At 54.0% G+C, this 48986-nt stretch carries 47 protein-coding genes (1 of these 47 only partly in view); 16 read left to right on the top strand and 31 right to left on the bottom strand.

The window, feature by feature from the left end:
- Positions 1 to 22: 22 nt before the first annotated feature.
- The 5 genes from Y017_RS13425 to miaB all read right to left on the bottom strand — a co-directional run bounded on the left by Y017_RS13425 (position 23) and on the right by miaB (position 4892).
- The gene (locus tag Y017_RS13425; protein ID WP_231483518.1) at positions 23 to 592 is read right to left on the bottom strand and encodes a hypothetical protein; all 570 of its coding nucleotides are present in this window, start codon (positions 590 to 592) and stop codon (positions 23 to 25) included.
- On the bottom strand, positions 558 to 1445 hold the full coding sequence (locus Y017_RS13420) for an HlyC/CorC family transporter (protein ID WP_011589216.1): 888 nt from the start codon (positions 1443 to 1445) through the stop codon (positions 558 to 560). Before Y017_RS13420 ends, Y017_RS13425 begins: the two co-directional genes overlap by 35 nt.
- Positions 1445 to 1972: an rRNA maturation RNase YbeY gene (gene ybeY / locus Y017_RS13415; RefSeq protein WP_035461384.1), complete on the bottom strand. Its 528-nt coding sequence runs from the start codon at positions 1970 to 1972 to the stop codon at positions 1445 to 1447. Before ybeY ends, Y017_RS13420 begins: the two co-directional genes overlap by 1 nt.
- Positions 1944 to 2948, bottom strand: coding sequence for a PhoH family protein (locus tag Y017_RS13410; protein ID WP_035461383.1), 1005 nt, complete (start codon positions 2946 to 2948; stop codon positions 1944 to 1946). Before Y017_RS13410 ends, ybeY begins: the two co-directional genes overlap by 29 nt.
- Before the next feature lie 606 nt (positions 2949 to 3554).
- A complete protein-coding gene (gene miaB, locus Y017_RS13405) occupies positions 3555 to 4892 on the bottom strand; it encodes a tRNA (N6-isopentenyl adenosine(37)-C2)-methylthiotransferase MiaB (protein WP_035461381.1) in 1338 nt (445 codons plus the stop codon).
- Between the two features lie 80 nt (positions 4893 to 4972).
- On the opposite strand from miaB, the gene Y017_RS13400 reads away from it, so the two are divergent.
- The 3 genes from Y017_RS13400 (at position 4973) to Y017_RS13390 (ending at position 6992) form a co-directional block, all read left to right on the top strand.
- Positions 4973 to 5545 carry an SCO family protein gene (locus tag Y017_RS13400; protein ID WP_231483517.1) on the top strand — a complete coding sequence of 191 codons (573 nt, stop codon included), beginning with the start codon at positions 4973 to 4975 and terminating at the stop codon, positions 5543 to 5545.
- On the top strand, positions 5526 to 5978 hold the full coding sequence (locus tag Y017_RS13395; RefSeq protein WP_035461378.1) for a copper chaperone PCu(A)C: 453 nt from the start codon (positions 5526 to 5528) through the stop codon (positions 5976 to 5978). The genes Y017_RS13400 and Y017_RS13395 overlap by 20 nt, the downstream gene beginning before the upstream one ends.
- Before the next feature lie 66 nt (positions 5979 to 6044).
- Complete coding sequence (locus Y017_RS13390) at positions 6045 to 6992, top strand: endonuclease/exonuclease/phosphatase family protein (RefSeq protein ID WP_035461376.1); 948 nt, start codon at positions 6045 to 6047, stop codon at positions 6990 to 6992.
- 193 nt (positions 6993 to 7185) lie between these two features.
- Here the strand turns inward: Y017_RS13390 and Y017_RS13385 are convergent, their stop codons facing one another.
- The 3 genes from Y017_RS13385 to Y017_RS13375 all read right to left on the bottom strand — a co-directional run bounded on the left by Y017_RS13385 (position 7186) and on the right by Y017_RS13375 (position 9748).
- Positions 7186 to 7899, bottom strand: a complete 714-nt coding sequence (locus tag Y017_RS13385; protein ID WP_035461374.1) for a TorF family putative porin — start codon at positions 7897 to 7899, stop codon at positions 7186 to 7188.
- Positions 7900 to 8113: 214 nt separating this feature from the next.
- Positions 8114 to 8596, bottom strand: coding sequence for a hypothetical protein (locus Y017_RS13380; protein ID WP_011589208.1), 483 nt, complete (start codon positions 8594 to 8596; stop codon positions 8114 to 8116).
- A 105-nt stretch (positions 8597 to 8701) separates the two neighbouring features.
- Complete coding sequence (locus Y017_RS13375; RefSeq protein WP_011589207.1) at positions 8702 to 9748, bottom strand: M14 family zinc carboxypeptidase; 1047 nt, start codon at positions 9746 to 9748, stop codon at positions 8702 to 8704.
- Positions 9749 to 10027: 279 nt separating this feature from the next.
- On the opposite strand from Y017_RS13375, the gene Y017_RS13370 reads away from it, so the two are divergent.
- Positions 10028 to 10756 (top strand): YiiX/YebB-like N1pC/P60 family cysteine hydrolase, encoded by a 729-nt coding sequence (locus Y017_RS13370; protein WP_035461373.1) that lies wholly within the window; start codon positions 10028 to 10030, stop codon positions 10754 to 10756.
- On the opposite strand, the gene Y017_RS15130 is transcribed toward Y017_RS13370, so the two are convergent.
- A complete protein-coding gene (locus Y017_RS15130; protein WP_231483515.1) occupies positions 10656 to 11117 on the bottom strand; it encodes an isoprenylcysteine carboxylmethyltransferase family protein in 462 nt (153 codons plus the stop codon). The two genes, Y017_RS13370 and Y017_RS15130, sit on opposite strands and share 101 nt — an antisense overlap.
- 364 nt (positions 11118 to 11481) lie before the next feature.
- Here Y017_RS15130 and Y017_RS13360 point away from each other — a divergent pair, with 364 nt between their 5' ends.
- Positions 11482 to 12948 carry a PhoH family protein gene (locus tag Y017_RS13360; protein WP_035461369.1) on the top strand — a complete coding sequence of 489 codons (1467 nt, stop codon included), beginning with the start codon at positions 11482 to 11484 and terminating at the stop codon, positions 12946 to 12948.
- A gap of 136 nt (positions 12949 to 13084) precedes the next feature.
- Here the strand turns inward: Y017_RS13360 and Y017_RS13355 are convergent, their stop codons facing one another.
- Positions 13085 to 14086 carry a hypothetical protein gene (locus Y017_RS13355; protein WP_035461367.1) on the bottom strand — a complete coding sequence of 334 codons (1002 nt, stop codon included), beginning with the start codon at positions 14084 to 14086 and terminating at the stop codon, positions 13085 to 13087.
- Positions 14087 to 14702: 616 nt separating this feature from the next.
- Between Y017_RS13355 and Y017_RS13350 the strand changes: the two genes are divergently transcribed.
- A complete protein-coding gene (locus Y017_RS13350) occupies positions 14703 to 15386 on the top strand; it encodes an OmpW family protein (RefSeq protein ID WP_011589201.1) in 684 nt (227 codons plus the stop codon).
- Between the two features lie 151 nt (positions 15387 to 15537).
- On the opposite strand, the gene glpE is transcribed toward Y017_RS13350, so the two are convergent.
- From glpE to Y017_RS13320, 6 genes are all read right to left on the bottom strand, one after another.
- Positions 15538 to 15858 (bottom strand): thiosulfate sulfurtransferase GlpE, encoded by a 321-nt coding sequence (gene glpE / locus Y017_RS13345; protein WP_011589200.1) that lies wholly within the window; start codon positions 15856 to 15858, stop codon positions 15538 to 15540.
- A gap of 2 nt (positions 15859 to 15860) precedes the next feature.
- Entirely contained in the window at positions 15861 to 17129 is a 1269-nt protein-coding gene (gene rhlB, locus Y017_RS13340; RefSeq protein ID WP_011589199.1) for an ATP-dependent RNA helicase RhlB, read from the bottom strand.
- Between the two features lie 400 nt (positions 17130 to 17529).
- Complete coding sequence (locus Y017_RS13335) at positions 17530 to 18120, bottom strand: DUF938 domain-containing protein (RefSeq protein WP_035461365.1); 591 nt, start codon at positions 18118 to 18120, stop codon at positions 17530 to 17532.
- 71 nt (positions 18121 to 18191) lie between these two features.
- On the bottom strand, positions 18192 to 19037 hold the full coding sequence (locus Y017_RS13330) for an SDR family oxidoreductase (protein ID WP_011589197.1): 846 nt from the start codon (positions 19035 to 19037) through the stop codon (positions 18192 to 18194).
- Positions 19038 to 19328: 291 nt separating this feature from the next.
- The gene (locus tag Y017_RS13325; protein WP_035461363.1) at positions 19329 to 20078 is read right to left on the bottom strand and encodes a 1-acyl-sn-glycerol-3-phosphate acyltransferase; all 750 of its coding nucleotides are present in this window, start codon (positions 20076 to 20078) and stop codon (positions 19329 to 19331) included.
- Between the two features lie 112 nt (positions 20079 to 20190).
- Positions 20191 to 20919, bottom strand: a complete 729-nt coding sequence (locus Y017_RS13320; protein WP_046962350.1) for an START domain-containing protein — start codon at positions 20917 to 20919, stop codon at positions 20191 to 20193.
- A gap of 265 nt (positions 20920 to 21184) precedes the next feature.
- Here Y017_RS13320 and Y017_RS13315 point away from each other — a divergent pair, with 265 nt between their 5' ends.
- Complete coding sequence (locus tag Y017_RS13315) at positions 21185 to 22495, top strand: exo-alpha-sialidase (protein WP_035461361.1); 1311 nt, start codon at positions 21185 to 21187, stop codon at positions 22493 to 22495.
- Complete coding sequence (locus Y017_RS13310) at positions 22485 to 23147, top strand: hypothetical protein (RefSeq protein ID WP_011589193.1); 663 nt, start codon at positions 22485 to 22487, stop codon at positions 23145 to 23147. The genes Y017_RS13315 and Y017_RS13310 overlap by 11 nt, the downstream gene beginning before the upstream one ends.
- Here the strand turns inward: Y017_RS13310 and Y017_RS13305 are convergent.
- Both Y017_RS13305 and Y017_RS15540 read right to left on the bottom strand, forming a co-directional pair.
- A complete protein-coding gene (locus Y017_RS13305; protein ID WP_035461359.1) occupies positions 23075 to 24628 on the bottom strand; it encodes a sodium:solute symporter in 1554 nt (517 codons plus the stop codon). The genes Y017_RS13310 and Y017_RS13305 overlap by 73 nt on opposite strands.
- Positions 24629 to 24719: 91 nt before the next feature.
- Positions 24720 to 25328: a cold-shock protein gene (locus tag Y017_RS15540; RefSeq protein ID WP_081737630.1), complete on the bottom strand. Its 609-nt coding sequence runs from the start codon at positions 25326 to 25328 to the stop codon at positions 24720 to 24722.
- Between the two features lie 206 nt (positions 25329 to 25534).
- On the opposite strand from Y017_RS15540, the gene Y017_RS13295 reads away from it, so the two are divergent.
- Positions 25535 to 26581 carry a GNAT family N-acetyltransferase gene (locus Y017_RS13295; protein WP_035461358.1) on the top strand — a complete coding sequence of 349 codons (1047 nt, stop codon included), beginning with the start codon at positions 25535 to 25537 and terminating at the stop codon, positions 26579 to 26581.
- Positions 26582 to 26648: 67 nt separating this feature from the next.
- On the opposite strand, the gene Y017_RS13290 is transcribed toward Y017_RS13295, so the two are convergent.
- The 8 genes from Y017_RS13290 to Y017_RS13255 all read right to left on the bottom strand — a co-directional run bounded on the left by Y017_RS13290 (position 26649) and on the right by Y017_RS13255 (position 33823).
- Complete coding sequence (locus tag Y017_RS13290; protein WP_011589189.1) at positions 26649 to 27011, bottom strand: hypothetical protein; 363 nt, start codon at positions 27009 to 27011, stop codon at positions 26649 to 26651.
- A 287-nt stretch (positions 27012 to 27298) separates the two neighbouring features.
- A complete protein-coding gene (locus tag Y017_RS13285) occupies positions 27299 to 29194 on the bottom strand; it encodes a M48 family metallopeptidase (protein ID WP_035461356.1) in 1896 nt (631 codons plus the stop codon).
- A gap of 12 nt (positions 29195 to 29206) precedes the next feature.
- Entirely contained in the window at positions 29207 to 29794 is a 588-nt protein-coding gene (locus tag Y017_RS13280) for a LemA family protein (RefSeq protein ID WP_011589187.1), read from the bottom strand.
- A gap of 123 nt (positions 29795 to 29917) precedes the next feature.
- Positions 29918 to 30373 carry a DUF962 domain-containing protein gene (locus Y017_RS13275; RefSeq protein ID WP_011589186.1) on the bottom strand — a complete coding sequence of 152 codons (456 nt, stop codon included), beginning with the start codon at positions 30371 to 30373 and terminating at the stop codon, positions 29918 to 29920.
- A 96-nt stretch (positions 30374 to 30469) separates the two neighbouring features.
- Entirely contained in the window at positions 30470 to 31381 is a 912-nt protein-coding gene (gene cyoE, locus Y017_RS13270) for a heme o synthase (RefSeq protein ID WP_035461354.1), read from the bottom strand.
- The gene (locus tag Y017_RS13265) at positions 31378 to 32442 is read right to left on the bottom strand and encodes a heme A synthase (protein WP_035461352.1); all 1065 of its coding nucleotides are present in this window, start codon (positions 32440 to 32442) and stop codon (positions 31378 to 31380) included. Before Y017_RS13265 ends, cyoE begins: the two co-directional genes overlap by 4 nt.
- A 14-nt stretch (positions 32443 to 32456) precedes the next feature.
- The gene (locus tag Y017_RS13260) at positions 32457 to 33071 is read right to left on the bottom strand and encodes a hypothetical protein (RefSeq protein ID WP_011589183.1); all 615 of its coding nucleotides are present in this window, start codon (positions 33069 to 33071) and stop codon (positions 32457 to 32459) included.
- The gene (locus Y017_RS13255; protein WP_035461351.1) at positions 33071 to 33823 is read right to left on the bottom strand and encodes an SURF1 family protein; all 753 of its coding nucleotides are present in this window, start codon (positions 33821 to 33823) and stop codon (positions 33071 to 33073) included. The genes Y017_RS13260 and Y017_RS13255 overlap by 1 nt, the downstream gene beginning before the upstream one ends.
- Positions 33824 to 34049: 226 nt before the next feature.
- Here Y017_RS13255 and Y017_RS13250 point away from each other — a divergent pair, with 226 nt between their 5' ends.
- On the top strand, positions 34050 to 34322 hold the full coding sequence (locus Y017_RS13250) for a twin transmembrane helix small protein (RefSeq protein ID WP_011589181.1): 273 nt from the start codon (positions 34050 to 34052) through the stop codon (positions 34320 to 34322).
- Positions 34323 to 34889: 567 nt separating this feature from the next.
- Here Y017_RS13250 and Y017_RS13245 read toward each other — a convergent pair.
- Positions 34890 to 35228, bottom strand: a complete 339-nt coding sequence (locus tag Y017_RS13245; RefSeq protein ID WP_011589180.1) for a DUF1820 family protein — start codon at positions 35226 to 35228, stop codon at positions 34890 to 34892.
- Positions 35229 to 35625: 397 nt separating this feature from the next.
- Between Y017_RS13245 and coxB the strand changes: the two genes are divergently transcribed.
- From coxB to Y017_RS13225, 4 genes are read left to right on the top strand one after another with little or no spacing between them, the layout of a single operon-like run.
- Positions 35626 to 36834 carry a cytochrome c oxidase subunit II gene (coxB, locus tag Y017_RS13240; RefSeq protein ID WP_035461350.1) on the top strand — a complete coding sequence of 403 codons (1209 nt, stop codon included), beginning with the start codon at positions 35626 to 35628 and terminating at the stop codon, positions 36832 to 36834.
- Positions 36835 to 36848: 14 nt separating this feature from the next.
- On the top strand, positions 36849 to 38456 hold the full coding sequence (gene ctaD, locus Y017_RS13235) for a cytochrome c oxidase subunit I (protein WP_011589178.1): 1608 nt from the start codon (positions 36849 to 36851) through the stop codon (positions 38454 to 38456).
- 22 nt (positions 38457 to 38478) lie between these two features.
- The gene (locus Y017_RS13230; protein WP_011589177.1) at positions 38479 to 39054 is read left to right on the top strand and encodes a cytochrome c oxidase assembly protein; all 576 of its coding nucleotides are present in this window, start codon (positions 38479 to 38481) and stop codon (positions 39052 to 39054) included.
- A 28-nt stretch (positions 39055 to 39082) separates the two neighbouring features.
- Entirely contained in the window at positions 39083 to 39964 is an 882-nt protein-coding gene (locus Y017_RS13225; RefSeq protein ID WP_011589176.1) for a cytochrome c oxidase subunit 3, read from the top strand.
- 145 nt (positions 39965 to 40109) lie between these two features.
- Here the strand turns inward: Y017_RS13225 and Y017_RS13220 are convergent, their stop codons facing one another.
- The 3 genes from Y017_RS13220 to rapA all read right to left on the bottom strand — a co-directional run bounded on the left by Y017_RS13220 (position 40110) and on the right by rapA (position 44307).
- A complete protein-coding gene (locus tag Y017_RS13220) occupies positions 40110 to 40562 on the bottom strand; it encodes a hypothetical protein (protein WP_011589175.1) in 453 nt (150 codons plus the stop codon).
- A 182-nt stretch (positions 40563 to 40744) separates the two neighbouring features.
- Positions 40745 to 41413, bottom strand: coding sequence for an alpha/beta hydrolase (locus tag Y017_RS13215; RefSeq protein ID WP_011589174.1), 669 nt, complete (start codon positions 41411 to 41413; stop codon positions 40745 to 40747).
- Between the two features lie 2 nt (positions 41414 to 41415).
- Entirely contained in the window at positions 41416 to 44307 is a 2892-nt protein-coding gene (rapA, locus tag Y017_RS13210) for an RNA polymerase-associated protein RapA (RefSeq protein ID WP_035461349.1), read from the bottom strand.
- Between the two features lie 226 nt (positions 44308 to 44533).
- Here rapA and Y017_RS13205 point away from each other — a divergent pair, with 226 nt between their 5' ends.
- Positions 44534 to 44713, top strand: coding sequence for a hypothetical protein (locus tag Y017_RS13205; protein WP_035461419.1), 180 nt, complete (start codon positions 44534 to 44536; stop codon positions 44711 to 44713).
- A gap of 8 nt (positions 44714 to 44721) precedes the next feature.
- Positions 44722 to 44919, top strand: a complete 198-nt coding sequence (locus Y017_RS15120) for a DUF1272 domain-containing protein (RefSeq protein WP_332370058.1) — start codon at positions 44722 to 44724, stop codon at positions 44917 to 44919.
- Between the two features lie 525 nt (positions 44920 to 45444).
- Here Y017_RS15120 and uca read toward each other — a convergent pair.
- Positions 45445 to 48986 carry the 3' portion of an urea carboxylase gene (gene uca / locus Y017_RS13200; protein ID WP_035461348.1) on the bottom strand. Its footprint extends 46 nt past the window's final position, so only the last 3542 of its 3588 coding nucleotides appear in the window; the start codon falls outside the window, past its right edge; the stop codon is at positions 45445 to 45447.

Here is a 48986-nt window from a genome sequence, read left to right as displayed (position 1 = left end):
CGGGCGGTTAAAAATGGGGGGATTACACGAGCACCCGGCCGTGGCCGAGCCGACGCTCCAGAGTGGAGGCCAGTGGCGCCAGCAGAAGCACCGCGGCCAGGGTTAGCCAGAGTGAGCCTCCGGTGAAAGGGGCGGTAAAGAAACGGGCGGGGCGTGGCGAAGAGTTGGGCAAACCCCAGCGGTACAGGTTGCTGGTGGCAACCTGTGCGGGAATTTGCTCGCGCAGGCGCTTCCATTGCTCCGTTTCAGCGGGCGACCAGAAATCATGGGCGCGGCGCTGGCTGTCTGCGACAAAATCATCGGCGAACAGGGCGGCGCTGTAGGCGTGTGGGTCCATGGCCGCGCGCGCTTCCAATTGTTGCGACAGAGCGCTTTGATTATTGAAGCGGAGCCAGGAAAGGTAGTTGTTCCATTCCAGGTTTTTCAGGCCGCTGCTTGAGTACCAGTTTAAAACCGGTTGGGGGGTGTTAGCGTTGTTGAAGAGTTGGCCGGCGATCAGGGCAATGGCCACTAAGGCCATTCCCCTGGGGCCGTTGCGCCAGGCAGGCGCGGTTGGGTCAGCCGTTGTCTGCGCCGTGGTTGGTGTCGTCATTATCGTTATCCCCCGGCGGCGTTACCCGTAGCAGTCTTATTGTGCGGCCGTCGGCACTGAGCACGGTGACGCGGAAGCCATCCAGAGTGATACTTTCATCGCGGCCTGGTAGGCGGCCGAACTTCTGCATTACCAATCCCCCGATGGTGTCGAACTCTTCATTGCTGAACTGGCAATGAAAGTGTTCGTTGAAGTCGTCGATGGGAGTCAGGGCCTTGACGGTATATTCGTTTTTATCCAGATCCTTGATCAGGTAGTCATCTTCTTCGATATCGTGTTCGTCTTCGATTTCGCCGACGATCTGTTCCAATACATCTTCAATGGTAACCAGCCCGGCGACGCCACCGTATTCGTTAACGACGATGGCCATGTGATTGCGGCTGATACGGAATTCGCGCAGCAGAGAATCCAGACGCTTTGACTCAGGCACCACCATAGCCGAACGAATGTGATCCTTGATCGCAAAACGTTCCATACGGGCGGGATCAAGGATCAACGGTAAAAGATCCTTGGCAAGGAGGATGCCGATCACTTCGTCCGGGTCGTCACCGAGCACCGGGAAGCGAGAGTGTGCGCAGTCAATAATGGTGGGCAGAAAACCCCGTGGGTCGGAGCTGGCCTTGATGCTGACCATTTGCGAACGGGGGATCATGATTTCGCGAACCTGCATGTCTGCCACGCAGATGGCGCCTTCGATGATCCCTAGGGTGTCGCCGTCGATGATGTGGGTGTCGCGCATGGAGCGCATCAGTTCCAGTAGTTCGTTGCGGTCACCCGGGGTGGGTGAGAAAAACTGGCCGACACGCTCCAACCAACTTCGGCTGGTACCGTTATCCGAAAAATCGTCCGACATCAGGGGTTAAGCTCCGTATTTTCAGGTTGTGCCTGGCTTTCTTGTTGCGCAGGGCTGTAAGGATCAGGAAAACCCAACTCGCCAAGGGCACGGATTTCCAGAGTCTCCATGACGATTGCGTCGTCATCGTCTATATGGTCATAACCCAGCAGGTGTAGAACACCGTGGGTGACCATGTGCGCCCAGTGGGCGACCAGGGGTTTGTGCTGTTCGTTGGCTTCGCGGCGCACTACGGCGGCGCAGATAATAATGTCGCCCACCAGTGGGTCCATGGCGCCTTCCGGCAGCCCTTCGGGCATTTCAAAAGGGAACGACAACACATTGGTGGGAGCATCCTTGTCACGGTAATCGCGGTTCAGAGTACGAATCTCATCTTCATCCACGATGCGCAGGGTGATGTCGCCCACCACACCACCGGCAGCAATGGCCGCATGGCGTACCCATTCACATAAGTGGGTTTCATCGGGGGCGTCCGGGGCGTCGCTGGCCCACTGGATATCAACGGTGGGTGTCGGTATCCCGTTCATGACGGTCGTAGGCCTCTACAATGCGTTGAACCAGCGGGTGGCGAACCACGTCGCGGCTATCGAAGCGGGTTACCCCGATACCTTTTACCCCTTCCAACACTTCTAGTGTGTTGACCAGACCAGAACGTTGATGGCGGGGCAAATCCACTTGGGTGACGTCGCCGGTGATCACCGCGCGAGTACCAAAGCCGATTCGGGTGAGGAACATTTTCATCTGTTCTGGAGTGGTGTTCTGAGCTTCATCTAGAATCACAAAACTGTTGTTCAGTGTGCGCCCGCGCATATAGGCAAGTGGCGCTACTTCGATGACCATTCTGTCCATCAGTTTAGCCACCTTTTCGAAGCCGATCATTTCGTAGAGTGCATCGTATAGCGGTCTCAAATAAGGGTCGATTTTTTCCGCTAGGTCGCCGGGCAAGAACCCGAGCTTTTCCCCGGCCTCCACCGCTGGCCGAACCAGCAGAATACGTTGCACCTCGGCTTTTTCAAGGGCATCCACTGCGCACGCCACGGCCAGCCAGGTTTTACCCGTGCCCGCAGGACCCACACCAAAGTTGATGTCGTGCTTGTGTATCTGTTGCACGTACTCTCGCTGGTGCGCGCCTCGGGGCTTGATGCGTACCCGCTTGGTACGGATCAGCATGTCGTCGCCGGGTGAAGGCTCGGGGTTATCGGCAATGTTATTGCCGGCATGATCCGCCACGTTGGATTGCTGAAGATGCAGGTGCACGATTTCTGGGGTCAGCTCGGTGCCGTCGCGGGTCTGATCGTAGAGTTCGTTAAGAATGCTCTTTGCGGCTTCCACGGAGGCGGACTCCCCGGACAGATAAAACTGGTTGCCGCGGTTATGGATCTCTACCTGCAAGCGCTGGGTAATCTGCTTAATGTGCTCATCCAGACGGCCACAGAGACTGGCCAAGCGATGGGCGTCGTTAGGTTCGAGGCTGATATGTTGTGAAACGAGTGGTGTGTCCAAGATGGAAAAGATGGCCTTCGGGGCTGTTATGGGAGAGTTTCAGAATACCCGGAAGCGTTGTTTCGGGAAAGCGAATTTGAAAGGGCAGCGTAGCCGTCGCTATCGTTGGCTGCAAGGAGGATTGGAGCCGTGTCTGACAGTCTACCGTATCAGGCTGGTGTGACCCGCGATCCTAGGTTGCCGCTGAAAGTGACGGCCTATGCTGGTGCGAATGGGATAAACACCATATCCGTCGGTTGTGTAACCAGAGGCTGCTATAGGCTCCGAGCCAATCCTACTTCTATCACGCCTGTTGCCCAGATGAGTGCGTTCAGCGTGAGCAGGCGGCTGATCAACCCTGTCTAGAATGTTAGTAGAGCCTAGATAGCGTTTCGCATTCACGGTAGTAAGCAGCAGCTCACAGGCGATATGGTCGGAGCTGCTCCGCAGGGTTTTGGGCACTAATCAGCCACCAGCAGGATGGAAGCCCTTATATGAATGGTTTGCTCCACAATTTGTAATCGACGCAGGGTTGCACGAACAAGGCTCTAGTCTATATGAGCATCCATTAAAAACTGCTTTGTTGGAATGAAGAGAAATAATGGGATGAGTGCGCAAGGCCGGGGGTTAACTCGGGTTGCGCGGATCAGTCCCTAGCAATGAATTGCTGTAAGCCTTTGCAATGGTCACATCTACGAATTTACCAATTAGGTCGGTGTCATCACACTGGAAGTTAACTACTCGGTTGTTCTCGGTGCGCCCTTTTAGCTGGCCGGGGTCCTTCTTGGAGAAGCCGTCTACAAGAATGCGCTGGGTACTGCCCACCATTTTGCGGGAGATATCCTGGACATTCTGGTTGATGCGTTGCTGGAGAATGGCCAAGCGCTGCTTCTTTACTTCCATATCCACATCGTCGGGCAGGTCCGCTGCGGGCGTGCCTGGGCGGGCGCTGTAGATAAAGCTGAATGACATGTCGAAGCCGATGTCATGGATCAGGTTCATAGTGTCTTCGAAATCCCGGTCTGTTTCGCCGGGAAAGCCGATGATGAAATCCGAGCTAAAGGAAATATCCGGACGGATGCGTTTGAGCTTGCGCAGCTTGCTCTTGTATTCCAGCACCATGTGGTTGCGTTTCATCATCGCCAGGATACGGTCGGAGCCAGATTGCACCGGCAGATGCAGGTGGCTGACCAGCTCGGGCACGTCTTCGTACACTTGAATCAGCGCTTCAGAGAATTCCACTGGGTGGCTGGTGGTGTAGCGAATGCGGTCGATACCGTCGATATCCCGGATTAGTCGGATCAGGTCTGCCAGATCCAGTGTATCGCCGTCGGCCCCCACGCCTTGGTAGGCGTTCACGTTTTGGCCTAACAAGTTAACCTCGCGAACGCCCATGTCGGCCAGGTGCTGGATTTCTTTGAGGACGGGTTGCACCGGACGGCTGACTTCTTCACCGCGGGTATAGGGCACTACGCAGAAGGTGCAATATTTGGAGCAGCCCTCCATTATGGATACAAAGGCGGAGGGGCCGTCTACACTGGGTTCTGGAAGGTTGTCGAACTTTTCAATTTCCGGGAAGGTTACATCGATGGCCAGCTCACGGGTGCTGGCGGCCTGAGTAATGAGGCCGGGCAGGCGATGCAGTGTTTGCGGGCCAAAGACTACGTCCACATAGGGGGCGCGGTCGCGGATAGCGTCGCCCTCTTGGCTGGCCACACAGCCGCCCACGCCGATAATCATTTCGGGCTTGGCGTCTTTCAGTTTTTTCCAGCGACCGAGTTGGTGGAAGACCTTTTCCTGGGCTTTTTCCCGGATAGAGCAGGTGTTGAGAAGCAGCACATCCGCCTCTTCGGGATTGTCGGTGGGCTCCAGGCCGTGGCTGGATTCGAGCAGGTCCACCATACGAGTGGAGTCATACTCGTTCATCTGGCAGCCGTGGGTCTGGATAAACAGCTTACGTGCCATGGGTTGCCTAACCGTCAAATAGAGTGAAAATGGGCGCGGATTATAGCGCTGACTGCGGCAAACTGCGAACCGGAGGAATCATGGGAAAACTGCTGTATGTGCTGCCATTATTGGTAGCGTTGATGTCGGCTGGCTGTGGCAAGCAGGAAAGCGATCTACCGGTGAATACTCGTTTGGGCGGTGATTTCACCCTGACAGACCAGAATGGTGCGCCTTTTCAGGCAGAAAAGTTGAAGGGTAAAGTGTCGATTCTCTTTTTTGGTTATACCCATTGCCCGGATATTTGCCCGGCGGTGCTTGCTCAAGTGGCCCAAGTTTATCGCCATCTGGAAGAGGACGGGGTAGCTGATCAGGTTCAGCCGGTGTTTATTACTTTTGATCCTGAGCGCGATACAGTGGCTCATCTGAAGGAATATCTACCCTGGTTCAAGGCAGATATGATTGGCCTGACCGGTAGCCTGGAACAGATTCGCGAGGTTGCCAAGCAGTATGGGGTGGTCTTCATCAAGGACCAAGAAGCCGGGGAGCGGGGCTACCTGTTTACCCACAGCGACTACATATACCTGCTGGATGAACAGGCGCGTGTGCGCAAACTGTACCCGACGGATTTCAAGATTGACGAGGTGGTAACGGATGTTGAATCACTTTTATAAAAAAACGTGCCAGGGGGCTGTCCTAGCAGCATTTCTGTGCTCTGGCATCGTCCATGCCGATGTGAGTATTTCAGAGGGGTGGCTGAGGGCTGTGCCACCGGTATCGCCGACCATGGCCGGCTACCTAACCGTGACGAATAACGGCGCGTTCAGCGTAAAAATCATTGGTGCCAGCAGTGAAGTCGCGGGTCACACCATGCTGCATAGCATGAAAACCCTGAAGGATGGCACTCGTAAAATGGGGCATTTGCACCACATCATGTTGGAACCGGGGGAATCTTTCTCGTTATCACCGGGCGGCGACCATTTGATGCTAATGAAACTTCGGCGAGTGCCCCAGCCTGGGGAATCGGTCACGGTTTGTCTGATGCCGGAGGAAGGGGATGAGATCTGCGCCAACCTGCCGGTGTTGCGTGAGGCTCCCGAGGTTTAAACGAGCCTACACAAACTTGCGTTTGCGCCTCTTCTGCGCAATGGATAGCGCGCATACACTATAAATATGCGTCTGTTAATCCTGATTATACTCATCGTTATTCCGCTGGTGGCTACGGCAGAGTGTCCACGGCTTGCTGCTGCCCGAGGTGTGCCTGCTGCGCCAGATCAGGAATGGGCTCTGGCCACCCTCAATCTGTGGCGTTTGCGTGATGAGCACAGGCATAGCAAGCTGGATGACCCTGTATCGGCCATGTTGCTGGAAGCGAGATTGAATGCGCTAGCGGACTTTATTGTGGTGGACTTGAACGCGCCGCACGTTCTTGCGTTCCAGGAAGTGGAGAACCAGATTGTATTGAACCGGCTTGCAGAACGGCTGGCATTACTGGGTTATCGGTATCGTTCAGTGTTACGCGAAGGTAATGATCCTTCCGGTATGGATGTGGCGGTGATGTATCGTTCGCCGGTAAATATTGGCTCGGTTGGCACCCTTTTTTCAGACCAACGCTTGCGTGGCCATGCGCTTTATTCGCGTCCGCCTTTGGTGGTCGATATTGAGGCACCGTTAGCGGCCCGGCTGGTGGTGGTGCATTGGCGCAGTGCGAAGAATTTAAAGAAAGCACAGGTGTATGAAAAACGGCAAACTCAGGCGGCATTATTGGCTAATTGGGTCGCTGCGCAGAGAAGCCCGTTAATTGTTGCTGGTGATTTTAATACCACTTGGGGGCAGGGGCGATTTTCGGCCAGCTACCGGCGTTTTGAGCAGGCGGGGCTGCTGAATACCTGGGCTGAATTGCCTAAAAAATCACGCTACAGTTTTCGTTATCGATGCCAGCCACAGGCTCTGGATCATATTTGGGTGTCTCCTATTTTAAAAGCGTTCGTTAATCAGGTGGCGGTGAGTCGCGGTCATGCGGGTCGCTACGATAGTCTGTACCGCTCGAAGGGAGTGAGCCCTGTATCAGATCACGATGCACTGGTGGTGTATTTCACAAACCCTGTAGCGGGAGGCTAGGCGCTAGAAGAAATAATATGGGGCATTGTTTGAGTCAGTGGGGGCCGCTTTTTGCTTTTACGCGTCAGGCATTGATCATCAAACGTAAATTAAAAAAACGCCGCAGGGTTGCTTGCGTGTTTGCGAGGACCTAGGGAGGAGCCCCGCGGCGTAAAATCGTGAGCGACCGGAGTCGCTCAAATAGCGTTGTCGTTTATAGCGGGAAGCTGTAGCCGACGACGAACAGAGGGTCTTGATCATCGGAAACGGGGGAGAATTTATCGCTATCTACAACCTTGGAGACGGTAAAGGTCAAGTTTTCGATGGGAGAGTAGCTCAAGTCCACGTGGGTGTAGTCACTGTCGTCAGCTTCATACATCCAGGTGCCCACCAAGATACCAAAATCTTCGTAGTCGTAGCCCAAGGTAACGTAGTTGTCATCACCAAAGCTCATATCGGTAGAGCCATCACCCCCATCAGAAATATTCTTCTCCCAGCCAGCATAGCTGTATAGGGTCGCACTGAAGCCCCCCATACCCAGGCCGAGAATAATTTCGCCCAGCTCCCCGGCGCCCACATCGAATTCCGGGTAAACGTAGGTGATGTAGGACAGGTCATAGCTAAGGCCGCCTGCTTCACCACCGAAACCTACGTAGAAATCGGTTTCAGTAGAAGTGGTGCCCCCTGCTACGGGTGTACCAGCAGAAGAAATCCAAGTGCCTGCATAAAAGCCTGCGTCGGTGGTGAAGTCTAGGCTGCCGGAAACGTTAGCCGTACCGGCAGACACATCCTGACCACGCCACAGGTACATGCTGGCAATCCCCAAACTACCACTGATTTCTGCAGCTGCCATAGACGGAGCCACCACGCTTGCTGCCGCAATAGTGGAAGCAATGAGCGTTTTCTTCAGACCAAGTACGTTTTTCATGTGCAACCCTCTTAACAAGTCTAATTTGTTCAAATGTGCGCGGGTGGCGCACCGCCTATCAGGCTCGAAAGAGAGAATGCAGAGAGCGTGCCAGTTTTATTTTTTCTTTATATAACAGTGGTTTGAGTATAATTAGGGCGAGGTGAGCGGTGTGGGGTAGCAGTAACAAGGAAGAGGGTGCACCGCAATGGTGCGGCGCACCAAATTAGGGTGTTTATGACGGGCATTCCCAGTCGACGTGTACGGCGTCCGCGGAGCGACCACGACTATCGGTTAGTGATAGGCCGCATTGCCCCTGACTGAAACTAAATTTTGCCTGATAGTGTTCGCCCGCCAGCGCTTCGAATTGCAGAGCGACTCGACAGCGGTCCCGCGTGGTGCTGTTGGTGCTTTTTTTGTTGTAGAGAATGCCAATCCGAGCTTGCTTAGAGGCTTCCAAGCTAGTCGTTACTTCTGGGCTCTTTTTCATGGCCTCCATTAGCTCATTCAGGCTGTCGCCGCCAATGGGCCGTTGAGAAATGGAAAACTCGGTGGATTGGAATCCCTCGCCAGGGACACAGATAACAGGCTGCGCTGCTGTATCGTTGCTGGTAAAGGTGATCTCGGCGGTGTTATCACCGTAGGGTTGTTGGTAGCTACTGAAGTGCTGGCACCCAGTGAAAAGCAGAGCAATAGCCGGAACAAGCAGAGGTTTCATACCTGGTTTCCTGAAAGTCGAGTTAGGGCAAGTGTAAGGCAGAGCGCGTCGTGACCCAACCTTGTGCACAAGGCGATGCAATTGCAGGGCCAGTTCCGGGTGGAATCAGTGGTTTTCCAAAAACCAGTGTTGAATGGCTTTTTGGGTGAGGAGGTTACGTTCACTGGCAGAGGGCAGCCAATTGCCGGCATTACTGGCCATAGCGGTGAGGAACTCGAACAATGGTAGGTGTTGGCGTAGAACCCGGTGGTGGCGATGGCTGATCATTGGATTGAAGTAACCGAAAAAATCCAGCATTTGGCGTGGGTTTTTACGCACCCAGAGCCACGAGCCCATTTCTAGTGTGAATGGCAGGAAGGTGCGGTCCGGCTGCTGTTCCTGAGCGTCGTCGTAAAGGTAATCCCACAGGTCTCCGTGGGTGGTGTAGTTAATTGACTGGGGCTCGATGAGGTAGGGGTGATGGTTCGGGTAAGTTTGTTCAAAGACCTGCTTTAGTTTGTAGACCTCAGCAATGTGTGGAATCGGTCGGTGGCTTCGTGCGTAACAGCACCAGACTCGATCTCGGCGGCCAAAGCCGCTGTGACAATCCAGGCTCATGGAGAACGGCGAGGAAAACAGTTTCTCGCGTACCGTGCGGATGACTGCCTGGGCCTCAAGCTCCATGGGAGCGCCGGCTTTTCCCCTATACCAAGGTAAATGGCGGCTGATGCGATGGCCGCCCACTAAAAAAGGGACCCTTCCCATGGCGTCTACTGGAGCGTTGCGCATCAGATCTACCCCGTTGGGGTTGCTGCGGGTGCGTCGCCAGATACCGCCGGGATTAATCATCGGCATGAATACCAAACGTACTTTTTCTAGGCGGCGATGTAGCTGGTCATCCCATTGCAGGCGATGAATCAGGCTGTGCAGCCAGGACAGCAGTACCTGGCTGCCAATTCTTTCTACCCCATGGACGCCACCAAAGAATCCTACTACCGGCGCATTGGGCGAACGGCTGCCTAGTTCAATTACCTGTATCGGCAAGGACAATTCGCCTATGGGTACGTGGTGTACTGTGGTGACGCGAAGGTGCCGCTCTCCGTGGCGTATTAATGCATTGAGTTCCAGCAGCTCTGGTAGGTGGCGTTGCAATAAGTAGAGCTTGTCTTCCATAGGAGGGGTAAGAGAGAGGCACAAGGTGTTGCTGAGGATAGAGGTTGGAGATAACAGAAATGTGACGATGCAAGCCCCACCCGTGTGTGCTTGGCGCTGACCCGATAAATCGCGGGGGAATTCCGTTATCTGCCTCCACACAGAAGTGAGCCGTGTTGTAGCTGGAAGCTTGAGGTTCTTTTCTCCCTTTCACCAAACCGTGATGCCACTGTCAGAAGGCTGTCATTTGATCTGTTTAATTTCTCGTTCACGGTAGCCAGAAAACCGGGAGCGTCTGTAATGACACCATCTCTGGATTTTTCTTTTGCCCTCCGTACGGGGGATTTGCTGCTTTTTTCCGGCCGGGGCTTTACCAGTGATGTGATTCGGGTTTTTACGCGCAGTCCCTGGAGCCATATTGGCATGGTGCTTCATCTGCCGGGCCAGCCAGAGCCGTTGGTATTGGAGTCCACTACGCTCAGTGAATCCCCAGACGTTACCCTTGGCTACCCAGTCGCCGGGGTGGCTCTGGTGCCATTGCACAGGAAAATCCAGGATTATTCGGGAGCGGTGGCAGTGCGCCGCCGGCATGGCCCAGACCTGACGGAACGTCAGCAACGAATGGTGGTCCGTATGGCTCGCCGACTTCTACATCGCCCTTACAAAAACTATGTGTTTTGCAATGCGCTGGATGTGCTCACCGGCTATACCCGGCGTTCAGATCAGCGGGGTTGGTTTTGTTCCGAGCTGGTGGCAGAGCTTTACCGTCGCCTTGGTTGGTTGCCTCTGGACACCCGGCCCAGCACTTTGGTACCCGGCCATTTCGGGTCCCGTCACATGCGTTTACAGCATGGCAAGTTGGGGCCGGTGGAATGGATTAAATCTGAGACTCCAGGAGCCGCCATGCTCGATGGGGGAGATGCGGCATTTACAGCCAGCGCCGCACTTTATGGCGATATGCCTGCCACTGCTCACCAAACTGTTGGGCATGGAACGCTTCTTCCGCCGCAATCACATGCTGCTGGATAACCCAGATGACAGGCGCCCACATTATCAGCATGCCGGTGCTGTGTTGAGCCAGCGCCATGGCCAGGTGAAGACAGGCAAAGCCCAGATAAATCGGATTACGACTGAGTGCGAACACGCCTTGGGTCAGCAGCGTCTTAGCGGCTCGGTGTGGCATCAGGGTGGTATGAGCGCGCCGCAGTTGTATTACGGCAGCGAGAACAAGACTGATACCAATCAGTGCCAGTACCAGGATGACCCACTGCTGGCCAAGAAAATGCACGGCAGGGAGGTTCAGGGCACGGTCCAGCCCGTATCCCATTAGCAGGCCACCGAGAAACAGCGCCGGGGGGGGCATCATTATTTTGGGGTGTTTAAGTGGCATGAAATCTCCCGTCATGTCGTTGGTTGTGCAAGCTTGGATTGTATCCGGCCCGGTGCGTTTAAATCACGGAAAAATACTTGGCTGGGTATGGGGCTGATGACAAATGCCCAAGGGCTGTTATTCGCTACGAAGGCAAGGAGGTGAAAAAGATTGAGCAAAGGACCCTTGATCGTTTGTGAAAAGCTGAGTTATGGTAATTCTATTCCCGCCTTTGTGGGAGTGATCGCGATCAAAAGCTGAAACAGCTTAATGCAACTGAACCGCCAATTGGCTTAAACCACGGCGGCAGGCGCAGGCGTCACTCTCGCTTCTTGAAATTGACGTCCACGCTAAATGTCGCCCCATCGAAGCACAGGGGATACGCATGGAAGAGCGCGCGGCCAGACTCCACACCCTTTCCGTTAACCACGCAAGCGCTAGCCAGAACGACAGTTCTACCTTCGAAGAAGACCAGAAAAAAACCTACGTCATTGATACCAATGTATTGATTCACGACCCTAACTCGTTACTCAATTTCGAGGAACATCGGGTGGTGATTCCTATGACGGTGCTGGAGGAACTGGATAAGCTAAAGAGTGGAAAATCACATACGGCAGCGGATTGTCGTGCCGCCATTCGGCAGATCGACAAGGTGCTGGGCAGCGCTAGCCCCGAGCAAGTGGAAGAAGGGATTCCCATACCCCGTGGTGGCGAGAATGAGCCTCAAGGCACATTGACGGTTTTGATGGCCGAGCGGAACAAAGCCACCGCGCCGCTCACCAATGATCTGAATGACAACCGCATCATCAATGACGTGGTGGCCATGAAGAGCCAGTTTCCAGACCGACGCTATATTCTGGTGACCAAGGACATCAACATGCGCCTCAAAGCGCGTGCCTGCGGTATCGAGTCAGAGGATTATCACAACGATCAACTGGTGTCGGACATTAAGCAACTGACGCGAGGCTATTTCGAAGTGCCCGGTTCATTTTGGGATCAGGTTACCGAGGTGGAAACCGAACAGGTGGGCATTGATACCCTTCATCATTTGTCGCATGGCTTACTGGTTAGTGAAATTCTTGGCGAAGAGGTGTACCCCAATCAGTACATCATCGACGAACAGGGTTTTGTCGGCCGGGTGATGACGGTGGAAAATGGCGTGGTGACGCTTTGTCATTACAAGGCGGATAGCCTGATGGAGCAAGAAGCCTGGGGCCTGAAGCCGATGAACATTCAGCAGGCCATCGCCTTGCAAATGCTGTTGGATCCGGATGTGCATATTGTCACGCTCACCGGGGCGGCAGGCTCCGGTAAAACTATTCTGGCACTGGCGGCAGCCATTGAAATGACCGTGGAGCAAAAAAGCTTCAACAAAATTATTGCCACCCGTTCCACTCCACCGCTAGCGGAAGATCAAGGTTTTCTTCCTGGTACGGAAGAGGAAAAAATGGACCCTTGGCTGGGCGCTATCAATGACAATATTGAGGCACTGCATCTTAACGATGAAAATCCTTCCGGCAGCATTCAGTATGTGAAGGAACGCGCCAATATTCAGTTTAAGGCGATGAATTATATTCGTGGGCGAAGTTTCCAGAAATCGCTGATCTTGATCGATGAAAGCCAGAACCTGACTCCTCATCAGATGAAAGCGATCATTACCCGGGCGGGGGAGGGCTCGAAGGTGGTGTGTTTGGGCAATCTGGCGCAGATCGATACGCCCTACCTGTCGCCCACCAGCTCAGGGCTAACTTACATGACTGAGCGTTTTAAGCGTTTCGTGCATGGGGGGTCGGTGCAGTTGAACGGGGTGCCGCGGTCGCTGTTGGCAGAATATGCAGAATCGTTTTTGTAACCGTTGGCGGTGGATAGTGAATAGCTAAAAACCTCCGCGGTTGTGTTGTGCTCCTTCATAAACAAACAGGCCGCGCCTAAGCTTTAGGCGCGGCCTCTTGTGCTGCAGATGAAAACAATCCCGCTTTGCGCCGCGTTCAACCGTCAATTATCTTTTTACACGCTTCTGATTGATAAAAGTCGTCCAGAACCCACTCGATAAACGGTTCCAGTGTTCCTTGCTCAATCAGCACTGTGGCGCCACGTGCCAGGGCCGGGGTGGTGAACTCACGGATACGCTCTTCGCTGATCTGCATGCCATCGAGAATACTTTTCAGGGGCTTGTCCATGAGTGATGCTACGGCGGCGCGGATGCCTACACTGACGAGGCGGCGAGTGTAATCCAAGCGGGCGCTTTCATCCGTAATGGCGCAGCTTTGGGCGACTACTTCGTCTACGGTTCCTTTGGGAACCATAGACATGTAATCAGCGGGTTTAAGTGGTGAGACACGGAGGTAGCCGTCGCGGGCCAGTTGTTGAATACGCTCGTTGGTGAGCTGCTTGTTCAACCATTGTTCGCCGGTTTTCAGGGTGACGCGAATATTCTTTTGCAAATACAGGCGGATGGATTCTTCCATGCCTCCCATGGCTTTGCCGACCATACTCTTGCGCCCGATTTTCATTACGCTGCTAACGCCAGGCAGTTTGGCTAGAGCATTTTCTTCCAGCAAAAAATTCTTGATGCCGGTATAGAGCATTTCGCTAACCATTTCGCTGACTAAAGGGTGGTTCATGGCGGAATGGATGGCTCTCTCTCGTAAGCTTTGCAGTTTCAATATTTGTTCAAGGATAGCTTCGAAATGTTCTTCGCGAAGTAGCTCGCCAAGGGTGGTGTCATTCTCTTCGGCGGCTTCCCAGAGCGCGTGGCTGACATCGCTAATGACATCCTGTAAGCCACGGGCACTGAGAGCTTCCTGCAACCATTGATCGACCACCAGAACCAGGCTGTCTTGATCCACTAGGGTGCCGAGCGGGATATCCGTAAGGAGATTGCTGGTCTGCACCATCAAGGCATGCCAGTGCTCTGTTGCTTGCAATTGTTGAAGCAGGTGAGCCTTGTGAGCATCGCGTAGGGCGCTAATCAGTTCGCTGGAGGACATGGTGATAAACCTCGTTTTTTCGAATGCTGGAGAATGGTGTTATCGGCGAGTCTGGATTCAGGAGATAAACGGTCTGCTATCTATCAATAGAGGTGAAGCAGTAACTATATTGTGCGGTATTCATTCTAGCCTGTATGTAACCGGTGAGACTGCTATCCGAGGCGCTAGTGCTAACCTAATAAAGGTAAGGAGCTGAGCTGAAATGCCGTAAAGTCGCCTCTGAAAACGTATTGTATGCTTGGTTTTTCAGGCTGGCTCGCAATCTATCCCTGATTCTGGGTCAAGAGGGTGCATTTTGGGGGCGCGCCGAGAGTGTCAGCGGCTTATTAATCAAGATATATGCAGTGTTTGTCTGTTGCCCCTAATGTCGAATGTTAAACATCTATCCCCTGCCCGTCGAAAGACGTCTTTACCGGGGCGGTTAGTCTGCCACTACGGCGTAGTGGCGCCGGCAATTTATGGTGAAATAGTTGGTTAAAGCCTGATCAGTAGCCTGGTCGTTTATTGATGCAGCGCAATGTCGTGAGGTCGGAGGTGGCGTTCAATGGGCTCTCCATCGTAAACCATCATTACTGTGGATTTCACAAAGGGCTTGGTTTTAACAAAGGGGATGAATATGAAACTGCGAGGACCGGGAAAAAACGTATTGCTGCTGTCAACAATGTTGGTGACAGCGCCAGCCATGGCACACCAGTCAGGTGACTTCATTGTGCGAATGGGTGGCATTAAGGTTGATCCGGATGTGAGTAGCGATAGCTTCAACCCCGCATTGCCTGCGGTTGGCGGGGTGGGTGTGGATGTGGATGACGATACTCAGCTGGGCCTGACATTCTCTTATATGGTTACAGATAACATCGGTGTTGAGCTGGTCGGGGCGACACCATTTACCCATGACATCATTTTAGACACGGGGGGCTCAGGTGTTTCGATTGGTGAGACTAGCCATTTGCCGCCTACGTTACTGGCACAGTTTTATGCTCCTCAGCTAGGTCCTGTGCGCGGCTATCTTGGGGCTGGCGTGAACTACACGTTATTTTTCGATGACAGCATTGATGACGCGGTGGTGAGCCCATTGGTGGGCGGCGCCGATGTGGATGTTAAGCTGAGTAATTCAATCGGGTTTGCTTGGGAAGTCGGGGCGGATGTCATCATTGATGAAAACTGGCTCTTCAATGTCAGCATCTGGAATATCGATATTGATACCGAAGCACGCCTGTACGTGAACGATGTCCGCGTGGACAAAATCGATGTGGAAATTGACCCTTGGGTTTATATGGTCGGTGTGGGCTATCGTTTCTAAAAGCGGTTGGCGTTGCATGTAATACGTTTAATTGATGCAATCACGCGCTGGAAATTAAGTAGTGAAGGAGGGCGGAGAGTGTAGTGAATAATATCCGCCTTCCTTTTTAGTTTTTTATGGGCATGCCACGCATTGTTTCTAAAGAGCTTAACTACGCTATTTCCTCTATGCACTCCGGAAATTGCTGGCGGAATACGTCGTAGCCCCCATCCAGGCTGACCACGTTGTTGAAACCCTGCTCACTCAACCAGTCCGACGTACTTTGACTACTATTACCATGGTAGCAGTACACCACCAATGCCCGTTCCTGTGCGGTGTTGGCTAGAAACTGATCCACATTGGCCTGACTTAAATGCAGGGCACCTTGCAGGTGCCCTGCAGCAAAACTTGCCGGGTCGCGGATGTCGATGAACAGAGTGTTACCTTGATCAAATAGGGCTTTTCCCTGCGTAGGGCTGATTCGCGTTGCCATGGTCAGTCCTTTTTCTCTGCGTCTGGCGCTTTCGCGGAGGCTGACCTCTCCCTTTCCGCCAGCAGGTCGGCGGGGGGGTATTCGCATTCCAGTTTCATGCCGATGGCGTTTTCCAGCTCTGGTAGCAGGAAGGCGTCATCTTCACAGGCGAAACTGATCGACATACCGCTGGCACCAGCGCGACCGGTACGACCAATGCGGTGCACATAGTCTTCCGGATCTTCAGGCAGATTGTAATTCACTACGTGAGAGACGCCATCAATGTGGATGCCGCGGCCGGCCACGTCCGTGGCAATAAGCACTTGCAAGTCGCCGGCTCGGAAGCGCTCCAGTGTTTTGCTTCGTTGAGTTTGTGGGACGTCGCCGGAAATCAGGGAGACTTTAAGCCCCCGCTTTTGTAGCCGGTCGCACACCCGGCGAGTAATGTCTCGACGGTTGGCAAATACGATGACCTTGTCCATGTTCATGCCGGTAATGAGGTTATAGAGCAGCTTGAACTTGTCGTCTGTATTAGTGATGTAGACCTTTTGCTCTACGGTATCAGTGGTGACTTGGGTTGGCTCTATCTCCACGATTTCAGCATCTTGCGTCCAGCGGCGGGAGAGGTTCATCACATCGTCATTGAATGTGGCAGAGAACAGTTGAGTTTGGCGATACTGGCTTTTCGGCGTCATGCCGACAATGCGTTTCACGTCGGGAATGAAGCCCATGTCCAGCATGCGATCAGCTTCATCCAACACCAGAAACTCGACCCGGTCCAGCCACAGATCGCGGCGTTTGGCGAAATCGAGAAGACGACCGGGGGTGGCCACTAAGATATCAATCAGTTTGTTTTGCAGCCGTTCCTGTTGCCGATTGAAGTTCATGCCGCCCACCACACTCATTACTTGAAGGTCGGTGTACTTGGTCAGTATGTTGGCGTCCTTCTCAATCTGCATGGCCAGTTCTCGGGTGGGGGCCACGATCAGGGCGCGAGGCTCACCGGCAAAGCGTTGGACATCGATAGGATGTTTGAGCAAATCGTTTATTACAGTGATCAGGAAAGCGGCTGTCTTGCCGGTACCCGTTTGGGCCCGGCCGATGGCATCGGCGCCAGCGAGGGTATGTTCCAGGACTTCAGCCTGAATAGGCGTGCAGTACTGGAAGCCCGAATCGGCGATGCCGTGCATCAGGTCCAGATGCAGATCAAAGTCGTGAAAGCGGCGTTCGCCTTCTTTTTCCGGAACCTGAAATTGCTCCAGGCTCCAGGAGCTTGCTTTGTCTTTTTGCATGTATTCGCTCAGTCTGAATGCGAGAGAGTTTGCGAGTGTAGCCACCTTTATGGCCCTGTTTGGCAAGGTTTCGGAGGTGGCTCCAAATGTCATATTGTAGAAAAAATAGCCAGCGCTGTCAGAGGATGTTTGCTTCCGGCTTGCTTAACTGCGTTATTGTAGTGTTTTGGGTCGGGTTACTGTTAGCCATTTTCATGGATTTAACCGTTCCAGTTGATCGCTTACTCATTATTGTCGGCGCGATGGCGGCAATTCCCTTTGCGTTGGCCTGTCAGGGGTGTGCCTTATAATTGCGTGTTGAGGGTATGTATCATTGGCGTGATGGCCATGAGGCTCGGGGTTATTCACTCGAAACCGAGCATGTGCGGTATTCGCTTTCGTTGACTTTCAGCATGCCGTTTTACCCGAACACCAGCGCCCGGTTATTCGCTGGCATGGCATGGTCCGCAAGACATTGCCGACCGTGCTGGGCAAACTCCTGCTCTACCCATTCCTTGTCGCGGATCCCCCGCTGCGTATCAGTGGATTTCAGCCAACGTTCAAACTGTCGATTGGAATCACTGGTGAACTGATCATCGTAGTTGAAGGGGCCGTAGACCATGAACAATCCCTCTGTGTTGAGATGCCGGCACCCTTCAGCGATGCAATGGGCGACCAGTGATTGCGGCATGATGTGAAACGTATTCGCCGTGAACAGATAATCAAAAGGACCAATCGGCCATTGGTCGCTCACATCCAGGGCTAACGGGGCATTTGCCAGGCTGTGTGTCTGGCCTAGCCAGTGGCGAATGGTTGGGAGGTTCTGCGCCACGTCAGAGGGCTGCCATTGCAAATGGGGTAGCTGTGCAGACAGCCAAGCGGCATGCTGTCCGGTGCCGGCCCCAATTTCCAGCAGCGTCCCGGGGGCCTGACAGTGTTGCTGCAAAACTTGGAGAATCGGGCCTTTGTTGTTTTCCGCTGCTTGCGAAAAAGGAACCTTTGATGATGTCATGGCTGCTCCTGTGAGTGAGAGGTCATGGCATCATCAACGGCCTTTTTTGGCAAGGGAAACGCGTTATTTCCTCACCCCTTACTTTTGTTCATGTATTTCTGGCCCATGGCAATCAGCCTCTGGTAGCTGGTCGGCAACAGACGCTGCATGGTGTCGACAGCGATAGCATCTGAACCGATCAAGACCCGACGCTTATTGCCGCGAACTCCCTTGAGGATGGTACTGGCCGCTTCTTCTGGCGTGGTGCGAAACATTTTCTCGAAATCCTGAATGGCTTGTTCCTTGCTGGCACCAGTGATGCGCTCAACGCCATCGCTCATGCGCGCAGCTTTGGCGATATTGGTCTTGATACCACCGGGATGAATGGAGGTGCAGGATACCGGGCTGCCTTCCAGTTCCAGCTCAATGCGCAAGGATTCAGTGAAGCCGCGTACCGCGAATTTGGCTGCGTTGTAAGCAGACTGAGTAGGAATGCCCACGAGACCAAAGATAGAAGAGATGTTAATGATATGTCCCTCACCAGCTTGCTTCAGATAAGGTAGGAACGCTTTGGTGCCGTAAACTACACCCCAGAAGTTGATGTTCATCAACCACTCGAAGTCGTCGTAATCCATCTCTTCTACGGTGGCGCCCAATGCTACCCCCGCGTTATTGAAAATCATGTTGGCATGCCCAAAATGATTGACCACATCGTCGGCGAAGGCGTAGAACGCTTGGCGATCCGCTACGTCCAATATTTTGGTCATTAGACGATCTTCGCTGAGATTCAGGCTGTTGGCGGTCTCTTTTAGGCCGGCTTCATTAATGTCCGAGAGAGCCAGTTTTGCACCAGAAGCGGCCAGATTCATGGCCAGAGCACGACCAATACCGGAGCCGGCGCCAGTTATGACGGCAACTTTATCTTTGAAATTCTTCATGATCACTCCTGTCGCCACTCTAGTAAAAGCGGCGTTTGCTGTTAGCTTATGAGCGCAAAGTTCAAAGATGGAAAGCGCAAAAGGCTTATCAGGGCCTGGTAACAGGCCAACCCTGCGGTGCTGCGTGGGCAGCATCGTTTCGGTTGGCACTATGCTTGCCTGCGCTTTTCTTTCAACGTGCAACTCGATTTGCGACCGAGTGTAGACACTTTGCCACTGCAGAATGGGCCAATCTTGTCAGACAAGGAGCTGGCCTTGTGACGTTGGCGACACAATGGGCTGTCGCTGTGGTTAGAACGGTAGTTGTGATGAGCTGTCCCTTAACGGGGCGGCAATGGCGCTGCGGCTTTGCTGGACGAGAGCTTGCAGTTCGGCCTCAGTGTTGCCGGTTACTGTGAGTGCGGGGTGCATAACCAGGCGGGCGGTGGCGCCGGGATGCAGTCTTAAGGTTCCGGCGGGCAAAATGTCGAATGTTCCCGACAGGGTGATAGGCAGCACGGGTAGCTGCAGCGCCTGAGCCATCTTGAAGGCGCCTTTTTTGAAGGGTTTCAATTGTCCATCGCGGCTGCGGGTGCCTTCAGGAAAGAATAACACGCTGGCCCCATTGGCCAAGCGTGCGCGGGCGTTATTCAAGGAGGCAACGGCTGCTTCAGTGTCGGACCGATTAATAAAAATATGGCCCAGTTTTTCGCTGCAGATACCGATAATCAGAACCTTGCGTAGTTCGTGTTTCATTACCCAACGAAAATCTATGCCTAGATAACCGTACAATACAAAAATATCGAATTGACTGAGGTGGTTGGCGACGATGACGTAACTTTGGCCGGGTTGGAGGTGATGGCGGCCATCAACCTCTACTCGCACACCACTATAAAGCAGGCAGAGCCTGGCCCAAGGTACGGCGGTGAGTTTTGCGACTTTGTCAGTGGGTAGAAAAGGAATAAGTAGTAAACAGACCAAGCCTGCCACCAGCGTGGTCGCCAGCATGAGCGGCACAAAGATCAGCCAACTATACAGAAAGAAAAACAATCGCATTACCATCTGATGCTCTCCGATTCGTACAGAAACTGAGTGCTATGGTAGCGGAGGTCTGGCCGAAAATGACAGGCCAGCATTTACGTTGGTTACCTTTGGATGATGCCGCTTTGGTCGGTCAGTGGGGCGCTGGTGCGGCCTGAGGCGTCGCGTCTACAAGCCTGCCCGGGCCATTAAGGTCAATGTAATCGTAATAATGATTCTGGTATTCCGGTTTGTTGATGATACGGCGAAGTCGTTCTAGCGTGAAGTAAGGCGCATCGCGTAGCAGAATATTGGCAATCCAGGCGGGGATGTAGCCGCCCGGGTCCAGAATCAGTTCATAGGTCATTTCTATTTGGTGGTTGCTCAGGCGGCTAAAGGCTAGTATCCCGGTCATTTCAGGAAAGCGGATATAGTTCTTGGTGGGGGGCAGGGCATCCGGTTGGTTGATCAGGGTGATTTTCACCGAATTGGGATTAGGATCCAGCACTTGGGTCACTTTTGCGCGTAATACGGCTTCTCGGTCGGCCAGCGGCCAAGGCAGTTGAGTGGTGAAGCGTAACTGACGGTCGAGGGGGTTGGCGCGGCCGAACTCCTCGGCACTATCGACAAAATGCAGCCATTTAGGATACGAGGGGTAATCGTTGAGCAGTGCGACCAGGGAGTACTCGTCTTTCAGGGGGAAGCGGGTGACGCCACGAAACGTCTTCAGGCGTGACTCATCCCGGTGCTTCATATACACCTGAATATCATTGCGGTCACTGACCAGGGTCCAATCCTGATCTTCATTACTGAATGCCGGTGAGCAAAGCGTAGAGAATGCAAGCAAAAGCCAAAGAAGGCCAAAAGGTCGAAGCCTGTCCATAGGAAGCGAGGAATCCTTGTCCGTTATTTTTGGAATGGGGGTGATCATATAACACGAGCTCATTATGACATTATCCTTGTCTCGCTGAATACATTTTGATCACTCTCTAGTGTATCTTCTGCGCGTAATCGGACAGTCGGTGTAGCAAATATGTATCAACGGCAGGCAATTTTGCGGACGGCTGCTAAACTGTGATCTCGCGCGTCATGCGTTGATCGAGTAACCAATAACAAGCATTTGCATACCTAAGTTGCGACAATTTCCTATGCTTAAGCGAGCGTTTCATCTTTTGATCGGTGCTGCCTTAGTGGCAGGTTATTTTGCTGCAACACCGGAGCGGCTTTGGCAACCGCCACCGCAGTTGCTGGCCGTGGAACCTGCACCGGTGCCCTCTGATTCCCAGTGGCAAATCCGCTTTGCGTCGGATGCGGACACCCGCATGGTACACGCAGCCTCTATGGTGGAGTTGCCGGATGGCCGGTTGCGCGCTTTTTGGTTCGCCGGGACCCGTGAAGGGGCGGCAGATGTGTCTATTAATTCCGCTATCTTTGACCCTCAATTAGGAACCTGGTCTGACGAGATCGTATCTGTCACACGTGAACAGATTTCCCAAGGCTGGGGCAGGCACATTCGCAAGCTGGGTAATGCGCTGCCGGTGTTGGATGAGGATGGCCGCATGCGTTTGTTTGTGGTCGCAGTGAGCTTCGGCGGCTGGGCGGCCAGCCGATTGGTGGTGCTGGAATCCTCGGATATGGGCGCCAGTTGGGAATTTGACACCTCATTGGTGGCCACGCCGTTTCTGAATATAAGCACCCTAGTGAAAACCCCGCCTATCCATTACAGCGATGGCACCATCGGTTTACCGGTGTACCACGAAATGATTGGCAAGTTTGGCGAGATTCTGCGTTTGGATAGGGATAATCGTATTCTCGGTAAAGCCCGTATCGGGCATGGGCGCAAGGCGATTCAGCCACTTGTGCTGGTGGATAATAATAACCATGCAGTTTCTTTCTTGCGCAATGAGAACGAGCCCAATAATGGCTATTTATACCAATCCTCCAGTAACGATGGAGGTTGGACATGGACGCCGCTGGAATATTCTCCCTTAGATAATCCCAGTTCCGCCCTTGGTGGCGTGGCTATGGGGCCTGGGCACTGGTTGGTAGCGACCAACTGTAACCGTGAAGAGCGTGATGATCTGTGTATTCGCGAAACTCGTGATTCTGGGCAGCACTGGGAAGATCGGTGGTTTTTCCATAATCGGGAGCAGTGGAGAGGTAATGCGTTAGAGCCAGGAACCTTTGTAGATCTGGTCGATGATGAGTTTGCTGGGGAAACGGTTCCCGAAAATCGACGTCTGCTTTTGGAGCGAGTAAAGGCCAACAAATGTCATGGCGACCACGGATGTGCATTCCAGTATGACTACCCTTATATGGTGCGCACAAGGAACGGGGATCTGCACATGCTTTACACCTGGAACAAGACGGCTATCCGCCATGCCTGGTTAAAAGCCGATACGGTGGGCCGTACGCCGCACAACAATAGTCAGCGCAAGGAGATCACTTATGTCGATTGATCTGGTTATTTGCGCATTAGTGTTGGTGGCGATTCAGTTGCGCATTAGTGCCACTCTGTTGTCTTTGCGCGGTCGTGTGGTTTTGGCCTGTGTAGTGTTTGTGTGGTCCTTATTGCCATACCCTTGGGGGCTGGGAGCTTGGGTGCTGAGTTACCTCGCAGGTTTCAGCATTACCTCTGGCTTGCTGGCGATGTTGGCGATTCAGCACCGTATGGTCGGTCACTACTGGCTGCCGGTTCGTGAGTTACGTACAGCGTGCCGAATGCTGGTGTTAATGGCATTGTGGTTTTACCCAATGAGCATGGGGTCCAGCTATGAGGATCCCTATTCGTTGGGTTTCGGGAGTTTTGGTTTCAGCACCGCTCTGTTGTTGATCGGGCTCCTGGCATGGGTGACCCGCGCTTATGCATCGTGTTTGATTCTGGTGGTGGCTCAGTGCGTTTTTAGGGCCGGTTGGCTAGCTAGCGATAATCTCTGGGATTACCTGATGGACCCTTGGCTGGTGTGTTGGGCGGTGGGTTGGTTGCTACGCGATCGGCTGCTGAGCGCGAGGGCTCTACTCGCGCAGCAGTCATCGACTCAGCCCTCGGCAGCGGGCTGGGGTGAAACCGGCGCCACCGAGGCTGCAGGCCAGAGCAAAGCCACCACGTAGCCGACCAGAAACATCAGCACATTGCCAATCAGTCCGGTGTAATACAGGTCAAAGGGGGCGCTTAGCGCCTCCGGTAAAAGCTGGTTGTTGGTAAGAATGGTCCAGCTAGTGAATACCAGGGTGCAACCAATCCCCACCCAAGCGGCCCGCGCATTGCCCTTCTTGCTGAAAAAGCCCAGCAAATATAACCCTAGCATTCCCCCGCCAAGCAGTGACACTAGGATGGTTGACGTGTCTTGTAGTGTTTTGGTATCAGCCTGATTTAGCCACAGCGCTCCGAGAATCATGACTCCCGTGACGGCGGCGGCGATGGCCCAGGCCACTTTTAGGTAGTGGCGATCATCGCGGCCAGGACGCAGATGACGGCGATACAGGTCAACCACGCTAACGGTAGTGATGGAGTTGATGCTGGAATCCAGTGAACTCATGGCGGCGGCCAGAGCTGCTGCAATCACCAGCCCGGCCACGCCAGCGGGCAGGTAGCCGGTAATGAAATGGGGCATCAGAGTTTCAGCCCGAGCTTCACCGGTCAGAATCGCGCTTGCCTGGGCGTCCGGATAAACCTGAAAGAACACCCACAGGGCCGTGCCCAATAGCATGTAGAACGCCCAGATAGGCAGGGCGGTGAATAGGTATACCCAGAGCCCGCGACGCGCTTCCTTAGTGGATTGGGAGGCGCAATACCGTTGCACGGTGTTCTGGTTGCTGGAGTATTCTGTGAGCCAGTTGGTGAGGCCGATCAACAGCATCATGGTGGCGGTCTTTTCGCTCAGCGAGAACGACCAAGAGGTCTCTGCGGGAGCACCGTTTTCCCAGGGCGCCAGGGCAAACTTGCCGGCCTGACCTGCTTGTTCGAACACTTGGTTGAGCCCGCCGGGCAGCGCCTCGAGAATCACCCACAGGCAGACGAGGCCGCCCAGTAACAAAATGACGGTTTGCAGCACATCGGTCCAGATTACCGCATCAATACCTCCGATGACGGTGTAAAAGCCAACAAAAAACCCACCTAGAATAATGGCGGTGGTGGGTGTTAGATCGGTGACTTGTTGTATCAAAAGAGAGAGCAGCCACAGGATCATGGCTAGGCGCACCAACTGCGCCACCAGAAACGCAATGGCACCATATACTCGGATGGATGGACCATAGCGTAACTCGAGGAATTCATAGGCGCTGGTCATATTTTCGCGCCGAAAAAAAGGCAAAAAAACGAAAGCTGCCACCAGCATGGCAGGCAGTAGGGCCAGGTTAGGTAGGTAGCGTAACCAGTCGGTCAGGAAGGCGTCGGCGGGATAGGCCAAGAAGGTAATGGAGCTGATGGATGTGCCTACTAATGACAGACCTATTACCCAGCCGCGAAAACGGCGACCGCCTACAAAATATTCTTCGGTATTGGTGTTGCGGCGTGAGAAATAGATACCGATGCCCAGCACGATACAAAGGTACCCAGCAAGGACAATCCAGTCAGCGATTGCCAGAGTCATTATTGTTATTCCGCTTCAGGCAACAGGCGGCGCGCAACACGCCGCTGAGTGCAGCCTGCTGCGCGTGCCGCATGATGCGACTTAGGTTGTTTTATTGTTCGATATAGACGTTATCGGCCTGTTCGCCGCGATCGGACATGCGGGTATCGAAGCGCACCTTGGTGCCGGTTCGCAGGCTGCGGCGGCCGCCGTTCTGTACCGCTTTGAAATGAACAAACAGTTCTTCACCGCTGTCGGTAAGAATGAAGCCAAAACCCTTGTTTGGGTTGAACCACTTCACTTCACCGCGCTGCTGGCCATTGCTGCCGGGCAGGGAAGGCCTGGGTAGGTTAGCCGGCACCAGCTTGCCGAAAGGGATCAACGGCAGCAAGTAGACCAACACCGGTACCCACAACCACGCTTGATGGGTGAATACGGTATTACCGTGGCTGGCCACCAGGCCGGCCAGATAGAACAGCACAGCCACATGCAGAGGCAAACGTTGGCGACCACCCATTAGGCAGACCAAGTTAACGGCAGCGGCTAATAGCAGACCCAGACCGGTTTGTTGGCTGTGGATGTTGGAAACCTGAATCAGGGCCAGGTTTTCATGGATGGTCACCAAGGCCATTTCCGGAGCAAACAAAAGCCAAGCACCGGGGAGGGCAAGTAACAGGGTGACGATGACGTAAAATATAGTCAGCGGTTTAGAGAGATTCATGGAGTTGACGTTACCTTGTTTAAGCAATGAGTGATAAAAGTAAGGATAAAAAAACCGCCATATGACGAGGCGGTATTGTGCAGCCGGGTAAAACCCTCGTTATCGTTGCCCTTTTTGTAGGCTGGGCTTGTCGATAATGACTATCAGGCGCTGCACAATCCGGGCATTGTACCCAAGCTGGCGATGAAACTCATGTTGGAGCTATTTTGGCGTCTTATCCGTTCCTTGAACTGACATTTTTCCAAGCGTTGCAGGATTGCGGTGCTGCCTCGCCGCAAACGGGCTGGTCACCCTGCCATGTGGCGCAAGAGCACGGTTGGTTGCCCCTGTATGCACGCTCTCACTCCCAGGGCGAGTATGTATTTGATTTTAATTGGGCTGAGGCTTATCAGCGTCATGGTTTGGCCTATTACCCTAAACTGGTGACCTCGGTACCGTTCACCCCAGTAGTGGGGCCGCGTTGGCGCGGACAGTGGACCGCAGAGACACTTTGGCAAACCGTCAGCGAAAAAATGGAAGAGCAGCAGGCCAGCGGTTGGCATCTGCTGTTTGCGGACCAGGCAAGTCGTGAAGCGTTGGAAGGTTTGCCACTGGTGTCTCGTCAGGCCTGCCATTTTCGCTGGTTCAATGGTGGTTATGCTGATTTCGATGATTTCTTGGCGCGCTTTCAATCACGCAAGCGCAAGAACGTGCGCAAGGAGCGGCGGCAAATTACCGAGCAGGGGATTCATATTGAGCGTCGCCGGGGCGCACAGATTCAGGCGGATGACTGGGCTTTCTTCTACCGGTGTTATGCGAGCACTTACCTCAAGCGGGGGCAAATGCCGTATCTGAACGAGGATTTTTTCTTGGCGATAGCACAGCAGCAAGGTGAGCAGTTGATGCTGGTGTTGGCCTGGGACGGAAATACCCGGGCCCCGATCGCGGCGGCGTTGTATTTCTTTGATGACACTCAGCTCTATGGCCGTTATTGGGGCTGCCTGCAAGAGCGCGATTGTCTGCATTTCGAGCTGTGTTACTACCAGGGAATCGAATTTGCCATTGAGCAGCAGCTACAGGAGTTTGATCCGGGAGTGCAGGGTGAGCACAAAATTCTGCGTGGCTTTGAACCGGTGATTACCTGGTCATTACATCATTTACGCGAGCCAGCGTTTCAACAGGCGATCGCGGATTTCTGCCAAGAGGAAGCGCTGCACGTGCATGGCTACCAGCAGGAGGCTCGCAGTCTGTTACCGTTCCGGCGGGAAGATTGAATGGTTTTGTTTTTCGCGGGTGTCTTAGGTGCCATGATAAGGGCAGATTGTTACTTCTATGAGGTTGTCAGGCGATACATTGTTGACGTTGGTACAGCAATGCCATGGTGACCTTGTCACACAGATCCGCTTCGGGGTGGTCCGGGGATTTCGGTCCCAGTGTATCGGTTACATCTTCCAAATCGCAGTTCTGCGGGTCATCCAGGTCAGCAAAAAACTCCCAAGCGCGGCCACTATGATCCACTAAGGTGCCGGTGTAGACCCCTTCGTCAAACTGGCATACGCAGGAGAAGACGGTCTCGTTCAACGCAAAGCCTTGCGCGCTGATCCAGGCGGAGAAAGCTGGGTTAAGGCTGCCATTACGCACCTGCTCGGTAGCGTGAGCAACAGATTCCCAGGTATTGCGTGTGCTCGCCTTCTTTAATGGCATCGTGTTGCCCTCGCCGCATGGGTGTGATCGTGCGTTAAATTGTGAAAGAGCTCACAGGGCTGTCGATCAGCGGTCGTTTTTTGAATGTGCCCGTATTCTGCACGCTTCATACCATCAAGTGATAAGGATGTTATCTTAAAAATCTGTAAGCCAAGGCGTACATGTGGAATTGGCGCAGTTGATTGCGCAATAGGGAATCAAACTCAAAGGTATTGTGGTACTGCTGCTGTTAGGGCCCTGCCTTGCTGGTATTCCCTATTTCCCAAATGTTGGGCTGCGGAAACTCTTTAGCGATTAAACAGGGGCGGAAGGGGACACTCAAGCAGGGCGGATACCGCGCGCAGCAGTTCTGCTTCCTGCACCTGGACTTTACCATCGGCCAGTACCAGATCCGCCGCAGCATCAATAACAGGCCCCTTGAGCAGCGGAGACAAGTCGGCCAGGCGCTCAATGGCGTTACTGAGCTTGTGGCTGCCACAATGTGTTAGGGGCAGCAAGGTGCGGCCAGCGGGCAGAAGCCCGTGGGTGCTGAGCTGGAATAGAGTACGTGCGTCTTTCTCGTCAGCGCCACTGGCCCAAGTCAGTACCGAGAACAGCAATTGCAGTTCTGCGGCCAGTGCGCCATAGCGGCGGAAGCGGGTGCGGCGATTCTTGCCGGATTGATCCCCGAGTTGCTGGCGGGCTAATCCCACTAGCGCCCATTCGAAAAAGCTGTAACGGTCGTCGACCTCAATCAATGCGGTCAGGTGAGTAAGGATCCGTGCCCGGTCAGTGGCGGGTAGCGGTTTAAGCGCCGGTAATGCTAAGTCAATTAACGGTAGCCGTAGACGGGAACCTTGGGCATGAATTTGCTTGCTTAGCGTGACTAAGGCGGGTCGTTGACCTGTGATATCTAATGCAGCCAACAGCGCTTCAGTGCTGCTATTTGACGCGCTAAGTATCAGGGCGTAGAGCACATTCTCTGCCGATTTGGGCGAGCGAGTTTGGCGTCGAAGATCGTCAGGAATGGTCTCCAACAAGCTACGGGCATAGCCCATATCGGGTTCGCTTACGGTGCCAATACGTTGTGAGGGGGCGGCTGGCGGGTTTTCGTTACGTGTGGGCTTAAGGCTGCCGCCGGCGAAGGCTGAGGCTCCTTGAGGAATCTCGGGGTTGCTGTGTGTGGCGGCGCTAAGGGTATTACGGGCTCGGCTACGGGCACGGGCCACCCAGTCGCTGCCTAGGGCGCGGAGTCGCTCGTCCAGTGGTGGATGGGTACCTAGCAGGTTGCGCCAGCGAAAACGTAACGTTTCGCCGAAACACATATGGCTCATGTCTTCTGCGTGGGGGCTGGTTAAGTGAGAGCCATTGCCGTTGCGAATTTTAATCAGTGCACCGCCAATTCCTGCCGGGTTGCGGGTGAATTGCACGGCAGAGGCATCTGCCAACAGCTCCCGCTGCCGGGAGATGGCCGCTTTAATCAGGCGTCCGAAGAACAGCCCGACATAACCGACAACCATCAATGCCAGCCCGGCAAACACCAGCCCGCCACCGCCTTTGCGGTTAGAAGAAGAGCGGCGTTGGCCGCGAATCAGGTATTCGCCAACTTTTCCTAGTGCGAGAATGCCCGCAAGCACGGCCAGCAGGCGCAAGTTCAGGCGCATGTCGGCATTGAAAATATGGCTGAACTCATGGGCGATAACGCCTTGCAGCTCATCGCGATTGAGCTCGTTAAGTGTGCCCTGCGTCACCACCAGCACGGTTTCCGAGGGGCGGAAGCCTGCTACGAAAGCGTTAATGCCGCTTTCCTTGTCCAGCACATAGAGCTGGGGAGCGGGGATACCCGAGGCAATACTCATTTCCTCGACCACATTGATCAGCTTTTTTTCGCTGATGTCTACGCTATCCATGGGAATGTGGCGGGCACCGAGCATGTCCGCTAGGCCCTTACCACCGTTGCGCAGCTGCCAAAGTTTAATCAGACAGCCGAAGATCATAACCGCCAGGGTGAGGCCGGTAACCCAGTGGACGATGGGGTGTGCAAGCCATTGGTGAGCATGCACGATCTGGACGTTTCCCCAGAACAGCGTCAGCAACAAGGCCAGGTTGACACACACCACGATGGCGATGACCGCGAGGATGAAATACAGAACAAGCAGCCCGGTTTTGCGGCGGGCTCGTTCTTGGTGTTGAAAGAAATCCATGGCGAGGCCGGGTTAGAAACTGACGTTCACGGCCTTGCGTGCCTGCTCGGTCTCAATTTGTAGCAGCTTGGCTTCGCTAAAGCTGCCGAATAATCCGCCGATGAAGTTTTGTGGGAACTGCTCACGGTAGGTGTTGTAGTTCATTACCGCATCGTTGAATGCTTGGCGAGCAAACCCAATACGGTTTTCGGTGCTGCTCAGTTCTTCCATCAGCTGGGCCATGGTGTCGTTAGCCTTGAGATCCGGGTAGTTTTCGCTGAGAGCAAAGAAATTAGCCAGTGAGCCGGAGAGGAAGGATTCTGCTTTGCCCAGTTGAGCCACGGCATTGGCATCGTCCGGGTGTGCAGCGGCGGCTTTTTTGGCGCTAATCGCCTGGTTTCGCGCTTCGATTACCTGGGTTAGCGTTTCTTTTTCATGGCTCATGTAGCCTTTGGCCGTTTCCACCAGGTTGGGGATCAAATCGTGGCGGCGTTGCAGTTGCACGTCAATTTGGGCAAAGCCGTTCTTGAAACGGTTTTTCAGGGCGATAAGTCGGTTGTAGACGGCAATGATGTAAATGATGACGGCAATGATGATGCCGAAAAAAATCAGAGTGCCCATGCGGGTATTCCTTCCCCTGCGATGTTGTTGTTAGCCTATAACCTACTGCAAAAGTCGTAGAGTGGAAAGGCGTTGGCTTTGATTTGCTGCAGACGTTTGCCGTTAAGCTCTTACAGGAAGAAATTAATACTTGATTCCCCATTTTCGATAGAGGAAGCCCATGATCCAAGCTGGGCCGATCATCAGATACTGGATGTCTTCGAAAAACGAGGGTTTTTGGCCCTCAACTTTATGGCCCCAGAATTGGCCAATCCAGGCGAGAATGAAGACCACTAGTGAGAACAGCCAGACGCTAATGCCGGCGGCAGCGATGAGACTGAGGCCGGCCAGACAGAGCAAGCTAAAAGCCAGCATGCCCACAGCAATGGGTATGGATAGGCGGGCGTAGTAGAGTGTGACGAAGACCAGTGCTAAGCATGCCCAGAACCCTGTGAACAGGGGGGCGGGAAGAGCCCAGAGAAAGCCGACGATGGTAAAGAAGATCACCGGCACGCATAGGAAGTGTACTTTCTTGTTGGTAGGGTTTTGGTGGCTTTCGCCATAGGCGTTGAGCCAGTCATTCATGCTGCGGGTTGCCATGTTGTTTTCCCCTAGTTGGTATTCTATGGGGAAGAGTATAGCGCGGCAGGGCGCCGGTGCCTCCTCTGGGCTCCGGCACCTTGGCTTATGTGTGCCTCATGCGCCAAGCCAAGCCGCGACATTGGCGGGCGTCACGGGCAGGTAGTGGTCTACCAGCAGGGCGGTAAACAGGGCGAACAAATAAGTAATCGAATAACCGAAGGTTTTCATTGGAAGTTTCGGGTCTTCGGAAAAACGCAGGCGTACTGCGTGATAGAGAAATACCAAGCCGAGGATCAACGCGCTGAGCAAATAAATCAGGTCGCTCATGCCGGTGAGATAAGGCAGCAGTGTGCAGATAAACAGCAAGATGGTGTAGTAGAGCACCGATTCACGGGTAAACGGGATGCCATGGGTCACCGGTAACATGGGTATATCGGCCTTGGCATATTCATCGCGGCGATGGATGGCCAGCGCCCAGAAGTGTGGTGGGGTCCAAACGAAGATGATGAGCACTAGCAGCCAAGCGTAGGGGTGTGCTTCACCGGTGACGGCGGTCCAGCCCAGTAGCGGCGGGATGGCGCCCGCGATACCCCCAATCACGATGTTTTGCGGTGTAGCGCGTTTGAGATACAGGGTGTAAATAAAGGCATAGCCGACAAAGCCGAACAAGGTCAACCACGCCGTTAGCGGGTTCACCAGAAAGTACAGCATAATCATTGAGGCGGTTGCTAGCAGCACCGCAAAGGTGATGGCGGCTTTGGGGGTCAGCTTTCCGGCAACCAGAGGGCGCTTTTCGGTGCGCTTCATAATGGCGTCAATTTTCTGATCCATAATTTGGTTGATCGCGGCGGAGGCCATCATGGCCAGCGACAGCCCCACAAAGGCAGGGATGAAAGTGGCTAATGGCACCATGCCTGCCGGTTCGGTGGCTAGAAACATGCCCGCCACCGCGGTGACCATAAGCAGCATGACCACGCCGGGTTTAGTGAGGGCGAGATAGTCGCGCCAGTGGGTTCTCTCACTCATGACGGGGCTCCTTTTTGTTGTGATTTGGGTTCGCGTTTGCCGCATTTTATGTTTATGGCACGGATAAATAAGACCAGACTTGCTAACAGTAGCACTGCCACAAAGTTATGGGCGACGGCCACATCCAGTGGCACGGCAAAAATGACATTACTTAGCCCCAGCCCGATCTGCAGGGTGAGAAGGCCGGCAATCACCAGGGCAAAGTTGCGGAAAAATACGCTGCGGGCCCGCAACAGAATTTTCCCTATCAGCAAGAGGGCCAACAGAGTGACGACCAGGGCGCCGAAACGGTGCATCACGTGGATGGTTGTGCGCGCTTCGTTATCCAGAACACCGTACTCATAATCCGGCTTGTCGTGTTCGTGCCCCCAAAAGATAAAAGCTTTCTCGAAATTTAGCCGTTCTTGCCAGCCTTCTTCACACACGGGCAGATCGGTGCAGGCCACGGCTGCATAGTTACTGGCGGTCCAGCCGCCCAGAGCGATCTGTAAAATAACCGCGGCTAGTGTTATTGATGCCAGCGGCTTGAGAGTGAGCACATCGCAGTCGTTCAGAAAGCTTGGCCAGCGAAACACTCGGGCAGTAAGCAGCACCAACAGGGTGAAGGTGGTAAAGCCGCCGAGCAGGTGCAGCATGACGATAGTGGGCTGCAGCCCCATGGTTACCGTCCACATGCCGAGAATGCCCTGAAAGATAACTAATGCCACCAGAAAGAGCGGTAGTTTCAGTGGTTGCTTTTCCCGTTTGCGATTAACGAATGACAGTGCAGCGATGATGATAATGACGAGGCCCAGGGTCGAGGCAAAATAGCGATGCACCATTTCTGGTACGGTTTTGTGCGCTTCGCGCAGGGTCCCGGGCGTGGTTTCGTTGGTGTTGGCCACGTGCTCAATGGCTTTGCGGACGTCCAGATGGCCATAACAGCCTGGCCAGTCCGGGCAGCCCAAGCCGGCATCGGATAGCCGAGTCCAGGCGCCGAGGGTGATCACGCCAGCAGCCAGAAGGACGGCCAGAATACAAAAGCGGCGCAGCCAGCGCTGTGATGCGGTGGGAGTTTGCATAATCAAGGGCCTGCTTAACCGATCAGTGACCCTTTAAGGGTCCGTTTGAGATCGACGCGGATGTTCTCCGCCTCTTCGAGGGTGGCATCCATGTTTTCGTGCGAGGGGTAACGCATGAAGATTTGGCCGTCCGGGCTGACCAAAAAAATATCGCCAATGGGGTGGCTGGGCTCGGGGGCGTATACCGGTGCCAGAGCCCGCTTAACATCAGCAGCAGAGGCATGAATGGAAACCATGCCATCGACTTTATCGGTAAGGAAGGTTTGTAATTCGGTATTGGCGGGAGCGGTATGGAGAATCACCCTGCGTACACGCTGAGTATCTTCCCCTAGCGCGAGTCGTACCTGTTTTACTTGATAATAGAGCCCGTTTTTACAGCGCGTGTCACAACCTTCACCGGCCACATAAAGCAGTGTCCACTGGTTGCTCATATCATCGCGGTCATAGGGCTGCTGTTCGCTATCGGTGGCATGTAGAGCCGCCATATCGATATGCGGGATCAATAGTTGCCCTTTGTTGACCTTCGACAGCTCCGCGGGGTTTATCAGAAAGCGTCCGGCCAAAAAAAACAGGATAAAAGGAGCAATGATTGCCGCTAGGGTGGCAATGTTCTTGGTCCGTGGAGACATTACAATTCCTCTCGCGTCTTGCGTGCTTTACGCCTGTTTCGGAGTGCGGCGGCAACATATATCAGCAGAGCGGCCAGCGCCAGTGCGAACCATTGCAGCGCATAGGCCTTGTGTCGTTCCGGGCCCATTACGGTCACGTCCTGCCAGTGCCGGGGCAGTGGTACATTGTTGCCCAGCGCCAGTTCCGGAGTAACCCGGATTTCAAAGGGCGGTAATTCTACCCCAAGTCGTTCTCCAATAGCGTCAAAATCCACTTTTTGTACGCGCAATGGCCACTGATTGTTGGGCAATGGCATGTCCTTGAGCACAAAAACGTCCCGGGAGGGGCGATAAGCCGTTCCGTGGACGGTTTGGTTTCCCTCAATGGGGACGATCGTTGGTAGTGTGGCGCGGTCGTTTCCTCTCGCTAGCCAACCCCGGTTAATTAATACCCAGCGGCCCTCTCGGGTTTCAAAAGGAGTCAACAGGTGATAACCGGCCACGCCGTTGAGGGTACGGTTATCTAGGAGCACGTTGTGGGCGTTGTCGAAGTGACCGGTGATAGTGATGCGGCGGTGCATAGGGTCAGTATCAGCTAGCAGGGTGGGCAGGTCGGCGGGTGGTAGGGTGGCCCGTTCGTTCTGTTCTGTTAGCCACAGGCGTTTTTCTTCAGCACGTTCCAGCTGCCAAAAGGCCAGTCGCAAGCAGATTGCGGCCACAATAAGGGTCGCTATGAGTGCGACCCAAGGTGCGCGGCGGTAAGAATGAGGCATGGTTGTCTGCCCTCGTGACAGCAGTAGCGCGGCGAAACGGGGATTGCTGTTTTATGTTGTCGCCTTGCTTTGTCGATAGTGTGTGCACAGTCAGGCTAGGCCATTACAATGCCTGCCTGACAATGGCGGCACATTGTACATAGCTGGCCGGGCTTTTCATCTGCCTGCGAGAAAGTCCCCTTTGTGTGCTTATTTAAGCTTTGATGTGTTTAAGGAGATAACGAGTATGTGGTGGGTAAAGCTGATTGTTGTGATTTTGTTGCTTGCGGCAGTGATCTCTCTGGGCCGCGCGCTCATGTCTTTGGTGAAAGGGCAGGGAAAAGAAGGTAAGACCATGCGAGCCCTGGCTTGGCGTGTGGGTTTTTCGGTGACGGTATTTTTGTTTATTTTGCTCAGCATGCATATGGGCTGGGTGCGGCCTCACGATGTGAACCCGACTCTGCGTTACGGTGAGCCGATTCAGCCCAGCGGTCAGCCTTCGCAAAACCCAGGAGAGTAAGGCTGCAGCGAAATGGTGCCGTGAAGCGCTGCTTGCCTTGTAAAAGGCCAGTAAAAAGGCTGCAACCCATGGAACGAAGATAGTCAGGGGGGGCTCGGATACAGTGGGCTCACCTTGAGTGAGTACGAGGAGAAGGGCCAGTAAGGATGGCCAAGGAGCACGGATGCACTTCTCTTTTTATTCAGATTGCGCTCACCCCATTCAGGCTATGGTGGTGGCCAAGGTAAAGAGACGGCAGTGGACTGGATGGCCCCGTTTGCGTTGGTTTTGTTCGCATGATCGCACGGCCTGAACAGGCCATGTTGTTTGCGCGACGCATTCTTACAGGGCTTTCTCTTGTACGCTCCCGTGGCGCGTAACCACCTTTGCAGGGGGGGGGGCGTCGGTTAAACGGTTGATTTTTTTTGCTTCTCCGGGAACCTTTGAATCAGCCTGCGGACTAATTCAGTAGGCAAAATATGTTTTCTCCTCTTAAGTAATATCAGGCAACCCTCGGGGCGCTCGGTCAAGCCGGCGCCCTTCTTTTTTTAGGGGGACTGTGTTTTTCTCCGGGTGTGGGTGCTGGACTCAGTCTTTGGATGGGCTAGGAGGCATGGGGAACGGGGAAACGTTGTTGCTACGCGCTTCACCGCGTGATTCGGTGATTTTGCCTACGCCTTCTTTTTCTACTTCATCAATACGGATCACCGTATGCATGGGGATGTATGACCGCAAAACCCCTGAAAATTCGCTCTTAAGCTTTTCTTCCGATGGATCGACCACTACACCGCTGCGCTCATCGAACAGAAACTCCTCCACCTCGATAAAGCCATGCAGGTCGCTTTGGTATATCTCTGAGGCATAAATTTCGTAGGTTTGTGCTTGGCTCTGGAATATGACGCGGTAGATGGGTCGTCGTTTGGGCATGGTAGAAAGAGACGCTGACTAGGAAAATAGAGCCGAAGTGTAGCATAGAGTGCGACTTTCGTACCTGCTTGAAGGGCTTGATAAACCCGACCTTTCGGCTGGACTTTGGCAATGCGAATGACTAAAGTTGGCGCCCATAAATGCAGTGGGACAATTTGCCACACCTCCGGCAGTTCAATGAAGTTACTATGGCGGCAAATAGCTATTTGATTTTATTGGGTTTTGCCTCCTATGTGACACGCTAAACGGCCGCCCCCTTGGTCGAGTATGTCAATGGGGAAGGTCTGGTGACCGTTTCGCTGCATCAATCCTGAAACTCGCTTTCCAGGCGCCGGTAACGGCAAAGAACAAGCGTGCCTGTAATGGGGTAGCGCTGGGGAAAACAGGGAGCAAACGCATGCAGTCAACTCTGTTCCACCGCGCAGCGGTTGGTCTTACGTCACTGATGATCAGTGGCATGACCTTCGCTAGCGACTGGACCGAACGTTCCGATCTCGACCTGCGACCCGGGGTAACCCAGGCCAGCCAGGACGTTCAAGATCTTCACACCACCGTTCTCTGGATCGTGACCGTTATCGGTCTTATGGTCTGTGGCCTGATTCTGTTCTCGATGATTCGCCACCGTCGATCCAAAAACCCAAATCCTTCCACTTTCCATGAAAACGTGTTTTTCGAAGTGCTGTGGACAGTGATTCCCTTTGTCATCCTGATTGCCATGGCCGTACCGGCCACCCGGGTGCTGGTTCAGCTGGATGACACCGCTGAATCTGAACTGACGGTGAAGGTAACCGGTTATCGCTGGAAGTGGAGCTACGAGTATTTGACGTACGAAGATGACAACGATATCGGAGTCTCTTTCTTCTCTAACCTGGCTACGCCGCCGGAACAGTACAACAACCCGGTTCTTTCCGGTGGCCTGTTTCCTTACGGCACAGCGAAGGAGCTGGTCGGTAAAGAGGCTCCTGAGAAAGACCACAACTACAACTTGGAAGTGGATAACAAACTGCTTATCCCGTCTGGCCAAAAAGTGCGTTTCTTGGTGACTTCTGATGACGTAATCCATTCTTTTTGGGTGCCGGACTTCGGCGGCAAGAAAGATGCAATACCAGGTTTCGTTAACGAGACCTGGGCTTTGGTTCCGGAAGGCAAAGAAGGCACTTACTACGGCCAGTGTGCTGAGTTGTGTGGTAAGAACCACGCCTTTATGCCGATTGCCGTAGAGGTAGTAACCCAGGACGAATTCAAGGCTTGGATTGCTGAAGAGAAAGAAAAAGCCGCTTCTGGGCCCGACCTGACACCGTTTGCTGGTATCGATCAGGCGATGGAAGAAGGTAAGCAAGTTTATGCTGGTGCCTGTGCAATGTGTCACGGTGCTAATGGTGAAGGCGGTATCGGCTTGGCATTTGCTGGTACAGAGTTTGCCACCAATAACGAGCACCTGAACGAGCATATCGACGTGTTGGTGAATGGCCGTGCTGCCATGCCCAGCTTCAAGGCTCAACTGACACCTCGCCAGATTGCGGCGGTGATCACCTATGAGCGTAACGCTTTCGGCAACGATACCGGCGATCTGATTCAGCCCGCCGACGTTAACGACCACGAATAAGGGAGGGGATAGCAATGTCTACTGCAGCTGCAACCCATGATGATCATCACGATCACCACCACGCCCCGACCGGCCTGAAACGTTGGCTGTTCAGCACCAACCACAAAGATATTGGTACCTTGTACCTGTGGTTCAGCTTCGCCATGTTCCTGTCCGGCGGTTTCTTGGCCATGGTGATTCGTGCCGAGCTACTCGAGCCCGGCATGCAGTTCGTGGATCCGGAGTTCTTCAATCAGCTGACCACCGTGCACGGCTTGGCCATGGTATTTGGCGCGGTGATGCCTGCCACTGTTGGCTTAGCTAACTGGATGATTCCCTTGATGATTGGTGCGCCAGATATGGCGCTACCGCGGATGAATAACTGGTCTTTCTGGATTCTGCCTTTCGCTTTCACCATTCTGATTGGTTCAGTGGTGTTGAGTGCGTTCGGTGCCGGCAATCCTAGCGCTCCGAACTTTGGCTGGACCTTCTACGCGCCGTTGTCCACCAAGTACGGGCCGGCGTCCACCGATTTGTTCATTCTGTCGGTTCACATGATGGGTATCTCCTCCATCATGGGTGCTATCAACGTGGTGGTAACGGTCTTCAATATGCGTGCCCCTGGCATGACATTGATGAAGATGCCGCTGTTCGTATGGACTTGGCTAATCACTGCCTTCCTGCTGATCGCGGTCATTCCAGTTCTGGCCGGTGCGGTAACCATGATGCTGACGGACCGTCATTTCGGAACCAGCTTCTTCGATGCTGCCGGTGGTGGTGATCCAGTATTATTCCAGCACGTGTTTTGGTTCTTCGGGCATCCTGAAGTGTACATCATGATCCTGCCGAGCTTCGGTATCGTGTCAGCGATCATTCCGGCGTTTGCTCGCAAGCCGTTGTTCGGTTACGCCTCCATGGTGTACGCCACCGCGTCCATTGCCCTGTTGTCCTTCGTGGTATGGGCCCACCACATGTTCACTGTAGGTATGCCGTTGGCGGGCACCTTATTCTTCATGTACATGACCATGTTGATCTCTGTGCCTACCGGCGTGAAGGTGTTCAACTGGGTGGCCACCATGTGGCGCGGATCTATGACCTTCGAACTGCCAATGAAGTGGGCGATTGCCTTTGTGGTGTTGTTTACCTGCGGCGGTCTGTCCGGTTTGATGCTGGCGATTACCCCGGTAGACTTCCAGTATCATGATACCTATTTCGTGGTGGCGCATTTCCACTACGTATTGGTGACTGGCGCGATCTTCTCCATTTACGCTGCTGCCTATTATTGGCTGCCGAAGTGGTCTGGCATCATGCCTAACAAAACCCTGGGTGAACTACACTTTTGGAACTCCTTGATTTCCGCCAACCTGCTGTTCTTCCCCATGCACTTTGTGGGCTTGGCGGGTATGCCGCGTCGTTACGCTGACTACGCGCTGCAGTTTGCGGACTACAACTTCTGGATTTCCATTGGTGGCTTCTGGTTCGGCTTGTCGCAGCTGTTTTTCTTGGCGGTGGCTGTGCTGTGTGCCCTGAAGAAAGGCGAGAAAGCCCCGGCTAAACCATGGGAAGGTGCGGAAGGTCTGGAATGGGAAGTGCCGTCTCCGGCGCCGTTCCATACCTTTGAGACCCCGCCGGTGGTGAAGTAACAGAAACTGACGGAGGAGCACCATGGGCGACGAGCAGCTCAGTGTTGAACAGCGCAATAAGCGCACGCTGAAAAAGCTGTTGATCTGGGCGGTGGCCATGTTTGGCTTCGCTTTCCTTATGGTGCCCTTTTATAACGTTATCTGTGATGTCACCGGGCTGAATGGAAAAACATCCAGTACTGCTGCCACTCAAGTGCCAGAAAATGTGGTGGCAGACCGCACTGTGACAGTGGAATTTATTACCCAGAAGGGGGGGGGGATCAGTGGAGAGTTCTCTTCTGAGACCAAGCGAGTAAAGGTGCATCCGGGGGAAATTACACTGGTGCATTTTTTTGCAAGCAACCCGACTTCATCGGATATGATTACCCAAAGCATCCCGTCAGTAACACCGGGGGAAGCGGCTCGATACCTGCATAAGACCCAGTGTTTCTGCTTCGATCAGCAGACGCTGCTAGCGGGGGAGCGCAAGGATATGCCGATGATTTTTTATCTGGATCCAGAAATTCCCAGTCACATTAATCAATTCACTCTGTCATACACGATCTTCGATGTGACAGAGCGGGTCGCCGGTAAAAACAACAGCGTGGCTGTGAACTAGAACAGCCGGTTGTAGAGGAGATTTTTTAATGGCTACTGAAAAATACTACGTTCCAGAGAGCAGCCCTTGGCCGTTGACGGCTTCCATAGGTTTGTTCATGACCGCTATCGGCGGTGCGCATTTTATTCAGCAGAGCACCATGGCGGATATGGAGCCTAGCTTCATTGGTAAACCGCTATTCTTCCTAGGCCTGACCTGGTTGCTGGTAGTGATCGCCCTGTGGTGGCGTGACACTATTAAGGAGTCCGTCGGTGGCCTGCACAGCAATCAGTTGGGCGGTTCCTACCGTCAGGGCATGCTGTGGTTTATCTTTTCTGAGGTAATGTTCTTTGCGGCCTTCTTTGGCGCTATGTTCTACACCCGTTGGCTGATCCTGCCTTGGTTGTCTGGGGAAGGCAGCAACGCCATGACCCACGAACTGCTATGGCCGAACTTTCAAGCCATGTGGCCGCTGACTGTGACCCCTGCGGGTGATACCACACAAGCCATGGGCGCATGGGGCTTGCCAGCGATCAACACGGCTATCCTGTTGGTGTCCTCTGTAACCCTGACAATCGCTCACCACGCCTTGTTAGAAGGCAAGCGTGGCACTGTGATTGCCTTCCAGGCGGCTACAGTGATCCTCGGTGTGATCTTCCTGTTCTTGCAGGTGGAAGAATATATTCATGCTTATACCGAGCTCGGATTGACGTTGGATGCGGGTATCTACGGCAGCCTGTTCTTCCTGCTCACTGGGTTCCATGGTGCGCACGTAACCATCGGTACCATCTTCTTATTCGTGACCTTGCTGCGTGTGATCAAGGGCCACTTTGATGAAGAGAATAACTTTGCCTGGGAAGCCGGTGCCTGGTATTGGCACTTTGTGGACGTGGTGTGGTTGTTCTTGTTTATTACGGTGTATTGGTTGTAATCGGCGGCGCTGCACGCGCCACGCGATAAGTAACACGTAAAAAGCCGCGCTTCGAAAGAAGCGCGGCTTTTTTGTTTGAAAGTTTAATGCTGTATTCAGGGCATAGGCGTTTCGGACGACGAGACGGCATTTACCTGAGTGGACCTCAACGAAGCCCGAATACATCAATGATTGTCTGAGTCGCATCAATCACCCGAACCACCTCATTATCGATGATGACGTCGCTGACACCGTCAATATGACGAATGCCGCTGTATGAAGGTAATCGCTCGCTGTTGTAGTAGAGCGTGTCGGGAAGGTATTGGCCTTTCTGCAGTTTCTTTTGCCAACCTGGCGGCAACTCGCCGCCTCGGGCCATTTTCTTCTGCAAGCCAGGAGGCAGGGCGTCAAACTCACGCTGGCTCAAACGTTGACGAAGGACCTCACGCTCGCGAGAGCTGTAGCGATATTCGGAATAATCACGGCGGTTATCCACCAACTGAACATGAGTGCGAGTATCGCGCTGGCCATTCTCCCAAGGCGGGCGAGCTTCGGCAAAAGTGGAAATTGCGCTAAGGCCAAGCAGGGCAGTAAGAGTAAAGACGGAAGCCGTTTTCATATGGGTCCCCTTTGTCGAAAGAGTATGGGTACCAGTATGGCGATGGAATGTGCAAAAAACGCGTAGGGATCATCAAAAACGGTTAAAGCTCAGAAACTGGAAGGCGTCGCAGACGCCAAGTACTCGCCTCTTTACTGGTCTGTCTGCGACAGATTTGAAGCTGTGTTTTACTTATGAATTCGTCATTGGTTAGGCGGCATTAGCCGTTCATTCAGCCATTGGCCAATATCCCGAATTTGCTCTAGGCAGACCATGTGCTCCATAGGATAGCTTTTGTATTGTGGTGAGTAACCCAGCTCACTCAGGGTGGCTGCGGCTCGTTGGCCTAATTGCTCAGGAACCACCGGATCCATGCTGCCGTGGCAAATCATAACCGGCAGTGTGGCGTTGGCATCGCTGGGTATTACCGGCATGGCCATATAGGTGGACAGGGTGAGCAGGCCGGCAAGGGGTTTGGGGTAGCGCAAAGCGGCTTGATAGGCAACGGCGCCACCCTGAGAAAAACCGGCGATGATGATCCGTTTGCTGGGGATGCCTCGGGCGATTTCTCGCTCGATTAGCATCTCCACCGCTCTGGCAGATGCCAGTACTCCTGCCTCGTCAACTTTGCGATCGATATCCATGGCGAGAATATCGTACCAGGCAGGCATGACCATGCCGCCATTGACGGTAACGGGGATTTGCGGTGCGTGAGGAAACACAAACCGTACGGCTAAATCTGCCGGCAGCTGCAGCTCAGGCACAATAGGTTCGAAATCGTGGCCACTGGCACCTAGGCCGTGCAGCCAGATAACGCTGGCGGTGGCTTCTGTGGCGGGTTCGATTTCAACAAAACGTAATAGCTCGCTCATGGTTAATCTCCTCCCGCGACAATGATGCGTACGGCTTCAAGCTGACAACGGGCTTCGCCGAGGCATTTTTCCAGCGCCTGGGTTTGGTCTTCCAGTGCGTCGATTTCTGCGTGCCTTACCGCCGGGTTTTTGGCTTGCAGCGCTTTAAGGCGAGCCAGCTCATGGGCCTGTTTCTCGCGCATTTTTTGCTGGGCAGCGGTGATGATACTTTCTGCCTCCTGACTGGCGCTAATGTCATCGGCTTTGAGCAGTTTTTCCAGCAAGGCCTTTTGGCTGCCGACAATTTTGCGGCTCAGCGGCTTATCCATTTTGTGGCATTGCTGGCTTAAACCGTCGTGACTGATCGCCTGGCTGATATTTTTGCCATTGGCATCAAGAAGGTGACGGATCACCGTGGTGGGTAAAAAGCGATCTGCCTGAAGATGTTTCGGGGCGACAGCATCTACGGTGTAAATAGCTTCGATAAGCAGTGTGCCGGCTTTGATTTTGGGGTTTTTCAGCAGGCTAACAGCCGCTTTACCACGATGCTCAGTGAGCATCATTTCCAAGCTGCCAGTAACCATGGGGTGCTCCCAGGTGAGAAACTGCATGTCGTCCCGTGCCAATGCGGTGGCACGGTTATCGGTCATGGTGACCCCTTCTTCTGGCAGGGAGGGAAAGGCATCACGCATGTGGGGGCCGGGTTTGAGTATCACTGCGGTATCGGAGTGATCTTCCTGTTCGACACCATAACGATCAAAGATGCGTTGCATGAAAGGCAGTGGGCTGTCCTCATCTGCGGCAATCAAATCGGAGATCAGGGTTTCTGCGCGCTCACCATCAAATGAGCTCAGCTCCAGCAGGCGGTCACGCCCGGTTTCAAGCAGTGTGTGTAGCTCGGTGGTAATGGCGCGTGTATCGTCCACCAGTGCTTCGATGGCAGTGTATTCCGGGTCACCGGTAAGCAGAGGCTCTAGTGCGTCGCGGCTCCGCAGGTAAATATCGTGGCCAGCCGGGTTGGTGTGCTCGAACGCGTTCATGCCCTCGTGGTACCAGCGGAACAGTACTTCCTGAGCGTGTTGCTCGAAGTAGGGCACGTGAATCTGGATGTCGTCGGTTTGGCCGATACGGTCCAAGCGGCCGATACGCTGTTCGAGCAGATCAGGGTTTAGGGGTAAATCCAGCAGGACTAGATGATGAGCGAACTGGAAGTTACGGCCTTCAGAGCCGATCTCCGAGCAAATCAGTGCTTGGGCGCCATCAAAGTCGTCGGCAAAGAAAGCGGCGGCCCGGTCGCGTTCGATCAGGTCCATATCTTCATGGAACATGGCCACGTTCATGCCTAGCTTGTAGTTGCAGTGGGCATGCAGGTCGGTGGCGGTATTCTTGCTAGCACAGATCACCAGTACCTTGTCGTGGCGATGCTGTTTAAAAAAGTTTTCCAGCCAAGTGACGCGAGGGTCCAAGGTGCACCAACGATCATCGTGGAACAGGGTTTCCGGGTGCAAATGGCCGTCAATTTCTTCGTCGCTGTCGTATTTGTACTCGTCTGGCAGCGTAAGAGGGATGCCGTGTACGTGACGTGCCGGGAAGCCGGCAATGTTGTGGCGGGTGTTACGGAACATGACGCGGCCGGGGCCTGAGCGATCCAGCAGTTCTGCTTGAATCGCTTCGCGGTTGCTTTCGTCAATGTCCATGTCTGGTAGTAGGGCCACGGCTTCCTGCTTGAGTGCCTCATCCCATTTGGATTCATCGTGCAGTCGGCCGGCCAGCGCTGCCACGTCTTGATAATGGGCTTGTTCTTCCTTGAAAGCCTCTAGGCTGGGGTAGCGTTCCGGGTCGAGCAGGCGTAATCGAGCATAGTGGCTTTCAAGACCGAGCTGTTCCGGGGTAGCGGTAAGCAGCAGTAGGCCTCGGGCTTGCTTGGCAATGGTTTCCACGCGCTGGTAATCGTCGCTGGCCTGTTGTGCTGACCATTCCAGGTGGTGAGCTTCGTCGACCACCAGCAAGTCCCAATCGGCAGCTGCCAGTTGCTCAATGTCGCACTCGCTTAGAAAGTCCGTGCTGCACAAAATCAGCTGTTCACTGAGGAAGGGATTGTCGTCACCGCTGGCCGCTTCGTCAGCGCCGTCGTTCGGGGAGTTTTCCTCTTCAATAATCTGCGCCAGCATGTCTTTGATACTGGTTTCTGGCCGCAGAGCGTTCAGGCGTTCAGCATCAAAAATGGAAAAATGCAGATTGAAACGGCGCACCATTTCCACAAACCATTGGTGGACCAGGGGCGATGGTACGACCACCAGCACTCGTTTGGCACGACCAGTGAGCAACTGTTGATGCAGGATCAGCCCTGCTTCAATAGTTTTTCCCAAGCCGACTTCGTCGGCAAGCAAAACCCGGGGGGCAAAGCGATTAGCCACTTGGTCAGCGATGTATAGCTGATGACCAATCAGATCAATGCGAGGGCCCCGTAGCCCTTTAATGGCAGATTGCTGTTGGCGGCAATGGGCATTGAGTGCATCAATACGCAGCTCGAACCAGCGGTTGGAGGAAAGCTGGTTGGATAACAGGCGGTCTAAGGCTGCGGTCAGTCGTAGGGTATGGCCAAGATTGGTCTCAGGTACCGGCTGGATATCCTCCGGGCTGCCGTCCTTGGGGTGGGCCATGTAGATCTTGAGTCCATTAAGCTCGTTAACGTCGGTGACCACTAGCTCCATTTCATCGGCGGTGCGAATGGTATCGCCGCTGTCAAAGGTGACCCTGGACAAGGGGGCATTGTTCTTTGCGTAGGTGCGTTCTTCCTCTACCGCCGGGTATTCCACGGTGACCAGTCGGTAATCCAATTCCTTGATGATGCCTAGGCCCAGCTCAGTTTCGGATTCGCTCAGCCAGCGCTGGCCGGGAATAAAGTCAGTCATTGTTGCTGCCGGTGATTACTTGGGAGGCGAATTATACGGGTTTGTACGCCCCCCTTCGATGGGTGAATCCGATTTCATGGGCAACGGTACAGCCATGAGCCTAACGATCGACTGATCGGGGGTTTGTTGCCCGTTGGGCGGCGGTATTTATGTTGGCCAATCGAAAACGGGCAAGCAAAATTTGCGGTATGCTCTAGCGACGATTGGATCTCACGGTGATGAGCGAATGGGCGATATTCTGCCGTTCAAGAAACCGCAAAAGAAAACGCCGAATAGAGGCATGTGCCAGCACGGGTTCCACAGGTGGTTGATCTGTAAGGAAAAGCAGTTTGATGTGAAGCAAGGAAAACTGGTGACGGTATACCGTTGTGAGCGCTGCGGAAAAGAAAAAGTGAAGACGCACTAATCGGGTAAATGTGCATGCTTGAAATGCGATCTAGCTGTGAAATATGTCAGTGCACCTTGGCCGCCGATGAGCAAGCGTATATTTGCTCCTACGAATGCACCTTTTGTGTCGATTGCTGCACCATTCATGCTTGCCGATGTCCGAATTATCTAGGGGAATTGGTAAAGCGGCCCCGCCGGCAGAAGGCCAGCAATGACAGCCCTTGAAGAAAGGGCGCTTGCGGGAAGTTTAAGCGTATAACTTGCCGGTGAATGAGTGGCAGCCAGAGAGTGCTAACGGGTTAGAGGTGTGGGTGACGGCGTTAGGGGAGAGGGCGAGTTTCTACCCGCCATTAGCTCAGGTGTTACAGGCGGCGGGTTTCAAAGAAGGTGGCGTTGCTCACTCAAATGCCGGTAGCGCTGAATGGGCTGGGGCGTTCATCAGCGCGCGAGTGCAATCTGTATTGTTGAATGCCAGGACGTTGAGGCCATGCCGAGCAATTCCGCTAGGCCCGCCCTCGGTGCGGCAGGGGAGAACCGCACTGTCGATTGGCATCAACGACACAGATAATAAGGCGTGTTCATAGCCCTCGTTTTGCATTCATTTCCGAGCGCCTACTATCGCGAAAAAATACGTAGGGCATGAATCCAAGCATCCTTGCTATCGCAATAACAGCAACGGTGGCGATATTGTTATGGCCTTTCTGGACAGATCAAGAGGCTGCAGTTTTTCAGAGTCTCTTTAACAGGCTTTCAATCCAGCACCATGATCGCTTGCCCCGCATTGATCTGCTGACCTTCCTGGCGGGAAACAGTGATGACGTTTCCTGAGCCCGGGGCGTAGATTTCGATTTCCATCTTCATGGATTCAAGCACAGCCACCACGTCACCTTTTTGCACGTGGTCGCCTTCGGACACGTTCAGTTTCCAAATGTTGCCTGCTACAGGGGATTCCACTGGAGTGCCATCCACTTCTTCGGCTCCATTGTCTGCCTCTAGATTCTGCTCGGACTGGAAATTGATCTGGCCACTGTCCACCCAGCGTTGCAGTTCTTCATCAAAGGCCTGATTGCGGACGTCGGTGAAGGTGGCAATATCCTGTTGGTTGTCGTCCAGGAACTGCTGGTAAGCACTGAGGCTGAAGGTCGTTTCTTCCACCTTCAGCGGGTAATCCCCCTTGGGGAAATCTCGGCGAATCTGGTTAAGTTCTTGGTGGCTTACCTCGTAAAAGCGAATCTGGTCGAAGAAACGCAGTAGCCAGGGCTGGTTGAATACTCGTGTTTTGCGGTAACGGTTCCACATCTGCAGGGTGCGGCCGACAAACTGATAACCGCCGGGGCCTTCCATGCCGTACACACACAGGTAAGCGCCGCCGATGCCCACGGAGTTTTCTGCCGTCCAGGTACGGGCGGGGTTGTACTTGGTGGTGACCAGACGATGGCGGGGGTCGTAGGGGGTAGCCACTGGCGCACCCAGGTAGACATCACCCAACCCCATCACCACGTAGCTGGCGCTGAACAGAATATTTTTTACAGCATCAATGCTGTCCAGCCCGTTGATGCGACGGATAAATTCCAGATTAGACGGGCACCAGGGGGCATCCTTGCGCACCGACTGGATGTATTTTTCGATGGCTTGATGACAGGCTTGGTCATCCCAGCTTAGCGGGATATGTACGATGCGCGAAGGGACTTTCAGATCATCCTGCTGCTGTAGGGCATGTTCGGCACCGGCTAGGTCTTTGAGCAGTTGCTGGCGAGTAAGAACCTGTGGATTGAAATGGATCTGCAAGGAGCGGATACCGGGCGTCAGTTCAATAATGCCGGGGAGTTTTTGCTGTTCAAGCCACAGCATGAGCGCATGGGCGCGAAATCGGAGGCGCAGATCCAGCACTAGGGGGCCGTATTCCACCAGTAGATAACGGTCTCCAGCGGCGCGGTAAACCACGTCTACGCCGGCTTCTTGTTTGCTAAGGGTATTAAGCACCGGTGTGGTAATGACAGCACTTTTTACCCGTTTAGCCGGCTCAACGAGTGAGGACACGCAGTGGTCTTGTTCGGCGGCAAGTGTATCCGCATCGTCCAGGCTGATGGCTTCAAAACGTAGGGTATCGCCGGCTTTTAGTTGGCCCAGCTTCCAGCGGTCGGCCAGTACCACAGTGGCGGGGCAGACAAAGCCACCCAGTGACGGCCCGTCCGGGCCGAGGATGACCGGCATGTCGCCCGTGAAGTCCACTGTGCCCACTGCATAAGCATTGTCGTGAATGTTGGAAGGGTGCATGCCGGCCTCGCCACCATCACTGCGTGCCCAGTTTGGTTTGGGGCCCACTAGGCGGATACCGGTCCGGCTGGAGTTGTAATGCACTTGCCAGTCCGTGGAGAAAAACATGGCCATGTCGTCGTCGGTAAAAAAGTCCGGGGCGCCATGGGGGCCATAGATCACCCGCAGGGTCCAGGCTTTGCCAAGCTCGGGCTTCAAGCTTGCCGGCACCTCCACGCGGGCTGTTATGCCTGTATCTTCAGAAAAGTGCAGCACATCGCCGGTGCGCAGGGCGCGGCCACCGTGACCACCGAACTGGCCGAGGGTAAAAGTACTGCGTGAGCCCAGATAGGGGGTGCACTGGATGCCGCTGGCAATAGCAAGATAGGCGCGAGCGCCTTCGCCGCTTACTTTGCCCAGTTTTAGCACCTGACCTGGTTGTACCTGGATGACCTGATAAGGGGGGACCGGACGGCTATCCAGAGAGGCCTGCATGTCCGCGCCAGTAAGGGCTATGCGGGTGGCCTGGTTGAATTTCAGCGTTGGGCCGTTAAGCGTGAATTCCAGTCCGGCGGCGGCTTCGTCGTTGCCCAGCAGGCGGTTACCGAGACGGAAGCTGAGGTTGTCAAAAGGTCCTGAAGGGGGCACGCCCACGGGCCAGTAGCCACTCCGGCTAGGGTAATCCTGTACTGTGGTCATGGTGCCGCCGGCCAGTACATCTACGGTAAAAGGTCGGTAACGGAAATCATTGAGGTAGCGGGTGGTCATTCGCCCTTGCGCAAATACCGGGTTGGCCAGAATGGTGCGAACATATTCCCGGTTGGTCTCAATACCTTCCAGGGTGATGCCATCCAGGATCTGCGCCAGTGCGTTCAGTGCGCTATCGCGATCGGCTTGATGAATGATGACCTTGGCTAGCATGGGATCGAACAGGGGAGAAACGGTAAGCCCGGCTTCCACCCAGTGATCAATACGCAATGCTTGCCCATCTGCTTCAGGAAAGGTGACAGCAGTCAGCAGGCCGGCGCTGGGTTGGAAATCCTTGGCCGGGTCCTCGGCATAGATCCGCGCCTGAATGGCGTGACCATTGGGAGTAAAGGGGCCGAGTGAGTTCAGTGCGGGCAGCTCGCCAGCGGCCAGTTTGATCATCCACTCCACCAGATCCACGCCGAAAATCTGTTCGGTGACACCGTGTTCCACCTGCAGGCGGGTATTCACTTCCAGAAAGTAGAAAGTGTTGGTGTCCTGATCGAGAATGAATTCCACTGTGCCGGCATTGCGGTAATGCACCGCTTGCATAAGCGTGCGTGCAGTATCGTGCAGTTCATGGCGAACATGATCGGGCAGGTTGGGGGCCGGTGTTTCTTCCAACACTTTCTGGTGGCGACGCTGGGCGGAACAGTCGCGTTCACCGAGGGTAACGGCTTGGCCTTTGCCATCACCGAATACCTGGACTTCAATGTGACGGGCGCGGGCGATATATTTTTCTATAAAGACGCCATCATTGGAAAAATTGTTGGCGCTGAGGCGGCGCACGCTATCCCAAGCCTTGTCTAGGTTTTCTGCATTGTCACAGATTTGCATGCCGATGCCGCCACCGCCGGCTGTGCTCTTCAGCATGACCGGATAACGGATTTTTTCAGCCGCTTTCAGTGCCGCCTCTTTATCATTCAGCAGGCCGGTACCTGGCAGTAGAGGAACATCGTTTTTTTCTGCCAGGGCACGAGCGGTGTGCTTGAGGCCGAAGGTGTCCATTTGTTCGGGCGTTGGGCCAATAAAGGCAATGCCGCGGGCTTCACAGCCCTTCACAAAGTCCGGGTTTTCACTGAGAAAACCGTAACCGGGGTGCACGGCTTCTACGCCATGTTCTTCCATGAGGGCAAACAGCTTATCCTGATTCAGATAGGTATCCTGGGCATTGCCTTCCCCTAGGCAGAAGGCTTTATCGGCGTAACGTACGTGCAGGGAATCGCGGTCGGCCTCGGCAAAAACCGCTATGGAAGTGATGCCCAGGGATTGGAGGGTACGGGTAACGC

It is taken from the genome of Alcanivorax sp. 97CO-5 (assembly GCF_000524665.1).
GTDB classification, from domain to species: domain Bacteria; phylum Pseudomonadota; class Gammaproteobacteria; order Pseudomonadales; family Alcanivoracaceae; genus Alcanivorax; species Alcanivorax borkumensis.
This window is presented reverse-complemented; position numbering and strand designations above follow the sequence as displayed.

What these genes read in the sequence shown, in the direction of transcription:
- Y017_RS15120 (WP_332370058.1), top strand. Translation starts at nt 44,722, where the DNA reads ATGTGCATGCTTGAAATGCGATCTAGCTGTGAAATATGTCAGTGCACC.
- rhlB (WP_011589199.1), bottom strand. Translation starts at nt 17,129, where the DNA reads ATGCAAAAAGACAAAGCAAGCTCCTGGAGCCTGGAGCAATTTCAGGTT.
- Y017_RS13400 (WP_231483517.1), top strand. Translation starts at nt 4,973, where the DNA reads ATGGGAAAACTGCTGTATGTGCTGCCATTATTGGTAGCGTTGATGTCG.
- Y017_RS13310 (WP_011589193.1), top strand. Translation starts at nt 22,485, where the DNA reads ATGTCGATTGATCTGGTTATTTGCGCATTAGTGTTGGTGGCGATTCAG.
- Y017_RS13385 (WP_035461374.1), bottom strand. Translation starts at nt 7,899, where the DNA reads ATGAAAAACGTACTTGGTCTGAAGAAAACGCTCATTGCTTCCACTATT.
- Y017_RS13245 (WP_011589180.1), bottom strand. Translation starts at nt 35,228, where the DNA reads ATGCCCAAACGACGACCCATCTACCGCGTCATATTCCAGAGCCAAGCA.
- Y017_RS13420 (WP_011589216.1), bottom strand. Translation starts at nt 1,445, where the DNA reads ATGTCGGACGATTTTTCGGATAACGGTACCAGCCGAAGTTGGTTGGAG.
- Y017_RS13390 (WP_035461376.1), top strand. Translation starts at nt 6,045, where the DNA reads ATGCGTCTGTTAATCCTGATTATACTCATCGTTATTCCGCTGGTGGCT.
- ybeY (WP_035461384.1), bottom strand. Translation starts at nt 1,972, where the DNA reads ATGAACGGGATACCGACACCCACCGTTGATATCCAGTGGGCCAGCGAC.
- coxB (WP_035461350.1), top strand. Translation starts at nt 35,626, where the DNA reads ATGCAGTCAACTCTGTTCCACCGCGCAGCGGTTGGTCTTACGTCACTG.
- Y017_RS13395 (WP_035461378.1), top strand. Translation starts at nt 5,526, where the DNA reads ATGTTGAATCACTTTTATAAAAAAACGTGCCAGGGGGCTGTCCTAGCA.
- miaB (WP_035461381.1), bottom strand. Translation starts at nt 4,892, where the DNA reads ATGGCACGTAAGCTGTTTATCCAGACCCACGGCTGCCAGATGAACGAG.
- Y017_RS13290 (WP_011589189.1), bottom strand. Translation starts at nt 27,011, where the DNA reads ATGCCATTAAAGAAGGCGAGCACACGCAATACCTGGGAATCTGTTGCT.
- Y017_RS13225 (WP_011589176.1), top strand. Translation starts at nt 39,083, where the DNA reads ATGGCTACTGAAAAATACTACGTTCCAGAGAGCAGCCCTTGGCCGTTG.
- rapA (WP_035461349.1), bottom strand. Translation starts at nt 44,307, where the DNA reads ATGACTGACTTTATTCCCGGCCAGCGCTGGCTGAGCGAATCCGAAACT.
- glpE (WP_011589200.1), bottom strand. Translation starts at nt 15,858, where the DNA reads ATGGCAACGCGAATCAGCCCTACGCAGGGAAAAGCCCTATTTGATCAA.
- Y017_RS13215 (WP_011589174.1), bottom strand. Translation starts at nt 41,413, where the DNA reads ATGAGCGAGCTATTACGTTTTGTTGAAATCGAACCCGCCACAGAAGCC.
- Y017_RS13205 (WP_035461419.1), top strand. Translation starts at nt 44,534, where the DNA reads ATGGGCGATATTCTGCCGTTCAAGAAACCGCAAAAGAAAACGCCGAAT.
- Y017_RS13250 (WP_011589181.1), top strand. Translation starts at nt 34,050, where the DNA reads ATGTGGTGGGTAAAGCTGATTGTTGTGATTTTGTTGCTTGCGGCAGTG.
- Y017_RS13425 (WP_231483518.1), bottom strand. Translation starts at nt 592, where the DNA reads ATGACGACACCAACCACGGCGCAGACAACGGCTGACCCAACCGCGCCT.
- Y017_RS13315 (WP_035461361.1), top strand. Translation starts at nt 21,185, where the DNA reads ATGCTTAAGCGAGCGTTTCATCTTTTGATCGGTGCTGCCTTAGTGGCA.
- Y017_RS13275 (WP_011589186.1), bottom strand. Translation starts at nt 30,373, where the DNA reads ATGGCAACCCGCAGCATGAATGACTGGCTCAACGCCTATGGCGAAAGC.
- Y017_RS13265 (WP_035461352.1), bottom strand. Translation starts at nt 32,442, where the DNA reads ATGCAAACTCCCACCGCATCACAGCGCTGGCTGCGCCGCTTTTGTATT.
- Y017_RS13260 (WP_011589183.1), bottom strand. Translation starts at nt 33,071, where the DNA reads ATGTCTCCACGGACCAAGAACATTGCCACCCTAGCGGCAATCATTGCT.
- Y017_RS13280 (WP_011589187.1), bottom strand. Translation starts at nt 29,794, where the DNA reads ATGGGCACTCTGATTTTTTTCGGCATCATCATTGCCGTCATCATTTAC.
- Y017_RS13305 (WP_035461359.1), bottom strand. Translation starts at nt 24,628, where the DNA reads ATGACTCTGGCAATCGCTGACTGGATTGTCCTTGCTGGGTACCTTTGT.
- Y017_RS13220 (WP_011589175.1), bottom strand. Translation starts at nt 40,562, where the DNA reads ATGAAAACGGCTTCCGTCTTTACTCTTACTGCCCTGCTTGGCCTTAGC.
- Y017_RS13370 (WP_035461373.1), top strand. Translation starts at nt 10,028, where the DNA reads ATGACACCATCTCTGGATTTTTCTTTTGCCCTCCGTACGGGGGATTTG.
- Y017_RS13335 (WP_035461365.1), bottom strand. Translation starts at nt 18,120, where the DNA reads ATGACATCATCAAAGGTTCCTTTTTCGCAAGCAGCGGAAAACAACAAA.
- Y017_RS15130 (WP_231483515.1), bottom strand. Translation starts at nt 11,117, where the DNA reads ATGCCACTTAAACACCCCAAAATAATGATGCCCCCCCCGGCGCTGTTT.
- ctaD (WP_011589178.1), top strand. Translation starts at nt 36,849, where the DNA reads ATGTCTACTGCAGCTGCAACCCATGATGATCATCACGATCACCACCAC.
- Y017_RS13360 (WP_035461369.1), top strand. Translation starts at nt 11,482, where the DNA reads ATGGAAGAGCGCGCGGCCAGACTCCACACCCTTTCCGTTAACCACGCA.
- Y017_RS15540 (WP_081737630.1), bottom strand. Translation starts at nt 25,328, where the DNA reads ATGAATCTCTCTAAACCGCTGACTATATTTTACGTCATCGTCACCCTG.
- Y017_RS13375 (WP_011589207.1), bottom strand. Translation starts at nt 9,748, where the DNA reads ATGGAAGACAAGCTCTACTTATTGCAACGCCACCTACCAGAGCTGCTG.
- Y017_RS13350 (WP_011589201.1), top strand. Translation starts at nt 14,703, where the DNA reads ATGAAACTGCGAGGACCGGGAAAAAACGTATTGCTGCTGTCAACAATG.
- Y017_RS13320 (WP_046962350.1), bottom strand. Translation starts at nt 20,919, where the DNA reads ATGGACAGGCTTCGACCTTTTGGCCTTCTTTGGCTTTTGCTTGCATTC.
- Y017_RS13330 (WP_011589197.1), bottom strand. Translation starts at nt 19,037, where the DNA reads ATGAAGAATTTCAAAGATAAAGTTGCCGTCATAACTGGCGCCGGCTCC.
- Y017_RS13255 (WP_035461351.1), bottom strand. Translation starts at nt 33,823, where the DNA reads ATGCCTCATTCTTACCGCCGCGCACCTTGGGTCGCACTCATAGCGACC.
- cyoE (WP_035461354.1), bottom strand. Translation starts at nt 31,381, where the DNA reads ATGAGTGAGAGAACCCACTGGCGCGACTATCTCGCCCTCACTAAACCC.
- Y017_RS13230 (WP_011589177.1), top strand. Translation starts at nt 38,479, where the DNA reads ATGGGCGACGAGCAGCTCAGTGTTGAACAGCGCAATAAGCGCACGCTG.
- Y017_RS13355 (WP_035461367.1), bottom strand. Translation starts at nt 14,086, where the DNA reads ATGTCCTCCAGCGAACTGATTAGCGCCCTACGCGATGCTCACAAGGCT.
- Y017_RS13325 (WP_035461363.1), bottom strand. Translation starts at nt 20,078, where the DNA reads ATGGTAATGCGATTGTTTTTCTTTCTGTATAGTTGGCTGATCTTTGTG.
- Y017_RS13380 (WP_011589208.1), bottom strand. Translation starts at nt 8,596, where the DNA reads ATGAAACCTCTGCTTGTTCCGGCTATTGCTCTGCTTTTCACTGGGTGC.
- Y017_RS13285 (WP_035461356.1), bottom strand. Translation starts at nt 29,194, where the DNA reads ATGGATTTCTTTCAACACCAAGAACGAGCCCGCCGCAAAACCGGGCTG.